The organism is Paraburkholderia sp. RL18-085-BIA-A (assembly GCF_046027075.1).
GTDB lineage: Bacteria > Pseudomonadota > Gammaproteobacteria > Burkholderiales > Burkholderiaceae > Paraburkholderia.
Window position 1 is genome coordinate 173,014 of record NZ_JARESU010000002.1, and the last position, 57,053, is coordinate 230,066.

The 57,053-nt window shown below is 64.3% G+C and carries 52 protein-coding genes and 1 pseudogene (2 of these 53 only partly in view); 27 read left to right on the forward strand and 26 right to left on the reverse strand.

Features of this window, described 5'->3' with window-relative positions; genetic code table 11:
• From gyrB to dnaA, 3 genes are all read right to left on the reverse strand, one after another.
• Nucleotides 1–1,198, reverse strand: the start of a protein-coding gene (gyrB, locus tag P0D89_RS02180) for a DNA topoisomerase (ATP-hydrolyzing) subunit B (protein ID WP_408362216.1). The gene continues 1,274 nt to the left of window position 1, outside the view; 1,198 of the gene's 2,472 nt are visible here — the first part of the coding sequence; the start codon lies at nt 1,196–1,198; its stop codon lies off the left edge, out of view.
• A gap of 113 nt (nt 1,199–1,311) precedes the next feature.
• Entirely contained in the window at nt 1,312–2,415 is a 1,104-nt protein-coding gene (gene dnaN, locus P0D89_RS02185) for a DNA polymerase III subunit beta (protein ID WP_408362215.1), read from the reverse strand.
• A 220-nt stretch (nt 2,416–2,635) separates the two neighbouring features.
• On the reverse strand, nt 2,636–4,213 hold the full coding sequence (gene dnaA / locus P0D89_RS02190; RefSeq protein WP_408362214.1) for a chromosomal replication initiator protein DnaA: 1,578 nt from the start codon (nt 4,211–4,213) through the stop codon (nt 2,636–2,638).
• A 383-nt stretch (nt 4,214–4,596) separates the two neighbouring features.
• Between dnaA and rpmH the strand changes: the two genes are divergently transcribed.
• From rpmH to yidC, 4 genes are all read left to right on the forward strand, one after another.
• Nucleotides 4,597–4,731, forward strand: a complete 135-nt coding sequence (rpmH, locus tag P0D89_RS02195; RefSeq protein ID WP_004198824.1) for a 50S ribosomal protein L34 — start codon at nt 4,597–4,599, stop codon at nt 4,729–4,731.
• 19 nt (nt 4,732–4,750) lie between these two features.
• A complete protein-coding gene (locus tag P0D89_RS02200; protein WP_408362213.1) occupies nt 4,751–5,230 on the forward strand; it encodes a ribonuclease P protein component in 480 nt (159 codons plus the stop codon).
• A gap of 115 nt (nt 5,231–5,345) precedes the next feature.
• Nucleotides 5,346–5,576 carry a membrane protein insertion efficiency factor YidD gene (yidD, locus tag P0D89_RS02205; RefSeq protein ID WP_006050604.1) on the forward strand — a complete coding sequence of 77 codons (231 nt, stop codon included), beginning with the start codon at nt 5,346–5,348 and terminating at the stop codon, nt 5,574–5,576.
• A gap of 30 nt (nt 5,577–5,606) precedes the next feature.
• Complete coding sequence (gene yidC, locus P0D89_RS02210) at nt 5,607–7,265, forward strand: membrane protein insertase YidC (protein WP_408362212.1); 1,659 nt, start codon at nt 5,607–5,609, stop codon at nt 7,263–7,265.
• A gap of 145 nt (nt 7,266–7,410) precedes the next feature.
• On the opposite strand, the gene P0D89_RS02215 is transcribed toward yidC, so the two are convergent.
• Nucleotides 7,411–7,815, reverse strand: a complete 405-nt coding sequence (locus P0D89_RS02215; protein WP_408362211.1) for an XRE family transcriptional regulator — start codon at nt 7,813–7,815, stop codon at nt 7,411–7,413.
• 367 nt (nt 7,816–8,182) lie between these two features.
• On the opposite strand from P0D89_RS02215, the gene mnmE reads away from it, so the two are divergent.
• The 3 genes from mnmE (at nt 8,183) to P0D89_RS02230 (ending at nt 11,366) form a co-directional block, all read left to right on the forward strand.
• Entirely contained in the window at nt 8,183–9,577 is a 1,395-nt protein-coding gene (mnmE, locus tag P0D89_RS02220; RefSeq protein WP_408362210.1) for a tRNA uridine-5-carboxymethylaminomethyl(34) synthesis GTPase MnmE, read from the forward strand.
• Between the two features lie 174 nt (nt 9,578–9,751).
• Nucleotides 9,752–10,957: a tyrosine-type recombinase/integrase gene (locus P0D89_RS02225; RefSeq protein WP_408362209.1), complete on the forward strand. Its 1,206-nt coding sequence runs from the start codon at nt 9,752–9,754 to the stop codon at nt 10,955–10,957.
• 247 nt (nt 10,958–11,204) lie between these two features.
• Nucleotides 11,205–11,366 carry a hypothetical protein gene (locus P0D89_RS02230; protein WP_408362208.1) on the forward strand — a complete coding sequence of 54 codons (162 nt, stop codon included), beginning with the start codon at nt 11,205–11,207 and terminating at the stop codon, nt 11,364–11,366.
• Nucleotides 11,367–11,449: 83 nt separating this feature from the next.
• On the opposite strand, the gene P0D89_RS02235 is transcribed toward P0D89_RS02230, so the two are convergent.
• The gene (locus tag P0D89_RS02235) at nt 11,450–11,779 is read right to left on the reverse strand and encodes an ecotin precursor (RefSeq protein WP_408362207.1); all 330 of its coding nucleotides are present in this window, start codon (nt 11,777–11,779) and stop codon (nt 11,450–11,452) included.
• Between the two features lie 292 nt (nt 11,780–12,071).
• On the opposite strand from P0D89_RS02235, the gene P0D89_RS02240 reads away from it, so the two are divergent.
• From P0D89_RS02240 to P0D89_RS02270, 7 genes are read left to right on the forward strand one after another with little or no spacing between them, the layout of a single operon-like run.
• A complete protein-coding gene (locus P0D89_RS02240) occupies nt 12,072–13,697 on the forward strand; it encodes a methyl-accepting chemotaxis protein (protein ID WP_408362206.1) in 1,626 nt (541 codons plus the stop codon).
• A 57-nt stretch (nt 13,698–13,754) separates the two neighbouring features.
• The gene (locus P0D89_RS02245; protein WP_408362205.1) at nt 13,755–14,219 is read left to right on the forward strand and encodes a chemotaxis protein CheW; all 465 of its coding nucleotides are present in this window, start codon (nt 13,755–13,757) and stop codon (nt 14,217–14,219) included.
• Nucleotides 14,216–15,664 carry a CheR family methyltransferase gene (locus P0D89_RS02250; RefSeq protein ID WP_408362204.1) on the forward strand — a complete coding sequence of 483 codons (1,449 nt, stop codon included), beginning with the start codon at nt 14,216–14,218 and terminating at the stop codon, nt 15,662–15,664. The genes P0D89_RS02245 and P0D89_RS02250 overlap by 4 nt, the downstream gene beginning before the upstream one ends.
• Nucleotides 15,657–16,370 (forward strand): chemotaxis protein CheW, encoded by a 714-nt coding sequence (locus tag P0D89_RS02255; RefSeq protein WP_408362203.1) that lies wholly within the window; start codon nt 15,657–15,659, stop codon nt 16,368–16,370. Before P0D89_RS02250 ends, P0D89_RS02255 begins: the two co-directional genes overlap by 8 nt.
• Entirely contained in the window at nt 16,367–18,757 is a 2,391-nt protein-coding gene (locus P0D89_RS02260; RefSeq protein ID WP_408362202.1) for a hybrid sensor histidine kinase/response regulator, read from the forward strand. The genes P0D89_RS02255 and P0D89_RS02260 overlap by 4 nt, the downstream gene beginning before the upstream one ends.
• A 5-nt stretch (nt 18,758–18,762) precedes the next feature.
• A complete protein-coding gene (locus P0D89_RS02265) occupies nt 18,763–19,779 on the forward strand; it encodes a chemotaxis response regulator protein-glutamate methylesterase (protein WP_408362201.1) in 1,017 nt (338 codons plus the stop codon).
• A gap of 57 nt (nt 19,780–19,836) precedes the next feature.
• Nucleotides 19,837–20,955: a diguanylate cyclase gene (locus P0D89_RS02270; RefSeq protein ID WP_408362200.1), complete on the forward strand. Its 1,119-nt coding sequence runs from the start codon at nt 19,837–19,839 to the stop codon at nt 20,953–20,955.
• 131 nt (nt 20,956–21,086) lie between these two features.
• On the opposite strand, the gene P0D89_RS02275 is transcribed toward P0D89_RS02270, so the two are convergent.
• Nucleotides 21,087–21,896, reverse strand: coding sequence for an SDR family NAD(P)-dependent oxidoreductase (locus P0D89_RS02275; RefSeq protein ID WP_408362199.1), 810 nt, complete (start codon nt 21,894–21,896; stop codon nt 21,087–21,089).
• A gap of 177 nt (nt 21,897–22,073) precedes the next feature.
• On the opposite strand from P0D89_RS02275, the gene P0D89_RS02280 reads away from it, so the two are divergent.
• Together P0D89_RS02280 and P0D89_RS02285 are read left to right on the forward strand one after the other, a co-directional pair.
• Nucleotides 22,074–23,009 carry a GlxA family transcriptional regulator gene (locus P0D89_RS02280; RefSeq protein WP_408362198.1) on the forward strand — a complete coding sequence of 312 codons (936 nt, stop codon included), beginning with the start codon at nt 22,074–22,076 and terminating at the stop codon, nt 23,007–23,009.
• Nucleotides 23,010–23,080: 71 nt separating this feature from the next.
• Nucleotides 23,081–23,506: an HIT family protein gene (locus P0D89_RS02285; protein ID WP_408362197.1), complete on the forward strand. Its 426-nt coding sequence runs from the start codon at nt 23,081–23,083 to the stop codon at nt 23,504–23,506.
• A 205-nt stretch (nt 23,507–23,711) separates the two neighbouring features.
• Here the strand turns inward: P0D89_RS02285 and P0D89_RS02290 are convergent, their stop codons facing one another.
• Nucleotides 23,712–23,891 carry a hypothetical protein gene (locus P0D89_RS02290; protein WP_408362196.1) on the reverse strand — a complete coding sequence of 60 codons (180 nt, stop codon included), beginning with the start codon at nt 23,889–23,891 and terminating at the stop codon, nt 23,712–23,714.
• 295 nt (nt 23,892–24,186) lie between these two features.
• Here P0D89_RS02290 and P0D89_RS02295 point away from each other — a divergent pair.
• A pseudogene (locus tag P0D89_RS02295) lies at nt 24,187–24,627 on the forward strand (GNAT family N-acetyltransferase); the annotation flags it as partial.
• Nucleotides 24,628–25,082: 455 nt separating this feature from the next.
• Nucleotides 25,083–25,421: a surface attachment protein Sap1 gene (gene sap1 / locus P0D89_RS02300; RefSeq protein ID WP_408362195.1), complete on the forward strand. Its 339-nt coding sequence runs from the start codon at nt 25,083–25,085 to the stop codon at nt 25,419–25,421.
• A 289-nt stretch (nt 25,422–25,710) separates the two neighbouring features.
• Here sap1 and P0D89_RS02305 read toward each other — a convergent pair whose 3' ends face one another.
• The 5 genes from P0D89_RS02305 to P0D89_RS02325 form a co-directional block, all read right to left on the reverse strand.
• Nucleotides 25,711–27,444, reverse strand: coding sequence for an IlvD/Edd family dehydratase (locus P0D89_RS02305; protein ID WP_408362194.1), 1,734 nt, complete (start codon nt 27,442–27,444; stop codon nt 25,711–25,713).
• A gap of 40 nt (nt 27,445–27,484) precedes the next feature.
• Nucleotides 27,485–28,489 (reverse strand): L-arabinose ABC transporter permease AraH, encoded by a 1,005-nt coding sequence (gene araH / locus P0D89_RS02310; RefSeq protein WP_408362193.1) that lies wholly within the window; start codon nt 28,487–28,489, stop codon nt 27,485–27,487.
• Nucleotides 28,490–28,588: 99 nt separating this feature from the next.
• Nucleotides 28,589–30,154: an L-arabinose ABC transporter ATP-binding protein AraG gene (gene araG / locus P0D89_RS02315; RefSeq protein WP_408362192.1), complete on the reverse strand. Its 1,566-nt coding sequence runs from the start codon at nt 30,152–30,154 to the stop codon at nt 28,589–28,591.
• Nucleotides 30,155–30,256: 102 nt separating this feature from the next.
• Nucleotides 30,257–31,261 carry an arabinose ABC transporter substrate-binding protein gene (locus P0D89_RS02320; protein ID WP_408362191.1) on the reverse strand — a complete coding sequence of 335 codons (1,005 nt, stop codon included), beginning with the start codon at nt 31,259–31,261 and terminating at the stop codon, nt 30,257–30,259.
• 169 nt (nt 31,262–31,430) lie between these two features.
• Nucleotides 31,431–32,879: an aldehyde dehydrogenase family protein gene (locus P0D89_RS02325; RefSeq protein WP_408362190.1), complete on the reverse strand. Its 1,449-nt coding sequence runs from the start codon at nt 32,877–32,879 to the stop codon at nt 31,431–31,433.
• A 195-nt stretch (nt 32,880–33,074) separates the two neighbouring features.
• Between P0D89_RS02325 and P0D89_RS02330 the strand changes: the two genes are divergently transcribed.
• Nucleotides 33,075–34,052 (forward strand): LysR family transcriptional regulator, encoded by a 978-nt coding sequence (locus tag P0D89_RS02330; protein WP_408362189.1) that lies wholly within the window; start codon nt 33,075–33,077, stop codon nt 34,050–34,052.
• Between the two features lie 140 nt (nt 34,053–34,192).
• Entirely contained in the window at nt 34,193–34,747 is a 555-nt protein-coding gene (locus P0D89_RS02335) for a YaeQ family protein (RefSeq protein WP_408362241.1), read from the forward strand.
• A gap of 12 nt (nt 34,748–34,759) precedes the next feature.
• On the opposite strand, the gene P0D89_RS02340 is transcribed toward P0D89_RS02335, so the two are convergent.
• Nucleotides 34,760–35,185 (reverse strand): VOC family protein, encoded by a 426-nt coding sequence (locus P0D89_RS02340; RefSeq protein WP_408362188.1) that lies wholly within the window; start codon nt 35,183–35,185, stop codon nt 34,760–34,762.
• 434 nt (nt 35,186–35,619) lie between these two features.
• Here P0D89_RS02340 and ada point away from each other — a divergent pair, with 434 nt between their 5' ends.
• The 4 genes from ada (at nt 35,620) to P0D89_RS02360 (ending at nt 40,328) form a co-directional block, all read left to right on the forward strand.
• Nucleotides 35,620–36,807, forward strand: a complete 1,188-nt coding sequence (ada, locus tag P0D89_RS02345) for a bifunctional DNA-binding transcriptional regulator/O6-methylguanine-DNA methyltransferase Ada (protein WP_408362187.1) — start codon at nt 35,620–35,622, stop codon at nt 36,805–36,807.
• The gene (locus tag P0D89_RS02350) at nt 36,804–37,724 is read left to right on the forward strand and encodes a DNA-3-methyladenine glycosylase family protein (protein WP_408362186.1); all 921 of its coding nucleotides are present in this window, start codon (nt 36,804–36,806) and stop codon (nt 37,722–37,724) included. The genes ada and P0D89_RS02350 overlap by 4 nt, the downstream gene beginning before the upstream one ends.
• A gap of 267 nt (nt 37,725–37,991) precedes the next feature.
• Entirely contained in the window at nt 37,992–39,608 is a 1,617-nt protein-coding gene (gene gshA, locus P0D89_RS02355; RefSeq protein ID WP_408362185.1) for a glutamate--cysteine ligase, read from the forward strand.
• Nucleotides 39,609–39,815: 207 nt separating this feature from the next.
• Nucleotides 39,816–40,328, forward strand: coding sequence for a hypothetical protein (locus P0D89_RS02360; RefSeq protein WP_408362184.1), 513 nt, complete (start codon nt 39,816–39,818; stop codon nt 40,326–40,328).
• A gap of 75 nt (nt 40,329–40,403) precedes the next feature.
• On the opposite strand, the gene P0D89_RS02365 is transcribed toward P0D89_RS02360, so the two are convergent.
• Both P0D89_RS02365 and P0D89_RS02370 read right to left on the reverse strand, forming a co-directional pair.
• Nucleotides 40,404–41,966 carry a DHA2 family efflux MFS transporter permease subunit gene (locus tag P0D89_RS02365; protein ID WP_408376068.1) on the reverse strand — a complete coding sequence of 521 codons (1,563 nt, stop codon included), beginning with the start codon at nt 41,964–41,966 and terminating at the stop codon, nt 40,404–40,406.
• Between the two features lie 136 nt (nt 41,967–42,102).
• Nucleotides 42,103–42,645: a MarR family winged helix-turn-helix transcriptional regulator gene (locus P0D89_RS02370; protein WP_408359854.1), complete on the reverse strand. Its 543-nt coding sequence runs from the start codon at nt 42,643–42,645 to the stop codon at nt 42,103–42,105.
• A gap of 244 nt (nt 42,646–42,889) precedes the next feature.
• On the opposite strand from P0D89_RS02370, the gene P0D89_RS02375 reads away from it, so the two are divergent.
• Together P0D89_RS02375 and P0D89_RS02380 are read left to right on the forward strand one after the other, a co-directional pair.
• The gene (locus P0D89_RS02375; protein ID WP_408359852.1) at nt 42,890–43,252 is read left to right on the forward strand and encodes a hypothetical protein; all 363 of its coding nucleotides are present in this window, start codon (nt 42,890–42,892) and stop codon (nt 43,250–43,252) included.
• A 206-nt stretch (nt 43,253–43,458) separates the two neighbouring features.
• Nucleotides 43,459–45,030 (forward strand): efflux transporter outer membrane subunit, encoded by a 1,572-nt coding sequence (locus tag P0D89_RS02380; RefSeq protein WP_408359850.1) that lies wholly within the window; start codon nt 43,459–43,461, stop codon nt 45,028–45,030.
• A gap of 100 nt (nt 45,031–45,130) precedes the next feature.
• Here P0D89_RS02380 and P0D89_RS02385 read toward each other — a convergent pair whose 3' ends face one another.
• From P0D89_RS02385 to gspG, 8 genes are all read right to left on the reverse strand, one after another.
• Nucleotides 45,131–45,910 (reverse strand): type II secretion system protein N, encoded by a 780-nt coding sequence (locus tag P0D89_RS02385; protein WP_408359848.1) that lies wholly within the window; start codon nt 45,908–45,910, stop codon nt 45,131–45,133.
• A 22-nt stretch (nt 45,911–45,932) separates the two neighbouring features.
• Nucleotides 45,933–46,436, reverse strand: a complete 504-nt coding sequence (locus P0D89_RS02390) for a type II secretion system protein M (RefSeq protein ID WP_408359846.1) — start codon at nt 46,434–46,436, stop codon at nt 45,933–45,935.
• Complete coding sequence (gene gspL, locus P0D89_RS02395) at nt 46,433–47,845, reverse strand: type II secretion system protein GspL (protein ID WP_408359844.1); 1,413 nt, start codon at nt 47,843–47,845, stop codon at nt 46,433–46,435. The genes P0D89_RS02390 and gspL overlap by 4 nt, the downstream gene beginning before the upstream one ends.
• Before the next feature lie 28 nt (nt 47,846–47,873).
• The gene (gene gspK / locus P0D89_RS02400; protein ID WP_408359864.1) at nt 47,874–48,983 is read right to left on the reverse strand and encodes a type II secretion system minor pseudopilin GspK; all 1,110 of its coding nucleotides are present in this window, start codon (nt 48,981–48,983) and stop codon (nt 47,874–47,876) included.
• A 112-nt stretch (nt 48,984–49,095) separates the two neighbouring features.
• Complete coding sequence (locus tag P0D89_RS02405; RefSeq protein ID WP_408359842.1) at nt 49,096–49,773, reverse strand: PulJ/GspJ family protein; 678 nt, start codon at nt 49,771–49,773, stop codon at nt 49,096–49,098.
• Nucleotides 49,751–50,179 (reverse strand): type II secretion system minor pseudopilin GspI, encoded by a 429-nt coding sequence (gspI, locus tag P0D89_RS02410; RefSeq protein ID WP_408359840.1) that lies wholly within the window; start codon nt 50,177–50,179, stop codon nt 49,751–49,753. Before gspI ends, P0D89_RS02405 begins: the two co-directional genes overlap by 23 nt.
• Nucleotide 50,180: 1 nt before the next feature.
• A complete protein-coding gene (locus tag P0D89_RS02415; protein WP_408359838.1) occupies nt 50,181–50,738 on the reverse strand; it encodes a GspH/FimT family pseudopilin in 558 nt (185 codons plus the stop codon).
• Between the two features lie 148 nt (nt 50,739–50,886).
• A complete protein-coding gene (gene gspG / locus P0D89_RS02420; protein ID WP_408359836.1) occupies nt 50,887–51,351 on the reverse strand; it encodes a type II secretion system major pseudopilin GspG in 465 nt (154 codons plus the stop codon).
• A gap of 159 nt (nt 51,352–51,510) precedes the next feature.
• Between gspG and P0D89_RS02425 the strand changes: the two genes are divergently transcribed.
• A complete protein-coding gene (locus P0D89_RS02425; protein ID WP_408359834.1) occupies nt 51,511–51,924 on the forward strand; it encodes a type II secretion system protein N in 414 nt (137 codons plus the stop codon).
• A 123-nt stretch (nt 51,925–52,047) separates the two neighbouring features.
• Here the strand turns inward: P0D89_RS02425 and gspF are convergent, their stop codons facing one another.
• The 3 genes in view from gspF to gspD are tightly spaced (at most 4 nt apart) and all read right to left on the reverse strand, a layout consistent with a single transcriptional unit that may run on beyond the window.
• On the reverse strand, nt 52,048–53,265 hold the full coding sequence (gspF, locus tag P0D89_RS02430) for a type II secretion system inner membrane protein GspF (RefSeq protein WP_408359832.1): 1,218 nt from the start codon (nt 53,263–53,265) through the stop codon (nt 52,048–52,050).
• Between the two features lie 4 nt (nt 53,266–53,269).
• Nucleotides 53,270–54,787 (reverse strand): type II secretion system ATPase GspE, encoded by a 1,518-nt coding sequence (gene gspE / locus P0D89_RS02435; RefSeq protein WP_408359829.1) that lies wholly within the window; start codon nt 54,785–54,787, stop codon nt 53,270–53,272.
• On the reverse strand, nt 54,784–57,053 hold the 3' portion of the coding sequence (gene gspD / locus P0D89_RS02440) for a type II secretion system secretin GspD (RefSeq protein ID WP_408359827.1). It continues 82 nt past the right edge of the window; 2,270 of the gene's 2,352 nt are visible here — the last part of the coding sequence; its start codon lies off the right edge, out of view; it ends in the stop codon at nt 54,784–54,786. The genes gspE and gspD overlap by 4 nt, the downstream gene beginning before the upstream one ends.

Sequence of the window (57,053 nt, forward strand, 5' to 3'; positions counted from 1 at the left end):
CGACGATCTTGCCGCAAATGATCTTCGCGTCGTTCGGCGTTTCCAGCAGGAATTCCTCGAGCGCCTTCGCGACCACATCTTCCACCGGCGCGCGCACTTCCGACGACACGAGCTTGTCCTTGGTCTGCGCGCTGAACTTCGGCTCCGGCACCTTCACCGACAACACGCACGACAACCCCTCTCGCATGTCGTCGCCGGAGGTCTCGACCTTCGCTTTCTTCGCGACCTCGTGATCGGCGATGTACTTGTTCAACACGCGCGTCATCGCCGCGCGCAAGCCGGTCAGGTGCGTGCCACCGTCGCGCTGCGGAATGTTGTTCGTGAAGCACAGCACGTTTTCGTTATAGCTGTCGTTCCACTGCATCGCCACTTCCACGCCCACGCCGTCTTTCTCGCCGTTCACGTGGAAAATGGTCGGGTGCAGCACGCTCTTGGTCTTGTTGATGTACTCGACAAAACCCTTCACGCCGCCGACGAACGCGAAATCGTCTTCCTTGCCCGAGCGTTGATCGTTCAGGCGAATCCGCACGCCGTTATTCAGAAACGACAGTTCGCGAATCCGCTTGGCCAGAATGTCGTAGTGATATTCGACGTTGCCGAAGATCGTTTCGTCAGCCATGAAGTGCACTTCGGTGCCGCGGTTCTCGGTGTCGCCGGTCACGGGCATCGGCGATACCGCCACGCCGCCGATCTCTTCGATCACGCGGTTCTGCGGCACGCCACGGTGGAATTCCATGAAGTGCTTCTTGCCGTCGCGGCGCACCGTGAGGCGCAGCCACGCCGACAGCGCGTTCACACATGACACGCCCACGCCGTGCAGACCGCCGGACACCTTGTAGCTGTTCTGGTCGAACTTGCCGCCGGCGTGCAGCTCGGTCATCACGATTTCAGCGGCGCTGCGCTTCGGATCGTGCTTGTCGTCCATCTTCAGACCGGTCGGCACGCCGCGGCCGTTGTCGGTGATGGAAATGGAGTTGTCTGCGTGAATGATCACCTGGATGTCGTTGCAGTGCCCGGCCAGTGCCTCGTCGATCGAGTTGTCGAGCACCTCGAACACGAGGTGGTGCAAACCGGTGCCATCCGATGTATCCCCGATGTACATCCCCGGCCGCTTGCGCACAGCCTCCAGACCTTCGAGGATCTGAATGGACGAGGCGCCGTAGCTGTTGTCGGGTTGCGTATTGTTCGTTTCAGTCATGGATTTTTTCCGGTTCTGCGTTACTGCAAGGTTGCTGCTCTGGACTTTTCAAAACGCCATAAAAACGCCAAAGGGGCGCTGCGCCCCTTGGTGTGTTCTAGGTGTTGGACGCGTCAGATGCGCATCGGCATCACCACGTATTTGAATTCGTCGTTCTCGGGAATCGTGATCAACGCGCTGGAGCTGGCGTCGCCCAGGCTCACTTGCAACATGTCGACCTTCAGGTTCGCGAGCACGTCGAGCAGATACGTGACGTTGAATCCGATGTCGACGCTGTCGCCGTCGTACGCGATTTCCAGTTCTTCCTGCGCCTCTTCCTGATCGGCGTTGGTGGACATGATCTTCAACTGGCCCGGCTCGATGATGCAGCGCACGCCCTTGAATTTGTCCGAAGTCAGGATCGCCGCGCGTTGCAGCGAACGCTGCAGTTCTTCGCGGCCAATCAGGAACTGATTCTTGTGCGACTTCGGAATCACGCGCTGGAAGTCGGGGAATTTGCCTTCCACCAGCTTGGACACCAGCTCGACCTGGCCGAACGTGAACTTCACCTGCGTTTGCGCGATGTCGATCTTCAGCGTGTCGTCGATGTCTTCCAGCAGACGCTGCAATTCCAGAATCGTCTTGCGCGGAATGATCACTTCCTGACGCGCGAACGAGCCTTCAATCTTCATCGACGAAAACGCCAGACGGTGGCCGTCGGTTGCGACCGCCATCAACTGATCGCCGTCCACCACCAGCAGCATGCCGTTCAGGTAGTAGCGGATATCCTGCTGGGCCATCGAAAAATGGACCATGCCGAGCAACTGGCGGAACGTCTTCTGCGGAACCACCAGGCTCGCGCCGTAGTCTTTAGCTTGCGCGACCGTCGGGAATTCGTCAGCGGCGAGCGTTTGCAGCGCAAAGCGGCTCTTGCCGGATTGCACGGTCAAACGCTTGTCGTTCAGCGTGAGCGTGACCTGGCCGTCGGGCATCGCGCGCAGAATGTCGAGGAGCTTGCGTGCTGCCACGGTCGTCGCCACCGAATCGCTGCCCACGCCGAAATCGGCACGCGTGGTGATCTGCAACTCAAGGTCTGTCGACAGGAACGACACGTCCGGGCCGTTCTTGGTAATCAGCAAATTGGCGAGGATCGGCAACGTATGGCGGCGTTCGACGATGCCGCTCACAGTTTGCAGCGGCCTGAGGAGGTTATCGCGTTCGGTCTTGACCAGTTGCATAGAGTTCCTTCGTTGATATAACGGCCTGCACGCCTTGCCAGGCAAGCATTCCAGCGCGCAGCCGTGGCTCCCCGCCGGCGCCACGCAGCGCCCGTCACGGCGTGAAATCCGCCCGCGGCCGCCGGGCGGTTAAACCTGTATTGTGCCTGAAAACGGAACCGCCTCACTAAAATGGGGGCGAGTTTGAAAATAAACAGGTCGATTTTTCCGTCCGGGCCGCTCAGCCCTTCAGCGTCTGCTCCAGCACGTGCAATTCGTGGTTCAGTTGCGCGTCCTTACTGCGCTCGTCGGCAATTTTGCGCACTGCATGTAGCACGGTGGTGTGGTCGCGCCCGCCGAACAGCTCGCCGATTTCCGGCAGGCTCTTCTGCGTCAGCTCCTTCGCTAGGTACATCGCGATCTGCCGCGGCCGCGCAATGTTCGCCGGACGCTTCTTCGAATACATGTCCGCGACCTTGATGCTGTAAAAATCCGCCACGGTCTTCTGGATGTTTTCTACCGAAATCTGCCGATTCTGCACTGTCAGCAGGTCTTTCAGCGCTTCCTTGGTCAGTTCGATCGTGATTTCGCGGCCGTGGAACTTCGAATACGCGAGGATCTTGCGCAGCGCGCCTTCCAGCTCGCGCACGTTCGAGCGCAGATGCTTGGCGACGAAGAACGCGACGTCCTCGTTCAGGCTGACGAATTCCGATTGCGCCTTGCGCATTAGAATCGCGACGCGCATTTCCAGCTCGGGCGGCTCGATCGCGACGGTCAGGCCGGAATCGAAGCGCGAGATCAGGCGGTCGTCGATACCCGAGATTTCCTTCGGATACGTGTCGCTGGTGATGATCACCTGCGCCTTGTTCGCGACCAGCGCTTCGAACGCGTAGAAGAATTCCTCCTGCGTGCGCGACTTGCCCGAAAAGAACTGAATATCGTCGATCAGCAGTAGGTCGAGCGAGTGGTAATAGCGCTTGAAGTCGTCGAACGCCTTGCGCTGGTACGCCTTCACCACATCGGACACATATTGTTCCGCGTGAATGTAGCGAATCCGCGCGCCGGCCTTGTCCATCAGAAGCTGGTTGCCGATTGCGTGGATCAGATGGGTCTTGCCCAGACCCACGCCGCCATACAGGAACAGCGGGTTGTACGAGATGCCCGGGTTGTCCGCGACCTGAATTGCCGCGGCGCGCGCCAGCTGGTTGGCCTTACCGGTCACGAAGTTGTCGAAGGTCAGAACCGGGTTCAGCTTCGAACGCTCGTACATCGAGTCATTTTCGCCGCTGCTGCTCGAGCCCGCGCTCTGGCCCGGGCGCCACGTGCGGCGTGCGGCCGCGGCTTCGTTCGCGTCGAGGCTCGGCAGATCGAGGTCGGCGGCATCTTCGGCCGCCGCGCGGGCGCTCGCGTTTTGCGCGGCCATCGCATGGTTGGCGCGGGCCATCTGCGCCGCTTGCACGGCGCCCACGGCCGAGTCAATCGCGCCGCCGCCGCCGGCATTGCCACCCATTGGCGCGGCCGAAGCCGGACGCGCTGGCGCCGGCGACGTCGCCACCGGGGCGCGCATGCCTGCCTTCGGGTCCAGTACGAATTGCACATCGACCGGCGCGTGCCAGAAATCGCGGGCCATATCCGCGATGCGGCCGGAGAACTGGCTCTTGACCCAGTCGAGCTTGAAGCGGTTCGGCGCAGCGATGCTAAGTGTGTTCGCAGCGGCGTCGAAGGCGACCGGGGCCAACGGTTTGATCCACGTCACGTACTGCTGGGGCGTGAGCTCACGCTCCAGCAAGGCGGAACAGTGTTGCCAGAAATCGTTCATCGAGTTGCTGTCGTTATGGTGTGCACGGCGGTCGCCGCTGCCCCTGTCGCGCGCACGCAACAAGGCCCTGAGCAGCCAGGCGTAACGGCCCCAGACGCTTGTGCCACAAGGGTTTGCGGCAAAAGCGAGCCGGAGCGGCGTGCAGCATTTTTGGGAAGTAAGGCGAGATTCTAACGCCAAAACGGACCGGCAAGGGAGTTATCCACAGGGACGGATCAGCTGGCGAACGAGGCCCGGCTCGCGGCCGAACCAGGCTAAACTATTGACGGCCAACGGAAAAGCGGTTTAAATAGCGGGTTCCGCGAAAACCAATTCAGTAAACCTCCGGCCATTGCGCTTTCAGCGATGATCGCGCGGTTTTTTTTCGATCAAGTGAGAGCAACATGAAACGTACTTACCAACCGTCCGTCACCCGTCGCAAGCGCACCCACGGCTTTCGCGTTCGCATGAAGACCGCAGGTGGCCGCAAGGTCATCAACGCACGCCGCGCGAAGGGCCGCAAGCGCCTCGCCATCTAAGGCGAGCGGATTGCGCGCTGTGACCGAAGCCCGCGGCGAAGCGGGAGCGGCAGGGGCGCAGCAACAGGGCTCGGTTCCGTTGCGAGCGCAAGCCGCCTTCCCCAAAGCCGCGAGGCTGCTGAAAACGGATGAATTTTCATCCGTTTTTCGTTTGCGCCCGTGGCGACGCACCGCGCACTTCGTGGTGTACGGCCGGCCCACCGGCAACGAAGCTCGCTTGGGCCTCGTGATCGGCAAGAAGTATGCGCCGCGCGCGGCCACGCGTAATCTGGTGCGTCGAATCGCGCGTGAAGCTTTCCGGCTGCGTCGCGCGGAATTCGGCGGTTGGGATGTGCTGCTGCGCTTGCACACGCGTTTCGACAAGAAGGTTTTGCCGAGCGCTTCGTCACCGCCGTTGAAAGCGTTGTGCCGCAGCGAAATCGAGGCGCTGCTCGACAAGGCAGCGCGCGAAATTGTCCGTCGCGAGGCGCCGCCCGCGGAAGCGCCCAAGACGGAATGACGCTCAAGTGATCGCCCGTATGCGAGCTTCAGCAGTTCAGGCAGCTTTGGCAGCCGTGCTGCGCGGGCATCACCCGGTACTCCACGTTGCGCGGCGCCGTCCGGCCGCATCTGCCATGCAAACGGTACTCATCGCTTTATTGCGTTTTTACAAGCTTGCCGTGAGCCCAATGCTCGGCAACCGGTGCCGTTTTTACCCTTCCTGTTCTGATTACGCGCGCGAAGCAATCCAGTATCATGGCGCCGCGCGCGGGACTTATCTCGCCGCCAGGCGTATTTGCCGCTGTCACCCGTTTTCCGCGGGCGGCATCGATCTCGTCCCGCCTCCCACTTCTGAAAAGCGCTGACGCGCCGTTCCATCGACACTGAGACAACGCATGGATATCAAACGCACCGTCCTATGGGTCATCTTTTTCATGTCAGCTGTCATGCTGTTCGACAACTGGCAACGCGACCACGGACGCCCGTCGATGTTCTTCCCGAGCGCCACGCCGACCAAGACCGTCGGTAGCGCCGCACCGGGAACCACGACGCCGGGAACCCAGCCGGCCGATCTGCCGGCCACCAACGCAGCCGCGCCCGGCAACGCGCCGGCGGCGACACAATCGCAACTCGTGAAGTTCTCCACCGACGTCTACAGCGGTGAGATCGATACCCGCGGCGGCACGTTGTCGCGGCTGTCGCTCGTCAAGCAGGGCGACGGCAAGACGCCGGATCTGGTGATCACGCTGTTCGACCGCACGAACAATCACACCTATCTGGCCCGCACGGGTCTGCTCGGCGGCGATTTCCCGAACCACAACGACATTTTCACGCTGATGCCGAATCAGCAGACCGAACTGAAGGGCGACGAAAAATCGTTCAGCCTGAGCTTCGAGTCGCCGGAAAAGGGTGGCGTGAAGGTCATCAAGACCTACACGTTCACGCGCGGCAGCTACGTGATCGGCGTCGACACGAAGATCCAGAACGTCGGCACGACGCCGGTGTCGCCGTCGGTCTACATGGAACTGGTGCGTGACGACCAGCCGGTGGAAACGCCGCGCTTCTCGCACACGTTCATCGGACCGGCTGTCTACACCGACCAGCATCACTTCCAGAAGATGACGTTCGGCGACATCGACAAGAACAAGCAGGATTACGCGACCTCGGCCGATAACGGCTGGATCGCGATGGTCCAGCATTACTTCGCGTCGGCCTGGATTCCGCAGCAGGGTGCGAAGCGCGACATCTACGTCGAGAAGATCGATCCGTCGCTGTACCGCGTGGGCGTCAAGCAACCGCTGCCGACCATCGCGCCGGGCCAGACGGTCAGCGTGTCGGCGCGCCTGTTCGCCGGTCCGGAAGAAGAGCGCATGCTCGAAGGCATCGCGCCGGGTCTGGAACTGGTGAAGGACTACGGCTGGGTTACGATCATCGCGAAGCCGCTGTTCTGGCTGCTCGAGAAGATCCATAGCTATGTCGGCAACTGGGGCTGGTCGATCGTGCTGCTCACGCTGCTGATCAAGGCCGTGTTCTTCCCGCTGTCGGCCGCGAGCTACAAGTCGATGGCGCGCATGAAGGCGATCACGCCGCGCATGCAGGCGTTGCGCGAACGCTTCAAGGGCGATCCGCAAAAGATGAACTCGGCGCTGATGGAGCTGTACAAGACCGAGAAGGTCAATCCGTTCGGCGGCTGTCTGCCGGTCGTGATCCAGATTCCGGTGTTCATCTCGTTGTACTGGGTGCTGCTGTCGTCGGTGGAAATGCGCGGTGCGCCGTGGATTCTGTGGATTCAGGATCTGTCGCAACAGGACCCGTACTTCATCCTGCCGGTCCTGATGGCCGTCTCGATGTTCTTGCAGACCAAGCTGAACCCGACACCGCCGGACCCGGTTCAAGCGAAGATGATGATGTTCATGCCGATCGCGTTCTCGGTCATGTTCTTCTTCTTCCCGGCCGGTCTGGTGCTGTACTACGTCGTGAACAACGTGCTGTCGATCGCACAGCAGTACTACATCACGCGAATGATGGGCAAGTCGAAGGTGAAGCCGGCCTGAGACCCTGTTCGAGGCGGCGGGCGGCAGAGCCCGCCTCCCGTTTGATGCAAGCCGACGCTGGCTGACAGCGCAGCGACAAAAAAGCCGCCCGGCGCAAACCGGGCGGCTTTTTCTATGGGCGCTCGAATCTCAGCTAACGCCTCTATTACTCTTCAGCGCCCTCGCCGTAAAAGCGCTCGATCATTTCCTCGACGAGGTTGCGGTCTTTTGGCATCAGCGACGCGATCTTGGAAGCGAGTTCGATCGTCTCCGGCGTGGGCGGATATTTCTCGCCGCGCGCCAGCGGTCTGCTGCTCGAACCCGGCGGCGGTCCGTAATGAAGCCAATGCTCCTTGACGTTCAACCATTCGGCTAACGTGCGCAGCTTGTCCGGCTTCGGGATCGTCGTGCCGGTGAGCCATTTGTGCGCGGTTTGCGGTGTAACGGGACGCTCGCCGTGATAACGCAGATTGAATTGCTCGGCGAGCTTGGTCCCGCCGCGAATCTTGAGCGGCTCCAGCAGATCCTTCAGCCGTTTGGCGAAGGCGGCTTTTTCTTTGTCGGTTGGCATGGGCCAGATTGTGCAATTCAGCGTCCAACCAGTTGACAACCTGGCAAGCTTAGTCTTAGCGTATTTGAGATAGTTTTAGCTTGTTGCGCGCGTCGGGCAAAGCGTTTTCGGGAATTTGATTTTTTTCGCTTCTTCTTTATCTGGCCGGCTTCTTCGCGCGCTGGTTGTCTTATTTTGTCCTATTGATTCTGAGATATCGCGGTAGCAAACCTAGCTTATTTGAGATAAATCCGATTTGCCCGACAAAGCGCAGACAAACTCGAGTTCCGGTGCTCCGAGCGGTCGCGATATGCGCCCGCGTTACAATGCCTCGCGCTGCGACGACCGGCGCTGTCCCGCCCTTCTCTCCGCTTTTTGCGACATTCCCATGCTGACCACCGACTCCGATCCCATCGTCGCCATTGCTACCGCGCCCGGCCGGGGAGGCATCGGTGTCGTGCGGATTTCGTTCGGGCGCGCGGGCGCGGCAGCGGCCCAGCCGCTCATGCGGACGCTCACCGGCCAGACACTCGCGGCGCGCCACGCCAGCTACGTCCCGTTCCTCGACGGCAGCGGCGCTGCGCTCGACCGCGGCATCGCGCTGTACTTTCCGGCGCCGCATTCGTACACCGGCGAACACGTTCTCGAACTGCAAGGCCACGGCGGTCCGGTCGTGCTGCAACTCGTGCTGCAGCGCTGCATCGACGCCGGCCGTGCGTTCGGTCTGCGGCTGGCCGAGCCGGGTGAGTTCACCCGCCGCGCCTTCCTGAACGACAAGCTGGATCTGGCGCAGGCCGAGGCCGTCGCCGATCTGATCGAGGCCAGCACCGAGGCTGCCGCGCGCTCGGCGGGTCGCTCGCTCGACGGCGCGTTCTCACGCGACATCCATGCGCTGGTCGAAGAGGTGATCACGCTGCGGATGCTGGTCGAGGCGACGCTCGACTTCCCGGAGGAAGAGATCGACTTCCTCGAAGCCGCCGATGCGCGCGGCAAACTCGCGCGCATCCGCGAGCGCCTCGCGCACGTGTTGAGCGAAGCGCGACAAGGCGCGTTGCTGCGCGAAGGTTTGTCGGTGGTGCTGGCGGGCCAGCCGAACGTCGGCAAATCGTCGCTGCTGAATGCGCTGGCCGGCGCGGAGCTGGCCATCGTCACGCCGATCGCGGGCACCACGCGTGACAAAGTCGCGCAGACCATCCAGATCGAAGGCATTCCGTTGCACGTGATCGACACCGCAGGCCTGCGCGATACCGAGGACGAGGTCGAGAAAATCGGCATTGAGCGCACGTGGAACGAGATCGAGCGCGCGGACGTGGTGTTGCATCTGCTCGATGCGCGCACCGGCATGACCGCGGAGGACGAGACGATCGCCGGGCGCTTTCCTGCCGGCGTGCCGGTGGTGCGCGTGCTGAACAAGACGGACCTGACAGGCCTCGCGCCCGCGACGCAAGCGTTCGATGTGGACCTCGATCTCAGCGAGGTGCGGTTGTCGGCGAAACAGGGCGACGGCGTGGCGCTGCTGCGCGACGAGTTGCTGCGGATCGCCGGGTGGCAGGCGGGCGCCGAAAGCGTCTACCTCGCGCGCGAGCGGCATCTGATTGCGTTGCGCGCCGCCGAGGAGCATCTGGCGACGGCCGCGGCGCACGCGGACCAGAACTCGCAGGCACTCGATCTGTTCGCCGAGGAACTGCGGCTCGCGCAGGATCAACTGAACTCGATCACTGGCGAATTCAGTTCGGATGATCTGCTCGGGGTGATTTTCAGCAGATTCTGTATCGGCAAGTAGCTGCGAATTCTGAATGCGGTGACGATGATTGCCAGATAAGGCTTTCAGCGCTTCCCATCCTCTGCGTCGCCGTGCCGTTCGTCAGCCACTGTGAACACAAAAAGGCTTAAATCTTTGGTACACAGCACGCGCAAGGTTTAAAATCGCCGCTGTCCGCGCACCAACGATCCGAGCATGCCCCGCTTAGCCGTCCCCCTCACCGAATCCCAAATCCGCGCGCTCGAGCCGCGCGCGACCCGCTATTGCGTCGCCGACGGCCACGGCCTCGTGATCGAAGTCATGACGACCGGCACGAAGGTCTGGCGCTTCCGCTATACGCTGAACGGCAAACGCCAGCCGCTCGCAACCATCGGCGACTACCGGATGATCTCGCTGCGCGTTGCACGGGCCAAGGCGCAGAAGTATGCGGAGATGGTCGCGCAGGGCATCTCACCGGTCGCCACCGCGCGGCGAGATCGTGGCGCCGAAAGCAAAGCGGACGTTCTGCGCGAAGCGGCCGAGCTTTATCTCGCCACGGCCATGGCGGGCAAGTCGGACGAATATCGCCGCACGACCCGCCGCGCGTTCGACAAGGACGTGTTGCCGGCAATCGGCGGCAAACCGATCAACGCCGTGACCCCCGAGGACATCGTCGCGATCTGCGAGCGGATCAAAAGCCGTGGTTCGCCGAAAATGGCGCTGCACACGCGCAACGTGGTCAAACGGCTCTATGTGTATCTGATCGCCCGGCAACTCACCCACCGCAATCCCGCCGAGGTCGTGCCGGCACGCTCCATCGCCACCTTCGACAGCCGCACCCGCGTGCTCTCCGGCGAAGAGATCGGCACCATGCTGCGCGCGATCGACGCGTCGAGTATTCGCCGACCGCTAAAGCTGGCGCTGCATCTGCTGGTGCTGACGATGGTGCGCAAGTCGGACCTGGTCGAATCGGCGTGGGCGGAATTCGATCTGGACCATGCGGTCTGGACGATCCCCGCCGCGCGTCTGAACGCCGATCGGGATCGCGTTGTTTATCTTTCGCATCAGGCGGTATCGATGCTGCGCGAGCTTCACCGCGCCAAGGCGAGCCGGAACTTCGTATTCCCGAGTGTGAGGGGCGACGACCGGCCCATTGCGAAAAGCACGCTGAACCAGGCGGTCATGGCACTCGGGCTCGAGGTCGAGCATTTCGTGCTGCATGACTTTCGGCGCACGGCGTCGACGCATTTGCGCGAGGTCGCGCAGCGAGATGCAGCACTCGATAGCGCATCGGCGCTTGAGACGGAAAGCCCCTGCCAACAGAATGACGTGACGGAGCAGCGTCGAATCGTTCAGCGTTGGGCGGACTTCGTCGACAGGCAGATTGACGCCGGACGGCAAGCAGTGATCAGTTCGATCTGACTGACATTGGCGAGGTTTTGGCCGGCCTCGACAACTGGCCGCAGCGCCCGAAACCGTTGGTACACAAGTCAACCTAGCGCGGCCGCAAACTACGACTCAGAAAAGAAAAGCACATTCCACATCAGGTTTTAAAGGGCAAGGTTTTGCGCCCTACAAGCCTCCTCTTGCGCACACCTCATTCCGTCCTTCTTTCCCCGATTCCATCGCCTAAACTGAAGCAACGATGCATGTCGATAGGGAGGGTCCGATGTCTGAATCGTTGATCGCTTACTTGATGGGGCCTGCCGTAATGCTGGTGGTCGGCCTTGCCATCTGGGCGGCGTCCCATTATCACCATCACACGCAGCCGCCCAAATACGAGCGCTGGCTGGATACGCACTACGCGGAGTGGCTTCATCACAAACACTGAGCGGTGCATCAAATGACAAGGCCGTCGCATCGAGCGACGGCCTTTTTATCGCGGCGCGCTTTCATTGCGCACGCCCCGGGCGATTACCACCCCGGTTGCGGCTGAGGTTGCCCGTACCCATACTGGCCGGGGGGCGGCGCCCCGCACGCGACATACGCGCGCTGGTACTGGTCGTAGCAGTATCCCGGCGGCGGTCCAGCGTAAACCGGCGCGGGCTGATACGCCGGTTGTGCATAAACAGGCTGTTGATAAGCCACCACCGGCGCCGGATTCAACGCGGACGTCACCACCGCGCCCAACACCGCGCCGCCGATCAGCGCACCAACCACGTCGCCGCCATGATCGTGAGCGGACGCTTGCCCCGCCACGCACAGACTTCCCGCCATCACCAACGCCAATGCGATCTTTTTCATGTTTATCTCCCGCCGTTCAGGCATGGCACCGATTGTGAACGGCATGGGCCGAAATAGATGCTGCAAGTGGTAACGGAACATTACGATACAACTGCAAGTAGCGCGATCGCGCCGGCGCCATGAGCAGCCCGGCTCTGCAGGCTCAAACAATCTCCCGATCAATGTAGAATTCGCCGCATTACCGTCAGATAAATCTGGCGATTCGCAAAGCTTTCCTATCCTTCGATCCAGGCGGACCGATGTCGAACAGCCCCGGGGTCGAAACAACGCCAAAAAAGTAAGGGGCGTGTGCGTGAAACAATGGACCATCCGGCAACGGATTCTGTGCAGCTTCGGGATCGTGCTGATCGTGATGCTGGCAATGGCAATCGTCACGTTTGAGCAGCTCGGCGGCATCGACCGCGACGCAAGGAGCCAGCAGCAGGACTCGATGCCCGGCCTCTACTATGCGACCGCGATGCGAGCGGCCTGGTTCGAAAACTATTCGGTGACGCAGCGTCTGATCTACGTCGACGCGGACCCCGACTCTACCAAGCGCGACTCTGCGCGCCTGCAGGAAGTCCAGCAGACGCTGCAGAAGCTCCTCAATGACTACGGCGTGACGATTTTCCGCGACGTAGACCGGCAACTGTTCAACGATTTCCGCCAGCAGCACACGCAGTACCTGCCCGTGCAGGCGGCGCTGCTGAACACCCTGCCGGGTTCGAAGGAAAACGCCGCGCGTATCTTCGCCACGCAGCTCACGCCGATCTGGGAAACGGGCCGCCTCTCGGTGCGCAAGCTGGTCGAGGACAACAAAACCTACGCGGACGAAGCCGCCGAAAGCATCCGCAATTCGGTCGAGACGACCCGCATCGTGCTGCTGGTGATGATGCTGCTCGCCGCGTTTGTCGCCGTGCTGGCCGGCTACTGGCTGCTGCGCGCCGTCACCACGCCGATGGCCAAGGTGCTGCAGGTGGTCGACGTGATGCGCACCGGCGATCTGACGCAACGCCTGCAACTGAACCGCGCGGACGAAATCGGCGCGCTCGAAGCGGGCTTTAACCGCATGACTGACGAACTCACGGCGCTGGTCGGCCAGGCGCAGAAGTCGGCGATGCAGGTGACTACGTCGGTGACGGAAATCGCCGCGACCTCGCGCGAGCAGCAGGCCACCGCGAACGAAACCGCCGCCACCACCACCGAGATCGGCGCCACCTCGCGTGAAATCTTCGCGACCTCGCGCGATCTGCTGCGCACCATGAACGAAGTCTCGGAAGTGGCGGGCCAGTCGGCGGCGCTCGCGGGCACCGGTCACACCGGTCTTGCGCGCATGGAAGAAACGATGCGCCTCGTGATGGAAGCGGCCGGCTCGGTCAATGCAAAGCTGGCGATCCTCAACGAAAAGGCCAGCAACATCAACCAGGTCGTGGCTACCATCACCAAGGTGGCGGACCAGACCAACCTGCTCTCGCTGAACGCGGCGATCGAAGCGGAAAAAGCCGGCGAATACGGCCGGGGCTTCGCGGTCGTGGCGACCGAGATCCGCCGCCTCGCCGATCAGACCGCCGTCGCGACCTACGACATCGAGCAAATGGTCAGGGAGATCCAGTCGGCGGTGGCCGCGGGCGTGATGGGCATGGACAAGTTTTCCGAGGAAGTCCGGCGCGGCATGCTCGACGTGCAGAACGTCGGCGGCCATCTCACGCAGATCATCCAGCAGGTGCAGCAGCTTGCGCCGCGTTTCTCGATGGTCAACGAGGGCATGCAGACCCAGGCGACCGGCGCCGAGCAGATCACCCAGGCGTTGACGCAACTGTCGGAGGCTGCGCAGCAGACGGCGGAATCGCTGCGCCAGTCGACTCAGGCCATCGATGATCTGACACACGTCGCCAACAGCCTGCGCACCGGCGTGTCGCGCTTCAAGGTGGTGGCCTGACGCGCGCCGCAAGGCGAACCGTCAAAGCCCGCCCTCTTTACGCCCGCCCACACGCTGATGCTTTTCATCCTCTTCACGCTCGATAGCGAACGCTACGTGATCGACGCGACGCAGGTGGAGCGTCTGATGCCGCTCACGCCGCAAGCGCCGCCGAAGGCGATCCCCGGCGCGCCGTCCTGGGTGGCCGGCGTGCTCGATCACGAAGGCGCGCCGCTGCCGCTGATCGACCTGCCGGCGCTCGCGCTCGGCCGCCCCGCCGCGCAACTGATGTCGACGCGCGTCGTGCTGGTGCGCTATCCGCACGCGGGCGCCGTGCGGCTGCTCGCGTTGCTGCTCGAAGGCGCGACCCGCACGATTCGTCTGGATGCCGAAGCATTTCACGAGACCGGCATCGACATGCCGCACGCGCGCTATCTCGGCCCGGTCGCGAGCGACGCGGGCGGCCTGGTGCAGTGGGTTCGTGTCGAGCATCTGCTGCCCGACGACGTCAGGGCGCTGCTGTTTCCCGAGGCGCATGCATGAACGCGCATCACGACAACGCGCTGCTTTATCGACGCTTCGCCGAGCTGCTGCATCGAACCATGGGGCTCGACGCGGCGTCGCTCGGCCATAGTGCGATCGAGCGTGCGGTCGATCAGTGCGCCGCCGCCTGGTACGCGGACGGTCACGCGCAGGCCACGTTCGCCGACTACTGGGACGCGACGCAGAGATCACCGGCGATAGTGCAGGCGCTGATTGAAACCGTGGTGGTGCCGGAGACCTGGTTCTATCGCGACGCCGACGCGTTCAAGGCGCTCGCGCGGCTCGCGCATGAGCGCCTCGACGAGCGTGGCGCGGAGCTGCCGCTGCGCATCCTGAGCCTGCCCTGCTCGACCGGCGAAGAGCCGTACACGATTGCGATGACCTTGCTCGACGCGAGCATCGACGCCACGCGTTTTCGCATCGACGCGATGGATATCAGCGAACGCTCGCTGGCGCTAGCGCAGCGCGCGGTCTACGGACGCAATTCGTTCCGCGGCAATGCGTTCGCGTTTCGCGACGCGCACTTCACGCGCACCGAAGACGGCTGGCGTCTCGCGCCGGGCATCGTCGATACTGTGCGCTTCTCGCGCGCCAATCTGATGCAGCTCGACGCGTCGGCGCTCGGCGTGTACGACTTCGTGTTTTGCCGCAACGTGCTGATTTACTTCGACCGCGAAGCGCAGCAAACCGCGCTGCACGCGCTCAACAGCGTGCTGGCCGAGAACGGCACGCTGTTCGTCGGTCCGGCGGAAACTGGATTGCTGATGCGCCACGGCATGCAGTCCGCGAAGATTCCGTTGGCGTTCGCTTTTCATCGCGCGGCGCCCGACGACCCGCTGTCGAACGGCCGGCCCATCGCCGCGCCGCTTGCCACCGCCGCCGCGCTCGCGATGACCCATTCGCCGTTGCCCGCGCTTGCTCCCGCGCAGGCGTTTACAGCCGAGCCGTTCGCGTGGCCCGATCCACTTGCGCGCGCCGCGCTCGACGGCGTGACGCGAATCGCGCCGCTCGACAGCGCGATGCAATCCAATTTTCGCACCGCGTTCGCGCCTCATCCGCGCAAGCCGTCGACGCCCGCATTGCCGTCACACGGCCCGCAACCGCCGCGAATCGACGCACCAAGCAGCGCGGCCCGCGACACGCTGCGAGCCGCGCACGCGTTAGCCGACGCGGGCCGCCTCACCGAAGCCGCCGCCGCGATCAATGCTTATCTGGAACGCCACGCGCCGCACGCCGACGCGTTCTATCTGCTCGGCGTGCTGGCCGACGCCAACGGCGACACCAACCTCGCGCGCAGCCAGTACCGCAAGGCGCTCTATCTCGATCCGCAGCATGCGGAAGCGCTCGCGCATCTGGCGATGCTCCTCGAACTCGAAGGCGATCGCGACGGTGCGCGCCGGTTGATGCAACGCGCGGCGCGCGCGCAGGGAGCGGCAAGTGCCTGAACATCGCATCGCGGGCTTCGACGATTGCTGGAACCGCATCGGCGTGCGCGGCGATTCGTCGTGCGAGCGGCTCGCCGAATACGTGCGCTGCCTGAATTGCCCCGTGTTCGAAACGGCCGCGGCCAGACTGCTCGAACAGCCGATTCCGCTGGTCGATCTCTCGCGCCACGACCTTCGCGCGCCCGCGCATCAGCAGCGCGACGGACAGGCTGCGGGCGAATCGTCGAGCGAATCGTTCCTCGTGTTCCGCATCGGCGCTGAATGGCTCGCGCTGCCCACGCCGATCTTCAAACGCATCGTGCAGACGCGGTCCATTCATACGTTGCCGCATCGACAGCATCGCGCGGTACTGGGCGTCGTCAACGTTCAGGGCGAATTGCTGGTGTGCCTGTCGCTTGCGCATCTGCTCGGCTTCGAGGGCGGCACCAACGCCGGCACCGCCGCACGCGACGAGGGCGACGAGCGCACGCGTCACGACTTGCCGCGCCTGCTGGTGGTGTCGCGCGGCGAGGAGCACGCGGTATTCCCCGTCGATCAGGTCGACGGCGTGCATCGGCTCGCGCCGGCTACCTTCTGCGCGGCGCCCGCGACGCTGTCGCAAGCGGCCGCCGCGCATACGCGCGCGGTCGCGCCGTGGCGCGGTCTGAGCGTCGGCGTGCTCGACGCCGACGCGCTCTTCGACACGCTGAACCGGAGCCTCGGATGACCGACCCGCGCCGCCCGTCGCTGATCGACCTGTTCCGCGAAGAAGCGCGGACTCAGGCGCGCGTGCTCAACGACGGCCTGCTCGTGATCGAGCGCGTCCCCGGCGACGCCGCCGCGCTCGAGGCCTGCATGCGCGCCGCGCATTCGTTGAAGGGTGCGGCGCGCATCGTCGGCGTGCAGGCCGGCGTCGAACTCGCGCATGCGATGGAGGACTGCTTCGTCGCCGCGCAGGAAGGACGCGCGTGGCTCGACGCCGCATGGATCGACGAGCTGCTGCGCGGCGTCGACATCATCGCGCGCATCGGCAACGATGAAAACGAATCGGCGCGCGACGCGGTCGACGCGTGCGTGGCCGCGTTGCAGGCGCGTGTGGCGGCAGTCTTGCCGCATGGCGCGGCGGTGCGGCGCGATGCGGCGGAGCCGACATCCGACGCGGTCGCTGAATCATCAGCGACTGCAAGCAAAGCTGCCGCCGACACCGACACCGACACCGATGCCGCGTTCAACCTGCTGGCGGGCGCGCTGCGCGCCGAAGCCACGACCACGCACGCCGCGTCCGTCACGCCCGCGAGCGCCGTGGCCGACACGCCCCCTGCACCACCCGCAACGGCCAACACCGCCAGCAGCACAACCGCCGAATCCGGCCGCATGCTGCGCGTGCGCGCCGACAACCTCGACCGCCTGCTGTCGCTGTCCGGTGAATCTCTGGTTGAATCGCGCTGGCTGAAGCCGTTCGCGCAATCCATGCTGCGCGTCAAACGCGTGCAGCGCGACAGCACCCACGCGCTCGACCAGTTGCACGAAGCCCTCGCCGACCAGAAGCTCGACCCGCGCGCGCATGCCGCGCTCGAAGAACTGCGGCGCCTTACGACCGAGTCGCAGCATCTGCTCGGCGAACGTCTCGCCGATCTGGAGAGCTTCGATCGCCGTTCGACGCATCTGTCGCAACAGCTTTACGACGCCGCGCTGCAATGCCGGATGCGCCCGTTCGGCGACGGCACCAGCGGACTCGCGCGCATGGTGCGCGACGTGGCGCGTTCGCTCGGCAAGAAAGTGCGCTGGCATCTGGTCGGCGAATCGACCCAGGTGGACCGCGACATCCTCGATCTGCTCGAAGCGCCGCTCGGTCACATGCTGCGCAATGCGCTCGACCACGGCATCGAAGCGCCCGCCGTGCGGCTCGCGCGCGGCAAGCCGGAAGAAGGCACGCTCACGCTCGACGCGCGTCACATGGCCGGCGCGCTGCTGATCACCGTTTCCGACGACGGCGCGGGGATCGATCTCGCCGCGCTGCGGGCGTCGATCGTGCGCAAGAAGCTGGCGAGCGAGGAGACGTCCGCGCGTCTGTCGGAAGCCGAACTGCTCGAATTCCTGTTCCTGCCCGGCTTCTCGCTGCGCGATCAGGTGACCGAGGTGTCGGGCCGCGGCGTCGGGCTCGACGCGGTGCTCGACGTCGTCAAGCGCGTGCGCGGCACGGTGCGGATCACCCACGAGCCGGGGCTCGGAACACGCGTGCAATTGCAGTTGCCGCTCACGTTGTCGGTAATCCGCAGCCTGCTGATAGAAGTCGCGGGCGAGCCCTACGCGGTGCCGCTCGCACACGTGAACCGCACCTTGCAGGTGAGCCGCGCGGACATCGAACTGCTCGAAGGACATCAGCACATCGCGTTCTCGGGCCGGCGCATCGGCGTGGTCACCGCGCACCAGATTCTCGACACCGCCCCGCCCGCCGATGACAGCGGCGCGGTCTGCATGATCGTGATCGGCGACGGCCCGCAGACTTACGGCGTGGTGGTCGACCGTTTTCTCGGCGAGCGGATGCTGGTCGTGCAGCCGCTCGCCCCGCGTCTCGGCAAGATCCGCAACATTACGGCCGGCGCGTTGATGGAGAACGGCGATCCGGTGCTGATCGCCGATGTCGACGACTGGCTGCGTTCGGTCGAACGGCTCGTCGCGGGCGGCGCTCTGAAGCATGCGCAGCCCGGCGGCGCCTTGAACGCGCGGCGCGCCGCGCGCCGCGTGCTGGTGGTCGACGATTCCCTCACCGTGCGCGAACTCGAACGCAAGTTGCTGGCCACGCGCGGTTACGACGTGACGATCGCCGTCGACGGCATGGACGGCTGGAACGCGGTGCGCGGCGAACGCTTCGACCTCGTGATCACCGACATCGACATGCCGCGCATGGACGGCATCGAGCTCGTCACACTGATCAAGCGCGATCCGCAGTTGCACGCGCTGCCGGTGATGATCGTGTCGTACAAGGATCGTGAAGAGGACCGCCGCGCCGGGCTCTACGCGGGCGCCGATTATTATCTGGCGAAAGGCAGTTTCCATGACGAAGCACTGCTCGATGCCGTGCATGATTTGATCGGCGAGGCCTACGGGTAACACTCATGAAGATCGGAATCGTCAACGACATGCCGCTCGCCGTCGAGGCGTTGCGGCGCGCGCTCGCGGCGCGCCACGATTACGACGTGCTGTGGGTCGCGCAGGACGGCCAGCAGGCGGTCGACTTTTGCGCCGCGCAACGGCCCGACATCGTGCTGATGGATCTCGTGATGCCGAATGTCGACGGGATCGAGGCCACGCGCCGCATCATGGCGCGCGCGCCGTGCGCGATCCTGATCGTCACCGTCGACGTGGGCGCGAACGCGTGGCGCGTCTACGAAGCGATGGGCGCGGGCGCGCTCGACGCCGTCGATACCCCGTCGCTGAGCGGCCCCGACGCGCACAGGAGCATCGCCATGCTGATCGCGAAGATCGACCGCATCGGCGCGCTCATCAAGGAACGTCATGCGCCCGGCGCGGCGGCCGCCGCGGGCATCGCGCGCGTGAGCAGTCGCGATGCGCCGTTGGTGGCAATCGGCGCGTCGGCGGGCGGCCCGGCCGCGCTCGCCGTCCTGCTCGCCGCGCTGCCGAAGGATTTCAACGCGGCAACCGTGATCGTGCAGCATGTCGACGCCGCGTTCGCGGCCGGCATGGCGGACTGGCTGAACCAGCAATCGGCGTTGCCGGTGCGCATCGCGCGGGAAGGCGACCGGCCACAAGCGGGCGTCGTGCTGCTCGCCGCCACCGACGATCATCTGCATCTGAAACTGCCCGAGGTGCTCGGCTACACGCGCGTGCCGGAAGAAACGCCGTATCGCCCTTCCGCCGACGTGTTTTTTCACAGCGTGGTAGCACGCTGGCCGGCGCGCGCAATCGGTGTACTGCTGACCGGCATGGGCCGAGACGGCGCGATCGGCCTGAAGGCGATGCGCACCAAGGGCTACCACACGATCGCGCAGGACGAGGCGACCAGCGCGGTGTACGGCATGCCGAAGGCGGCAGCGGCGCTCGACGCCGCCGCCGCGATCCTGCCGTTGCCGCGCATTGCCGCCGCGTTGGCAGCGGCGGTCAGCGCCCGATAGAACACAACCAGGCCACCGACGAGCCCGATTCACTGACATTCATTCTGACTGAACAACATGGACACCCCGAAACCGCATCAGCACGCCGCCGCGCGGAGCCTCGCAGAAGACGACGCGAACCCGCAGACGCTCGCGGAGAACGCGGACGACGCGCCCAATCTCGCCATCGACGACGCGTTGGCGCGCATCCTCGGCACTCCGCCCGCGGCGGAGTGCCCGATCATGGTGTTGCTGGTCGACGACCAGGCGATCATCGCCGAGGCGATCCGCCAGGCGCTGGCCAGCGAAGCGAGCGTCGACTTCCACTATTGCGCGTCGCCCGAAGAAGCGGTGCTGTGCGCCGAGGAAACGCGCGCGACCGTGATCCTTCAGGACTTGGTGATGCCGGGTACGGACGGCCTCACGCTGGTGCGGCAATACCGGCAGAATCCGGCGACGCGCGATATTCCGATCATCGTGCTGTCGACGAAGGAAGAGCCGCTCGTGAAAAGCGCGGCCTTCGCAGCCGGCGCGAACGATTATCTGGTGAAGCTACCGGACCGTATCGAGCTGATCGCGCGTATCCGCTATCACTCGCGCTCCTATCTGAACCTGGTGCAACGCGACGAGGCTTACCGGGCGCTGCGTCAATCACAGCAGCAGTTGCTCGCGACCAACCTCGAATTGCAGCGGCTCACGCATTCGGACGGGCTGACGGGTTTGTCGAACCGGCGCTACCTCGATCAGTATCTGGCCGCCGAATGGCGTCGCGGCATGCGCGACAGAACCGCAATCGGCTTCCTGATGATCGACGTGGATAACTTCAAGGCCTACAACGACACCTACGGGCACGTCGCCGGCGACGAAGTGCTCAAGCGCGTCGCGCAAACCGTCGAATCATGCCTGGGACGCTCGCCGGATCTCGCGGCGCGCTTCGGCGGCGAAGAGTTCGCGGTGGTGGTGCCGGGCACGTCGGCGGGCGGCTTGCGGCTGCTGGCGGAAAAGATGCGCCTCGCGATCGAGGGCTTGGCGATCACGCATTCGGGTTCCGCGACCGGCATCGTGACGATCAGCGTCGGCGCGGCGACGCGCGTGCCGTCGCAGACCGAGCCGGTGACGACGCTGATCGAAGCCGCCGATGTGGGCCTCTATCGGGCCAAGCGGGATGGGAAGAATCAGGTGGCCGTGAGCGACTGAGTGGTTTGAGCGGCGCTTGAGGTTGCGGCGCTGCGGGATAAAAAACGCGCGCGGCGAGAATTGCCGGGCGCGTTTTTTATTGACCGCGCGGTGGGTGTTTCGCGCTGTCCGCGCCGCGCGTTCGCTCGCCTTCAGGCGGCCTTGGCGCGTGCATAACGCGCAGCCGGCAGCTTGTGCGACAGATTCGGCTGCAGATGCTGGCGAGCGCTGTTCAGCCGCTCCCAGTCGGCCGCATCCGGCAACGAAGGGATCGTCACCAGTTCGCCCTGGTCGAAACCGACGAGCGCCGCATCCACCATGTCTTCGGCGGTCATCACGATCTGCGCGGGCAGATGCTCGACCGCCAGCCCCGCGCGATCCCAGAATGCCGTGCTGGTGGCGCCCGGCAGCACGGCCTGCAAGCGTACGCCCTTGCCGCCCACTTCGTGATGCAGCGACTGCGTCAAGTTCAGCACATACGCCTTGGTGCCGCTGTACGTGCCGTTCAGCAGTTCGGGCGACAGCGCCACGATCGACGAAATATTGATCACGGCGCCCTGCCCCCGTTCGACAAATCCGGGGACGGCCGCCGCCGTCAGGCGCGTGAGCGCGGTCACGTTCAGGTCGATCATCTTCTCCAGCTCGTCGACGTCCGAATCGATCAGCGGGGCCGTTGCGCCGACGCCCGCGTTGTTGACCAGCATCGTGATCGCGCGATCCGCGCGCAGCCGCTCTTCGATCCGGCGCACGTCGCCCTTGACGGTCAGGTCGGCTGCCACGGATTCGACATGGCGCCCGGTTTCCCGCGTCAGCCGCTCGGCCAGGCCATTCAGACGCTGCACGTCGCGCGCGACCAGAATCAGGTCATAGCCGCGCCGCGCGAGGCGGTCCGCGTAAACCGCGCCGATACCCGACGACGCGCCCGTCACCAATGCTGTCCCTTTGCTTGCTTGCGTTGCCATTTGAAGCTCTCCTTGCGGGTTCGGCGCATCGTGCCGATGCCCTGTCCGATGAATGGAAAAACTATGAGCCACCACTGCCGCCTCTTTTCCGTTCGGCATCGCGGTGTTGACGAAGCAAGTCTAGGCGCGTAGTCTTTTGTCTCAAATGTCGTATTTACCTCGTTTTAGGACATCATCATGAGGCATGTCGGCGTGGTGGTTTTTCCCGGCTTCCAGATCCTCGATATGGTCGCGGTCTCCATATTCGAACTGGCGAATCTGGAGGCCGATCAGCCCGAGTACGAGGTTGAGGTGATCTCCGAGCATGGCGGGATGGTGCGCAGTTCGGCCGGTGTCGAGATCGCCACGCGACCGTTCGGCGAACCGGCGTATGACACGGTGATCGTCACGGGCGCGATGCAGATCGCGCCGTCATCGCCGGGCCTGCTGGCGTTTCTGAACGATGCGCTCACCGCCTCGCGCCGCACCGCGAGCATCTGCACCGGCGCCTTCGTGCTGGCTGAGGCCGGGATTCTCGACGGCCGTCACGCGACCACCCACTGGGCGCATGCGCGTGACCTGCAACGACGTTTCCCCGGCGCGCGGATCGACGACGACCGCATCTTCATCGTCGACGGCGCGGTCTGGACGTCGGCCGGCATGACGGCGTGCATCGACCTGTGTCTGGCGCTCGTCGAGAGCGATCTCGGCGTGGACGTCTCGCGCGCGATCGCGAAGAAACTCGTGGTGTATCACCGGCGCGCCGGCGGGCAGTCGCAATTTTCAGCCATGCTGGACCTCGAACCGAAATCCGACCGCATCCAGAACGCGCTGTCGTATGCGAAAAGCCATCTGCGTGAGCCGTTGACAGTCGAACAACTGGCCGACATCGCGCATCTGAGTCCGCGCCAGTTCAGCCGCGCGTTTCGCGACGAGACCCGTCAATCGCCGGCCAAGGCGATCGAGGCGTTGCGCGTCGAAGCCGCACGTTCCATGCTGGAAGCGGGCCGCCATTCGATGGAAGCGGTTGCGGCCGAGACCGGCTTCATCGACACCGAGCGGATGCGGCGCGCTTTTCTGCGCGCCTACGGACAGCCACCGCAAACAATCAAGCGCGCGGCACGCGCGCTGTAACAGATGTCGTGGACAATACCGGCGAAAGCGCCCCACCCAACATGAACCCTGCAACCAGCAAAGGAAACGCGATGACCTACGACGCCAACAATCCCTTCGCACGGATCCTGCGCGGCGAATTGCCCTGCATCAAAGTGGCCGAAAGCGATGCGGCACTCGCCTTCATGGACCTGATGCCGCAAGCCGACGGTCATCTGCTGGTCGTGCCGAAAGAGGCGGTGGCCGAGATATTCGAGTTGTCGGAAGCGTCGCTGGTGGCGAGCATGCGCATGACCCAGAAGCTCGCGATCGCTGTGCGCGCCGCGTTGCGCCCCGACGGCGTTTTCATCGGACAATTCAACGGCGCGGCGGCCGGACAGACCGTGCCGCACGTCCATTTTCACGTGATCCCGCGCTGGGAAGGCCAGGCGCTGAAGATGCATGCGCGCGACGTCGCCGACGCGGACACGCTCGAAGCAGTTGCCAAGCGCATTCGCGCGCACTGGCGCGCCGACTGACGGCGGAAGCCGGTCTTGGTCATACGCCGTAACATGTGTAAAAGGCTTTGAAACCAGCGGCGTTTGCGGCGCGGCTAGACTGTGATTGCCTTGTAGCCTTCAAGGCATTGAGTGTGGATCTCTTTTTTAGCCTGCCGAAACGGCAGGCTTTTTTCTTGGCGGTTCACGCGGGAACCGCGCAAGTATTCAGCGAACCCCGCGCGCGTCAAAGACGGTGCCGCTCGCGACGCAGCGGATGCCGCCAGTCAATACGTCGATGTCTCGAAGGCACGGGGCGCATGTCGTGCAAATGGCGGTGTTCCTGCCACAATTCGTCCGAAAAAAGAAACGCGACGATGAGCAGCGGAATGACTAGAAAAGCGCCCAATATCAAGTGCTCGATCACAGTGGCCTCCGATCGCGGGAGCATGAATTCATTGTAGAGCACCGCACGTGCCCATTCAGCGCCGCGGCGTTTTTAAAATCACTCGCACCGCGCGACGCCCTGCCCGCGCCGCTCTCCGCTCTGCTTGTGTTTCGAACGCTGTTTGCAATAACGCGCGCTGAAACCGCGCGACGTTGCAAGAACTCCACTCACCGCGCCCTGACTAACAGAAGCACGCCTGCGCACCTGCCGCAGACCCGCGCACTCAAACCATCGGCTTTCGAGGGGATTCCAATGACGATCGAACGCAGCAGACTGGTTCGAAGAGCCATACGAAACCTTCTCCGAACTGACCCAGCTCTACGATCAGCACGTGCACGATCTCCGCGAACGGCGCTTCGTCGCGATCGACAACACCGGCCAAACCGTCGGTGTCGTCGAACTGATCGAGTTGGACTACATCCACCGGCGCGGCGAGTTCCAGATCATCATCGCGCCGCAAGCACAGGGGCGCGGCTATGCCACCGTCGCGACATGGCTCGCTATCGACTACGCGTTCTCGGTGCTGAACATGCGCAAGATCTATCTGATCGTCGACAAATCGAATACCGCAGCCATCCACATCTACGAGAAATGCGGCTTCAGGCACGAAGCCGAGCTGATCGAGGAATTTTTCGGCAACGGCCAGTATCACAATGCGTTGCGCATGTGCGTGTTCCAGTCGGAGTTTTTCGGGTCCGATAAGCGGTTCGATTGAGCTCGCGATCCCGTGCGAGGGCGCCTGCACGGGACGCGCCGCTGGGTTGCCTCGCTCACCTGGCACTATTTAAGTCCTGCATCTGCCCCGTTACTTCGTATTTCTGATCAACCAGCTTGAATGACTTTGTGTGCAATGCACAAAGTGTCTATTTTATTTGTATTAACTCGCTTAATTGATCCTGCGCGTTTACGCCAATATGTACCGCAAAGCTTTACTGGTTAAAGCGCCGCGCGATACGTAGCTTTTATTTATTCGCTTCAATGCCGTTCGTTTCAGACGCTGCCTAAGGTTTAAGCACCGCTCGTCGCCGGTGCGACAATTCGCCGCTGTTGCGACTGCACACAAGATGTGCTTGTCGTTCTTTCGCGTTCTCCTAAAGTGTTAGTTGCGGGTTCAACGTTAAAGTTAAATACATAGCTAACCTGAGTATCCGCCCCGCACCGGAGGTCAATATGAAAGCACGTTTCGCCCTTGTTTTCGCCATTGCGAGTTTGGCTGCCGCGACTGTTCAGGCGCAAGACGTCGTGATCAAGCCGCAGCAAACCATCCAGTTCAAGGCCAATGCGTATGGCTGTCTGTCGAAAGACAAACTCGACGCCGCCGACCACCATGCGCAAGCCGGTGAACAGCAAAAAATGCAGGAATTCTTCTCAGGATATCAATGCGTTTCGACACCGCAGAACTCGGATTTCCGGGTCGTGCGCGTGGTCGGCCACGATGTCGAATTCGTGAATTCCGGCAATAGCGATACGCAAGGCCTCTGGGCGAACGACCGGTTTATCAAGCAATAAACTGAACGCTTGCATTCCGGCAAAGCGCCGGAATGCGATTTCGTACATATGCATCCTCTGGCGATTAAAAGCCGGCGGTGTTGAACTTGCGAGTTAAATAAAGCGGCTTGGGCATTGAATGCCCGAGCCGCTTTATTTTGTCCGCAGCTGGCGGCATTCCCCATAGGGGCAAAAGAAAAAAGCCGATGCGGATTATCAGTCCGCATCGGCAGTACGCCTTCTCGCAAAGCGCAGGAACAACCAACAAAAACAATCAACAGGAACCAGCACTACCACGATCACGTGTCGCTCAATGCGAATCGCGCGGCACCGGCGCGCCGCTCGATCCGACCAGAAAGTCGAGATCCGCACCCTGATCCGCTTGCAGCACGTGTTCGACGTAAAGCCTGTAATAGCCGCGTTCAGGCAGATCGGGCGCCTGCCATGCGGCACGCCGGCGCGCGAGTTCGTCGTCGCTCACGTCCAGATGCAGGCGGCGTGCCGCAACGTCCAGTTCGATCATGTCGCCGGTCTGCACGAACGCGAGCGGACCGCCCGCCGCCGCTTCGGGCGACACGTGCAGCACCACCGCGCCGTAGGCCGTGCCGCTCATGCGGCCGTCGGAAATCCGCACCATGTCCGTTATGCCCTTTTGCAGCACCTTTTTCGGCAGCGGCATGTTGCCGACCTCCGCAAAGCCCGGATACCCCTTCGGCCCCGCGCCCTTGAGCACCATCACGCAGTGCTCGTCGATATCGAGCGACTCGTCGTCGATCTTCGCGTGCAGTTCCTCGATATTCTCGAACACCACCGCCCGACCGCGATGCCTGAGCAGCGCCGCCGTGGCCGCGGACGGCTTGATCACCGCGCCGTTCGGCGCAAGGTTGCCCTTGAGCACCGCAATGCCCGCCTCCGGCTTGAACGGCTCGGCGAACGTCGTGATGACCTTCTCGTCGTGATTCGGCGCGTTGCGCACGTTGTCCCAGATCGTCTTGCCGTTCACGGTCAGTGCATCGCGATGCAGCAACCCCTGCTCGCCGAGCTGCTTCAACACCGCCGGCACACCACCCGCGTAGTAAAAGTCTTCCATCAGATATTCACCCGACGGTTGCAAATTCACGAGACACGGCACGTTCGACCCTAGCTCCCAGTCCTCCAGCGACAACGGCACGCCGATGCGTTTGGCCAGCGCGATCAGATGCACGACCGCATTGGTCGAGCCGCCGATTGCCGCATTCGTGCGGATCGCGTTTTCAAACGCTTGCCGCGTGAGGATCTTGTCCATCGTCAGATCCTCGCGGACCATTTCCACGATACGCCGGCCCGCGAGATGCGCGAGCACCTGGCGACGCGCATCGACCGCGGGAATCGCCGCGTTGTGCGGCAGACCCACGCCGAGCGATTCGACCATCGACGCCATCGTCGACGCGGTGCCCATCGTCATGCAGTGGCCGCGCGAGCGGTTCATGCATGACTCGGCTTCGGTGAATTCCTCCTGCGTCATCGAACCGGCGCGCACTTCCTCCGACATCTGCCACACGCCCGTGCCCGAGCCGATCTGCTTGCCGCGAAACCGGCCGTTGAGCATCGGCCCGCCCGACACCGCCAGCGACGGCAGATTGCACGACGCCGCCCCCATCAATAGCGCCGGCGTGGTCTTGTCGCAGCCGACCAGCAGGATCACGCCGTCCATCGGATTGCCGCGAATCGACTCCTCGACATCCATCGACGCGAGGTTGCGAAACAGCATCGCGGTAGGCCGCAAGTTGGTCTCGCCAAGCGACATCACCGGAAACTCGAGCGGCAAGCCACCCGCCTCATGCACGCCTTTCTTCACGTATTCCGCCAGCTCGCGGAAATGCGCATTGCACGGCGTCAGTTCGGACCACGTATTGCAGATGCCGATCACCGGGCGTCCGTCGAATTCATCGTGGGGGATGCCCTGGTTTTTCATCCACGACCGATGGATGAAGCCGTCGCGGTCCTTCAGGCCGAACCACGCCTGACTGCGCAACGGCTTTCTGGTCTGGTTCGAATCGGCCATGACATCTCCCTATGGACACGCCCTGCAAGCCGGACTCGCGTCAGTGCACGCGCTTGCTGCGGCGGAACTGGTCGAACAGCACCGCCAGCAGCAGAATGCCGCCGCGAATCAGGTACTGGTAGAACGTCGGCACGTTAAGCAGGCTCATCGCGTCCTGCACCGAGCCCATGATCAGCACGCCGACCAGCACACCCGAAATCGTCGCGACACCGCCCGTCAGCGAAACGCCGCCGAGCACGCACGCCGAGATCACGCCGAGTTCCAGCCCGACCGACGTCTTCGGGTCGCCGAGACTCATACGCGAGGCCAGCATCACGCCCGCGAAGCCGGTCACGAGTCCTTGCAACACGAACACTGTGATCTTGATCCGCGTGACAGGCAAGCCTGCCAGCAAGGCCGCCTCGCCATTGCCGCCGACGGCCAGCACGTTCTTGCCGAACACAGTTTTCTTCAGCAGGAAGCCGAACAGCAGGAAGCCGACGATGTTGCTCCAGATCGGAAACGAAATGCCGAGGAACGAGCCGCCACCGAGGTCGAAGAAACGCTCTTCGGAGATCATCACCGCGTCGCCGTTCGACGTGATGTACGCGAGGCCGCGTACGACTTCCATCATCGCGAGCGTCACGATCAGCGAGTTGATCTTGTAGCGCGCGACCAGCACGCCGTTCACGAGACCGACCGCGCCACCCGCGAGCACGCCGGCCGCGACGCCGAACAGCACGCTATGCGTCGCGGTGATCAAGGTGGACGCCACCACGCCGGCGAACGCGACGATCGACGCCACCGACAGATCCACTTCACCGAGCGCGAGGACGAACATCATCGTCACTGAGATCGAGCCGATCAGCGTGACGGAAAGCAGCAAGCCCTGGATATTGCGCGAGCTGAGAAAGTCAGGGACGGTGAACGACAGGACCGCGAACAGGATGACGAACACCATCACGATGCCGGACTTGTTGATCAAATCCCAGGTGCGCGCGACGCGCGCGCTCAGGCCGGCTGAGGCGACGGCTGGGGCCGTGGAGTCGGTTGAAGGTGTGTTCATGATGTGTGTTTCCGTTTCAATGGCGCGATTCAGTTGCGTGCTTTCGTTGTCGTGCTTTCGTTTTGCTTGCTTGGATCGAGTCGGGCGAGCGGGGCGGCGTCAGCGCGGCAGCGCGAGCTTGATCAACGCATCTGGGGTGGCCTGCGTCTTGGGCAGATCGCCGACGATGCGGCCTTCCTTCATCACGATCACGCGATCCGTGACGCCGATCACTTCGGCCAGATCGCTGGACACGACGATCACCGTGCGGCCCGCATCGGCGAGCCCGTACAGCAGCCCGTAAATCTCGCTGCGCGCGCCGACATCGATGCCGCGCGTGGGCTCGTCCATCAGGAACACGTCGATGTCTTCCGCGAGCCAGCGCGACAGGATCACCTTTTGCTGATTTCCGCCGGACAGCGTGCCGATCGGCGTGTCACCGTTGCGCGTCTTGATCGCGAGCTTGCCGATGAACTCCCTGGCGGTCTGCGCTTCCTTGCGGCCGTTGAGTACGTGGAAGCGGCTGAAATGGCGGCGGCAACTGATGTTGAGGTTGTCCGATACCGAGGCGATCGACACGATGCCTTCCTGCTTGCGATCCTCCGGACATAGCGCGACACCTGCGCGCACGGCATCGCGCGGCGTGGCGAAGCGCACCCGCTTGCCTTTGAGCGTGATCTCGCCGGCGGCCGGTTTGACCGCGCCGTAGATCAGCTTCATCAGTTCGGAACGGCCCGCGCCGACCAGTCCGAAGAAGCCGACGATCTCGCCTTTGCGCGCCGCGAACGAAGCCGGCTCGCGCAAGCCCGGTCCCATCAGACCATTGACGTCGAGTTGCACGTCGCCGAGTTCGCGCGAGCGGTAGCCGTACACGTCCGCGATCGATCGGCCCACCATGCAGCTGATCAGCCGGTCGCGATCGAGTCCGTCGCCCGCTTCGAACGTGTCGATGCGGCGGCCGTCGCGAAACACCGTGACGCGATCGCACAGCTCATACACTTCGTCCATCCGGTGCGTGACGTAGATGATCGCGCGGCCTTCGGCTTTCAACGCGCGGATGATCCGAAACAGTTGCGTGGTCTCGCGCGACGACAGCGAACTGGTGGGTTCGTCGAACGCGATCACGCGCGCGTCGCGCATCAGCGCCTTGCCGATCTCGATCATCTGCCGCTGGCCGATCGACAGATTCTTCACCTGCTGCGACGGATCGATCTTCTCGCCGAGCCGTTCCAGCTCACGCACCGCACGCGCGACCAGCGCCTTTTCGTCCAGTACACCGAAACGATTAGGTAGCGCACCGAGCATCAGGTTTTCCGCAACGGTCAGTTCCGGCACCAGATGCAGTTCCTGATAGATGATTGCGACGCCCGCCGCGATGGCCGCTTTGGTCGTGGCGAACTGCTGCACGACCCCATCGAGCGAAAGAGTGCCCGCCGCCGGCTGATTCACGCCGGACAGCACCTTCAGCAGCGTCGATTTGCCGGCGCCGTTTTCGCCCATCAGGCCATGCACTTCGCCGCGCCGCACCTCAAGCGACACCTGGTCGAGCGCGAGCACGCCGGGAAAACGCACGGTGATGCCGTCGAGTTGCAGATACGACGTGGCGTCAGAAGCGGGCAAGGGCGAGGGCGCCTGCGCCGACAGCGCCGCTGCGTCGCTGTGGGACTCGGTGGGTAAGGACGTCATCGAAAAAACCTCGAACGGGTGGACAACTGTGCTCACAACAGCGCGGGCCGGTCTCGCGTGAGCGCGAGGCGGCCCGCCAGAACCGGCGGACTCGAACCCGGCTTAAATGCCGAGTTCTTTTCGCACGTCCTGCCAGTTGCTGCGCACCATCAGCTTGCCGGTGGTCTGCGTATCGGCGGGCGGCTGCTTGCCGTCCTTGATCCACTCGATGAGGTTCTCCGTGCTTTCCTTGCCGTGGTTGGTCGAGCTCACGGCGATCGTGCCGAAGAAGCCGGTCGGTTCCTTCTTCTGGAATTCGGCGAAGGCTTCGCCGGCATCGTTGATGCCGACGCCGATCACGTCCGCCGCCGGAATATGCAGCTGTTCGGTCGCGCGCACGCCGCCCAGCACGCTTTCCTCGTTGAGCGCGAAGATCACCCACTTCTTGATGTTCGGATGCTGCGCGAGCACCGGCGATGATGCGTTGAAGCCGCCTTCGTCATCGGTTGTCTTTTGCGGGGCGTCGAAGATGTTTTCCTTCTTGAAGCCGCCCGCCAGCAGCGATTGCGTCGCGCCGTCGGTGCGTAGTTTCGCGGTCGGCAGTTCGTAGTTCGTGATGCGCAGCGCGCCGACTTCTTCAGGTTTCCAGCCGCGCCGCTTCATTTCGTCGGTGATCGCCTGGCCGACCTGGTTGCCGATCTTGACCGCGGACATGCCCAGATGCGGCACGTTCGGCAGCGGCTTGCCGGTGGAATCCACCAGTTGATCGTCGACGGTGACGAACTTCATGTTGTAGCGCTTCGCGCGCGCCTGAATCGCCGGTCCGAGACGCACGTCGGGCGCGCAGATCACGAAGCCCTTGGCGCCTTGCGCGCCGAGGTTATCGATTGCGGCCAGCACTTTTTCACCGTCCGGCGTGCCGATGTTCACGACCGAAAAGCCGTCCTTCTGACCGAGCGCGGTAGCGGCTTTCTGTTCATTGATGAACCACGCCTGTTCCGGCATCTTCACGAGGAAGCCGACTTTGAGCTGCTGATCCGCGTGCGCGGAAAGCTGCACGGCGAACGGCGCAGCGAGGGCGGCGGCGGCCATCGCGGTGAGGGTCAAACGGCGAAGCTTGCTGGTCATGCCTGTCTCCTGAGGTTGAAAAGCTGCATTGATTTCGTTGGTTTGCAGCAGGGCTATGCGCGGCGGGGTCAGCCGGGGCGCGAATGAGGCGTGGGATGCGAGGTGCATCGAACTGCTGCTGCGCGATATGCGGCGCGGAGTGCGGAGTAATGCGTGACGGTCATCGCGATCAGCCCGCCACGTAGGCCGTTTTCACGGCCGTCCAGAAGGCTGCGTCGGTCGCGCCATAGGCGGACGCCTTGCGGCCGCCGCCGGGCGCGTGGTGCTCGACGGCGGTGGTGGGCAAATTGATCGTGACGAGCCCGCTCTGAATGTGGCGGCGGAAATGCCGCGCCCGTTCGAGCGAGCGCGTGCAGATGCCGGCGCACAGGCCATAGGTCGTGTCGTTCGCGAGATGCAGCGCGTGGTCGTAGTCGTCGGCGCGCAGCACGACGGCGAGCGGGCCGAAGATTTCCTCGCGCGCAATGCGGTGCTCGGGTTCGCCGATGAACAGCGCCGGTTCGAAAAAGTAGCCCCGCGTTGCACGCTCCAGCGGCTGGCCGCCGCGCAGCAGGTGCGCGCCTTCCTGTTGTCCGATGCGCACGTAGTCGAGGTTGCGCTCCAGTTGCGCGGCGTTCGCCACCGGCCCGATATCCGTGCCGCGCTTCAACGCGTGATCGACCGAGAGCTTGGCGAGCTTCGCGCGCAACGTGTCCACGAACGGCTCGAACACCGCGCGCTCGACGATCAGACGGGCCGCCGCCGTACAGCGTTGCCCGGCCGAGCCATACGCGCCGTTCAACGCCGCGTCGACCGCGTTGTCGAGATCGGCGTCGGCCAGCACCACGAGCGGATTCTTGCCGCCCATCTCCAGTTGCACGCGCGCCTGGCGGGCGGCGGCGGCCTGCAATACGCGCGTGCCGGTTTCCGTCGCGCCAGTGAAGCTGATCGCCGCCACCAGCGGATGCGCGACGATCCGCGCGCCGACCTGCCGGCCGCTGCCCATCACGAGATTGAACACGCCCGCGGGCAGGCCGGCGCGGCTGATGATCGAAGCCAGCGCCGCCGCGCAAGCCGGCGTCGATTCGGCCGGCTTGAAGACGACGCAATTGCCGTGGGCGAGCGCGGCGCCGATCTTCGCGGCGGCGATCGCCAGCGGTGCGCTCCACGGCGCGATGATGCCGATCACGCCGAGCGGCTCGCGCGTCACGTCGATTTCGACGCCGGCGCGCGCCGACGCCAGCGGCTCGACAAACGCGCGCAACGCCTCGGCGGCGCACAGCTTGAAAATCTGGCCGGCGCGCGTCGCTTCGGCTAGCGCTTCGGGCAAGGTCTTGCCGACTTCGCGCGCAAGCAGCCGACCGAGTTCGTCGCGGCGCGCGAGCATCTCGGTGCCGATCGCATCGAGTGCATCCGCGCGGCGCTGCGCCGACGCCAGCGACCAGTCGCGAAACGCCGCATGCGCCGCTTCGATCGCCGTATCGGTCTGCCGCACGTCCGCCCGCACATATTCGCCGACCGGTTCGTCCAGGTCCGACGGGTTGAACGACACGCCTGCGGTCGCGCCCGTCTCCCATCCGCCATTGATGTAATGGCGAAACGGGCTGGCAACGAGCGGAACGAGCGGATCGCGGTTCATCGACGGATGGGCGTCACGTGGGAGTCCTGGAAAGTCCACGAATGGTATGAGCGGCCCCAATAACTTTCCAATCCCTTTTTAAGCCATCCCGATATCAGTTTCGGTATGGCATCATGGAGACCCTGACCCGGCCAAACCGCCGGGCAAAGGCGGCCCGAGGCCGTTCACCGAAAAAATAAAGCTGGGAGACAACCGATGACGCGTAGCTACTCGAACTGGTTCGTCCGCGCGCGGCTCAAGACGCGCCAGTTGCTGCTGCTTGCGGCGATGGAGGAGGAGGGCAACGTGCGCCGGGCCGCCGACGTGCTCGGCATGACCCAGCCCGCCGCCTCGCGTCTGCTCAAGGAATTGGAGGACATGCTGGAAGTCAGCCTGTTCGACCGCACGCCGCATGGCATGCATGCCACGCTGTACGGAGAGGTGATGATCCGGCACGCGCGCATGGTGTTGTCGAATCTGAGCCACGCGCACGACGAAATCTCGGCGTTGCGCTCTGGCCTCGCGGGTCAGGTGCGCATCGGCGTGATCGCCGCGGCCGCCGCGACGATGGTGCCGCGCGCGATCGCCAGCGTGAAGGAGCGCTATCCGCAGTTGCAGATCTGGGCGGAGGTGGAAACCTCGGACGTGATGCTGCCACGGCTTGCCGAAGGCGAACTCGACATCATGATCGGGCGGGTGCTGGAACGGCAGAACCAGTTCAAGACCGAAATCCGCTACGAACCGCTCGCCGACGAGCCGCTTTGCGTGGTGGCTCGCCCCGGTCATCCGCTTGAAAATGAGACAGGTTTGACACTGCGCGGAATCGTCAACGCGAGCTGGGTTTTGCATCCGCCCGGCAGCGTGCTGCGCCATCGCTTCGATTTGATGTTCTCGCAAATCGGGCTGAATCCGCCGCAAAACGTGGTCAATACGAACAATTTTCTGGCAATTTCGAGCCTGCTGCTCCAAAGCGACATGTTGGCCGTTTTGCCCGACGAAGTGGCGCGTCAGTACCAACAGTACGGTGTATTGAAGCGCGTGCCGATAGATTTGCCGTGCAGGATGGATACATTCGGTATCATCACGCGCCAGTCGCATCTGCTTTCGCCGGGGGCCGCCGTGGTGCTGGATGCCTTGAGGGAAGCCGCCGCAGAGGTGTACGGCACGGCGTTCGAGCCGGCCGTGGCGCGATAAATGCTTCTCCCGCTGGCATGGCCGCCGGCTGACGGCGCGGGAGAAACGCGATGTACAACAAACACGGAAGACGGCAACGCGCCGTCGACGATACTTTTTCTGTTCGCTCCGGTGGAGCGAGCGCCTGGTTTAGTAACGGCATGGCTCTGAAATCGACGATTTACAAGGCGGAACTGCAGATCGCCAACATGGACCGGCACTATTACGCCGACCACTCGCTGACGATCGCCCGCCATCCCTCGGAAACCGACGAACGGATGATGGTTCGCGTCGCGGCCTTCGCGCTGTTCGCGCAGGAACGCCTCGAGTTCTGCAAAGGTTTGTCGGACGTGGACGAACCGGATTTGTGGCAGAAGGATCTCACCGGCGCGATCGAAACCTGGATCGAGGTCGGCCAGCCGGACGAACGGCGCATCGCCAAGGCGAGCGGCCGCTCCAACGAGGTGATCGTGATTGCCTATGGCGGCCGCACGTCGGATATCTGGTGGCAAGGCGTGCGCAACAAGGTGGAACGCATGCGCAACGTGACGGTGTGGACGCTGGGTGAAGACGTCGCGGCGGCGCTCGGCTCGCTTGCCGAACGCACGATGCGTCTGCAATGCACGGTGCAGGATGGTGAAGCCTGGCTCGGCAGCGCCGAGGCCGATGCGGTGAAGATCGAGTGGACGGTGCTGAAAGCGCCTGCTAACGCCTGAGGGGTCTTTCGCCTACAGCGACGTGACCCGCGCCGCCTCCGGCGGCCCCTTGAGTTCGACCATATTCCCTTCCGGGTCGAACAGATACAGCGACGGCCCAAAGCCGTCCGCACCGTAGCGCAATGCCTGTTCGCCCAGCCGCGCGCCGTGTCCGGCGAGGTGTGCCTTGAGCGCCTCGGCGTCGAACGGTTCGACGCGCAAACACACGTGATCCATATTCCGGCCCGCGCCCGGCATGCCGTTTTCGGCGTGGTCGAGTTTCGCGCCGACCTGCAGCAGGTCGATCAACGAGCGCCCCGCGCGTAGTTGCGTCAGGCCCAGATCGCGCTGCTCCTTTTCGAGGCTGCATCCAAGCACGTCGCAATAAAAACGCGCCATGGCCTCGACGTTCATTGCCCGGATAACGACGTGATCGATCTCGCGAATGTGAATTTTCATGTCGAACGTTCCTTGGCCGCCTCGCAGCACGGATGATTAGCCAGTGTAGGAGAAAGGGCGGCGCCGCGAGTGCGGGCGTGAATGCGATCGCGAAAGCAGCCGTGAGGGCCGGATCAGGCAGGCTAGCCCAGCAGGGAGTGAGAAATGTACAGGCGAAAAAAAGCCCGCTCTATGTGGAGCGGGCTGAATCCATATCAGGAGGAGACATGGAGGAGACAGGTACTAATATACACATCGGGTTGATGCGACGCAATAACTTTTTAAGGGAAAACCCGATATCGGGCCAAAATGTCGCAATTTGAGGCAAAACGACCGCCTGGCGGCCGTTTCAACCTACGAATAAGCGCAATGACAGAGCAAGAACCGGGGCGTAGGGTATGGGCATACGGCCTACATTGGTGAGCATCGACACTGCCTGCCTATCCGGGACCATCATGAAACCCACTACCGGTAATACCGACATCGGCACCATCCCCGACACCGCCGGCTGGACTTCCGACGACGAACGCTGGGCCGCCGTCACGCGCCGCGAGCAGCGCGCCGACGGCGCATTCTTCTACGCGGTCAAGACGACCGGCGTGTTCTGCCGCCCGTCATGCGCGTCGCGCCAGCCACGTCGCGAGAACGTCGCGTTCTTTACCGACGCCGACGCCGCGCGCGCCGCGGGCTTTCGCGATTGCAAGCGATGCCAGCCGGGCGGCCTGCCGCGCGAACTGGAGATCGTCAGGCGCGCGTGCGCCGCGCTGGACGCCGATCCGCAGCAGCGTCTCACGCTCGCGCAATTGAGCGACGCTGTGCACGTCAGCCCGTTTCACCTTCAGCGCCTGTTCAAGCGCGTGGTGGGCGTGTCGCCGCGCCAGTATCAGGCTGCGCAGCGGGGTGCCGCCTTGCGCGACGCGCTGCAGAACGGCGTGGACGTCACGCGCGCCACGCTCGATGCGGGCTTCGGCTCGCCGTCGCGCATGTACGACAGCGCACCGGCCGAGTTGGGCATGGCGCCGTCCGCGTATCGCCGCAAGGGCGCCGGCCTGACGGTGCGCTATGCGAGCGCGCCGACTTCGCTGGGGTTCGTGCTGGTCGCGGCCACGGACAAAGGCATCTGCAAGATCGGTTTCGGCGACGACGACGCCTTGCTGATCGACGAACTGCGTGGCGAGTTTGCCAATGCCGAACTGTTGGAAGATGCCCAACAGCTTGCTCCGTTCGTCGCGCAGATCGACGCCTATCTGCGCGGCACCCGTCAGGACTTCGATCTGCCTCTGGACATCGCCGCGACGGCGTTCCGGCAGCGCGTGTGGGACGCGTTGCGGCGCATTCCCTACGGCGAAACGCGCAGCTATTCGCAGATCGCCGAAGCGGTGGGCTCGCCCCGCGCGGTGCGCGCGGTCGCGACCGCATGTGCGACGAATCCGGTGGCGCTGGCGATTCCTTGCCATCGCGTGGTGCAGAAGGGCGGGGCGCTGGCGGGCTATCGCTGGGGTTTGCCGCGCAAGGCCGCGCTGCTCGATAACGAAGCGCAGCATGCCGGCCGTAAGCTCGACCAACCCAACCGCAAAACGCCGGCCTTCGCGGACAATGACCGAGCCGATACCGCCGCCACCAAACTGGACCACGCCGCGTGAGCACGCTTGAAGACGACGTCGCAACCCTCGAACTGCCGTTCAAACCCCCTTTCGACTGGCCGCGCCTCTTGCGATTTTTCGGTGGGCGCGCGACCCCCGGCGTCGAAGCGGTGGAAGACGGCGCTTATCGCCGCGCGATCGACTGGGCCGGCGACAGCGGCACGCTGAGCGTGCGCCTGCACCCGCGCAAACGCTGCATTGTCGCGAGCATCGAGGGGCCGGTGAGCCGTCACGCGGACGCGCTTGCCGTGCCGATCGCGAAAATGTTCGACCTGCATGCCGATCCGAAGAAGATCGGCGCCGAGCTCGCCGCAGACCCGTGGCTCGCGCCGCTCGTCGAAACCGTCCCCGGTCTGCGTGTGCCGGGCGCGTGGTCGGGCTTCGAGCTGGTGGTGCGCGCGATCGTCGGCCAGCAAGTCAGCGTGAAGGCGGCGACTACCATCATCGGACGGCTGGTGCAGCGCGCCGGCGAGCGCATCGACGGGCATCCGCATGAGAACACCGCGTGGCGCTTTCCGACCCCCGCCGCGTTGGCGGCGGTCGATCTCGCGCAGATCGGCATGCCGGGGAAACGCGTAGCGGCGCTGCAAGGGTTCGCGCATGCGGTGGCCTGCGGCGACGTGCCGCTCGACAGTAATGTCGTGGACGCAACCAGCCTGCGCGCCGCGTTGCTCGCGCTGCCCGGCATCGGTCCGTGGACCGTCGAGTATGTCGCAATGCGCGCGTGGCGCGACGCCGATGCGTGGCCCGCCTGGGATCTCGTGCTGATGCAGTCGATCTGCTCGCGCGACCCGTCGCTCACACGGCCCACGCAGCAACGCGCGCGCACCGACACATGGCGGCCGTGGCGCGCCTATGCGGCCATGCATCTGTGGAACGAGGTGGCGGACCGCGCGGGTGCCGCGCGCGGCGGCTGAAGTCGAGCGTAGCGCGGCAACCGCCATCGCAAAGCGCGCGAACCGCGTACGGGACCAGCGACGATGATCCGCGCGGCCCGCGGATTCATCCTCAAAACGGGCGGGATCGCCGGCTCGCATAGCCCGCCGAAGCGGCCTCAAGCAGCCGTTGTGGCGAGATGTTAAAGTGCCCGCTACTGAAAATTCCGCCGAACGTCGTCCACCGCGCAGTGCTGCCCTCGAGCAGTGAAGCGGCACATGGCGGCCGACAACGCCCGACTCGCATCAATGCCAAACACGACACCCCTGCGCACGACCGACGCGTTCCTGCACCGCCTGTCCGTGCTGACCTCAGGCCCGCAGCGCGACGCGCTGACACGCGGTCTGCGCGGCATCGAAAGGGAAAGCCTGCGCGTCACGCACGACGGCAAGCTCGCCTTGACGCCCCATCCGCGCGCGCTCGGTTCGGCGCTCACGCATTCGTCGCTGACCACCGACTATTCCGAAGCGCTGCTCGAACTGATCACCCCGGCCGAGCATGATGTCGCGAACACGCTCGAGAAACTCGACACGCTGCATCGTTTTGTCTACGCGGAACTCGGCGACGAGATCCTGTGGAACAACTCCATGCCCGGCCTGCTGCCCGACACCGACGACGGCATTCCGATCGCGCATTACGGCACATCGAACATCGGCAAGCTGAAGTACGTGTACCGCATCGGCCTCGCGCTGCGCTACGGCCGCACGATGCAGTGCATCGCGGGCATCCACTACAACTATTCGCTGAACGAAGAAGTGTGGCGGCTTTTGCATGCCGATGAGCAATCCACCGCAAATGCCGTCGACTTCCAGTCCGACCGCTACCTTGCGCTGATCCGCAATTTTCGCCGCACCAACTGGTTGCTGATGTATCTGTTCGGCGCGTCGCCGGCGCTGGATCGCCGTTTTCTCCGCGATCGCAAACACAAGCTCGAAACATTCGACGCCGACACGCTGTACCGTCCGTATGCGACCAGCCTGCGCATGAGCGACCTCGGCTATTCGAACACCACCGCGCAAGCCGCGCTGCATGCCGACTACGACACGTTGCCAGGCTATCTCGACGCCCTCGCGAAGGCGGTGAGCCAGCCGTATCCGGCCTACGAGCAGATCGGCACGCAACGCGACGGCGAGTGGGTGCAGATCAACACCAACGTGCTGCAGATCGAAAACGAGTTTTACTCGACGATTCGTCCGAAACGCGTCACGCATCCGGGCGAGCGTCCGCTGCACGCGCTCGCCGCGCGCGGCGTGCAATACGTCGAAGTGCGCTGCATGGATATCGACCCGTTCGAGCCGAGTGGCATTTCGCTGGAAACGTCGCGTTTTCTCGATGCGTACCTGCTGGTCTGCGCACTCGACGACAGCGCGCCGTTACCGCCTGACGCGTATGCCGAGGCCAATCGGAACTTCGGTCGCGTGACGATGGAAGGCCGCAAGCCCGGCCTCGAACTGTCGCGCGAAGGCAGCCCGGTTGCGATGATGGATTGGGCCGGCGAACTGATGAGCAAGATCGACGCGGCGGCGGCCGCCCTCGACGCGTTGCGGGGCGGCGATGAACACGCGCGCGCCGTTGCAGTCCAACGCGCGAAGCTCGCGGACGTGTCGCTGACGCCGTCGGCGCGTGTGCTGCGGACCATGCGCGACAAGCAGCAGAGCTTCCTCGCGTTTGGTCTCGAGCAAAGCGAAGCGCACGCCGCGTATTTCCGTTCGCGTCCGCTCGACGCAGCGCAAGCTCAAGCGTTCACCGAACTCGCCACACAGTCGCTGGCCGAGCAGGCCAAACTCGAACGCGAAGAAGTCGGTTCGTTCGACGCGTTCGTCGCCGCTTATCGCGCGTACACATTGAATCGCTTTAGCGTCTGAACGGCGAGCGCGCCGATGTGACGAAAGAGCGGCCTTCATGGCCGCTTTTTTCTTATCTGCAGGTAACGTCTACGTCGCGCGCTGTGCAACTGCGAACAGGATCGGCAAATTCTCCGCCCGTTCCGACGATTCTTTGATGCAGATGAAACACCACATCAGCGCAGCGGTCCAACTGATATGACACGCTCCAGGCAAGGAGGTATCAACGTGACAAACAAAGGTCTGTTGGCCGCGCTGTGTTTGGGTTTCGTAGCGGCGGCGGGATGTTCGACGCAAGGGCAGGTCGATCCGGACGTCATGCAGATCGCGACAAAGCCGTTGACGTGTTCGAACAAAGCGGAATGCGATGTCTGGTGGCAACGCGCGCAAACGTGGGTGGCAAGCCACTCCACCTACAAGATCGAATCCGCGACCGACTCGCTGATTCAGACCGCCGGCCCGGATGGCGGCAAGCGCGCGTTGGCGTACCAGATCACGCGCACCGCGAACCCGGACGGCACTGCAACCATCGGCTTTGCCGCGCATTGCGACGGATCGATGGGCTGCAAACCGAATCCCTGGGAGGCGGGCGCTGACTTCAAGCAATACGTGCGAGGTAATGCGGCGAGCGCGCCGCAAAGTGGTGTGAATTCCTCGCAGCCCGCGCCCACCGCAATGCATCCCGATGCTACACAAGGACAATCCATCCCGGCCACGAATGGCGAAGCAATGACGCAGTAGTGCAAAGCTCAGACGCGTGCGGCAATGCAAACGAAGCACGCCGGCGCGTCTCTTTTCGAAGCATCGAGATAAAACTCAATGGCCTAACGAAGGCCCGGCGCCCTTGCGCGGCTTGGTGATCCAGACCAGGACGGCGAGCACGAGAAACGCCGCGCAGGAAATGCGGAAGAAGTCGTTGGTAGCCATCATATAAGCCTGAGCGGTCACCACCTGGTTCAACTGCGCGGTAACGCCGTCGCCGGAAAGCCCAACGCCCGCCAGCGCATTGGTATAGGCATTTGTATCCGCCGAATATACATTCACCGAATCGGCGAGCATCGCGTGATGGTAGATCGTGTCGTTCTCCCAGAAGGTCGTGCTGATCGCCGTGCCGATTGCCCCCGACAAGGTGCGGAAGAAGTTGGACAAACCGGATGCGCTGGCGAGCCGTTCGTCCGGCACGCTGGACAGCGTGATGGTCGTCATCGGCACGAAGAAGCAGGCCACGCCGATCCCTTGCACGAGGCGTGGCCAGATCACGTGATTGAACGGCACGTCGAGCGTAAACGTCGAGTTCCAGAACGACACGAACGCGAACACGATGAACGCGAAGCTCGCCACTATGCGCAGGTTCAGCCGGTGCATGTTCTTGCCGATCATCGGCGACAAAAACAGCGCGAGCAGCCCGACCGGCGCGGTTGCCAGACCGGCCAGTCCGGCGGTGTAGCCCATCACGGTTTCCAGCCACAACGGGAAGATCACCACCGACCCGAAGAAGGCCATGAAGCCGAACGAAATGATCAGCACGCCGAGCGCGAAGTTGCGGTCCTTGAACAGCGAAAGATCGACGACCGGCTCCTTCTCCATCATCTCCCAAACCAGCAGGAACGCGATCGACACCACCGCGATCACCGCCAGCGACACGATGAAGGTCGAGTTGAACCAGTCGCGATCCTTGCCGAGGTCGAGCATCATCTGCAGACACGACACGCCGATCACGAGCAACGCGAGGCCGACGGCATCGATGCGTTGCTGAGTGGTTTTGGTCTCGCGGCCGCGCAGCAGCAGATACGCGCACACCGCCGAGAACAGCCCGATCGGCACGTTGATGTAGAAGATCCACGGCCACGTGAAGTTATCGGTGATATAGCCGCCCATCACGGGTCCGAAAATCGGCGCGCAAATCACGGTCATCGCCCAGAGGCCCAGCGCGAGCCCGCGCTTCTCCATTGGATACGAGCGCATCAGGATGGTCTGCGAGAGCGGCACCATCGGTCCGGACACGAGCCCCTGCACGAGCCGGAAAGCGATCAGCGACTCGAAGTTGTGCGCGAAGCCGCACAGCGCCGACGCAAGCGTGAAGAGCAGCACGGACAGCGTGAAAAGTCGCACTTCGCCGACGCGTCGCGCGAGCCAGCCCGTCAGCGGCACGGCGATCGCCGAAGCCACCGAATACGACGAGATGACCCAGGTGCCCTGGCTAGTTGCGACGCCAAGGCTGCCGGAAATGGTCGGCACCGCGACGTTCGCAATCGAGGTGTCGAGCACTTCCATGAAAGTGCCGAGCGCGAGGCCGACGGTGAGCAATGCCAGCGCACCGCCTTTGAGCGGAGCGGGTTCGGCGGCGGGCAGGGCAGCGGCGGAAGCCGTGGCGTCCATATATTCTTCTCCTCAGCCGGGAAAGCTTGTCACGGCAGCTTTATCGCGCCCTTCGTGGCGCGCGCTTATATGCCCGATCACCCTCTGCCCAGACAGATATTCTTACGCGATGGCGCTTTTGAATAGCGCCTCTGGATTACTCGTCGTCCCGTTTGGGCGACAACTTTTCTGAAAAGTGTTGCGCGGATTCAGCTTGCGGCACGCCTCCGCAAGTGGCACCGGCTCCGTCGCCCAAACCGTTCGCAATGAACCGGCCAAGCAGCTCGATCAGCGTTGCATGCTCTTCGGTGGAGAAACCGCGCAGTTGCTCGTTCAGCACCGCTGCGCCCAAAGCGGGCAATTGCCGCGCGGCTTCGTGGCCTTGCGCCGTCAACTCAAGTTTCACCATCCGGCGGTCGGCGTCGCTGCGCGTGCGCACCACAAAGCCTTTCTTTTCAAGGCGGTCGAGCAGACGCGTCATCGATCCGCTGTCGTACGACATCGCGCGCGACAGCTCGAACGGCGTGCTCGCGCGCCGCGACGACAGCATCAGAATCACGCCGATCTGTTGCGCGGTCAGCCCCAGCGGTTTGACCGCGCGATCCGTCCGCTCCACGAGCACGTTCCGCGCTTTCGTCAGGTAATAGCCGAGACTCGACATGAGTTGAGCCTCGTCCGCCCGGTAGGGACCATCAGTCATTGTGTTTCCAGAACATCGGCAGGCAGACCGCAGTTTAGCTGCCTAAGCAGTGAAGTCAAATCGCGTGATGTGAAGGGTGGAAAAACAACACCGCCGTTGCTAGCACGGCGAAGTATCTTGAAATTTAATTGCATAGTCAATATTATTTCAGGCAACGAGTTACGCGCTACCCGCGCTACCCGAGACCATGTTCTGACCGCTTGCCCGCACGTCGCGACCGCGCCGTGGAACCAAGGATTCCCCGATGCTGTACCTCAAAAACACGCTTGGCGGCCTGGGCCGCTCCTTGACCGATTCCGCGTTGAATCGCTTTCAGGGCCGGCACCGCTGGTGGAAGCTGGCATTGTTCGCCGGGTTGTTCGTGTTGCCCGGGGGATCGGTGGGCGTCGCGATTCTGGCGTGGGTTGAGCATCGGCGGAGCGGCAAAGGCGGTAAGGCGGTGGCCGTGGAACGGGTTGCCGCGCCTATGTCGGCGGACAGTGCCGCGGCGGGAGCCGCCAATCCTGCGGCTCCCGCAGGCGCATGCCAGGCGCGCCGCGGCGCAGCGTGCCGTGCGGCGGCCGGAAAAACCGCCCGCAAAACCACCTCGACGGAATCGCGGGTTTAACGGATTCGCGCCTCGGCGCACCGGCCGGTAACAGCACGTAACCATCGCGACACCCTAAGTAACACACCTGCGCCCATCCCCGCATTACCCTTTCAGTTTCCCGCGCTCAAGCGGGCTCATACGCTAACATTCCGGCAGACCAAGATCTCGCCCGGCCGACGCTGACGCCATCGGCCGCGCCGCGGCGCCCAGAAGGAATTCATTGCATGCAGTCTGATCGAATCTCGCGCGCGCGGCCGCTTGCGCCGCGCGCCCTGACCATTGCGGTAACGGCGGCCCTCGCCGTGCTGCTGGCCGGTTGCGCCGTCGGCCCTGACTACAAGCGGCCCGCCACCGAGATCCCCGCGTCATTCAAGGAAGCCGCCCCCGGCTGGAAAGTCGCCGAACCGGCCGATCAGCACGATCGCGGCGACTGGTGGACCATTTACGAAGACCCGCAGCTCAACGCGCTCGAAGACAAGCTGAACGCCGCGAATCAGACCATCGCCCAGTTCGCCGCCACTTACCGGCAGGCGCGCGCGCTGGTCGGCGAGGCGCGTGCGGCGTATTTCCCGACCATCGGCGCAGCGGCGGGCGCGACGCGCTTCGGCAACGGCACGTCCTCGAGCGGCAACACTACCGCCACCAGCCGCTCTGGCGTCGGCAACAGCTATAACGTCCAGCTCGACGCAAGCTGGGAACCCGACCTGTGGGGTTCGGTCACCCGCACGGTCAACGCACAGAAAGCAGGCCAGCAGGGCGCGGCCGCCGATCTCGCGAACGCGCGGCTGTCCGCCCAGGCCACGCTGGCGCAAACCTACTTCACGCTACGCGCGCTCGACTCCATCCAGAACCTGCTTGACGACACCGTGGAGGCGTATCAGCGCTCGCTGCAACTCACGCAAAACCAGTACGCGGCGGGTGTCGCGGCGCGCTCGGATGTGATTCAGGCGCAAACGCAATTGCAATCGGCGCAGGCGGCCGCGATCGACAACGGCATTCAGCGCGCCCAGGACGAGCACGCGATCGCGGTGCTGATCGGCGTGCCGGCCTCGGTCTTTTCGCTTCCGCCGATTCCGCTCACCGCCACGCCGCCTGCCGTGCCCGCGCAGATGCCGTCCGCGCTGCTCGAACGGCGTCCGGACATCGCGTCGGCGGAACGCAAGGCCGCTGCGGCGAACGAGCAGATCGGCGTGGCGATCGCCGCGTTCTTCCCGACGCTGACGCTGTCGGCCACCGGCGGCTTCCAAAATTCGGTGTTCTCGCAATTGCTGACCGCGCCGTCGCGCTTCTGGACGCTCGGCCCGCAACTCACGGCCACGCTGTTCGACGCCGGACTGCGCAAGGCGCAGACTGACGCGGCCCGCGCCACCTACGACGCGGATGTCGCCACCTATCGTCAGACGGTGCTGGCCGCATTCCAGGACGTCGAGGACAACCTCGCGTCGCTGCGCATTCTCGAACAGGAAATCGTCGTACAACGGCAAGCGGTTGATTCGGCTCGTCAGGCGCTCGCCATCGTCACGAACGAGTACAAGGCGGGGACGGTCGGCTTCGTCAACGTTCTGACCGCACAGACCACGGCGTTCATCGCTGAACAGAAGCTCGAGACCATCGCGGGACAGAGGATGGTGTCGTCGGTGGGACTCGTGAAGGCGCTGGGTGGCGGCTGGGACGCGTCGCAGATGAATCGCGAAACAGGCGATGTCGCCGCGCCCGCGCCGTTGCCGGCCGCGTCCGCGGTGCCGCCGGTCGCGCAAAGCGGGGCCGCGCCGCACCAGCAGGTTCAGACCAAGTAAGCAGCGCGCCGCTGTTCGTTGGCATCAAGCCAATTCCGCATGGCGGCTAAATGCGGCCATGCCTCTTTTTTATCGTGTCAACGAATCCGGAACTGCGTTGTCAATGCACGAAGCTCAGCGTCACCGTGCCTGGACCGCTCGGGCGGCCCAACAGATTCAGCAATCCCGCCAGGTTGTCACGTGCCTCGGGCGTGGCACTCGCGGTGCCGTGAAACGACGTCGAACCACCCGACATCGCGCCGCTGCCGTTCAGCATCAGCGGACCCTTGAGCGTCGTCAGATCGAGCGTGGACGACGCGCCCTGCGCCTGAAACGTCACCCGATACGAGCCAAGCGGCTTAACCAGCGAGATCCGCGAACTGACATCGTTCAGCGTCACGGTCAGTTGCCCGAACGCCTCCCTGTTGAAACTGCGCCAGTCCGACCAGGACAGTTGCACATTGCCCTGCAGATCGAGCGTATTGAACGGCGCGCCCAGGCCACTCAGTAGTGAAGCCGGCACCGCGAGCGTGCCCGGCGTGACGGTCGCGCTGCGCGGCGCGGCGTCGACCGTGATCGGATCGGGCATCGCCTCGCTGTGCCGCATAACCATGCGCACGCGGCCGGTGAAGAGCGGCCAGAACCCGGTACGCCATTCGATCCGCCCAGGCAGCAGCGTCGCCGCGCTCATGTCGGAGCCGGCGGCCAGCATCAACGTGGCCGAGCCGTGCCAGAGCGAGCCGGCCGGATCAACGAGATTCACGTGGCCGCCCGTTTGCCGCGCGAACTGCGGCGTGATCCACGCAGCCGGCGCCATCGCGAGCATCACCACCGAGGAGGACAACGCCCCGACCACCAGCCAGGGCAGCGCGAGGCGCACGCGCCGCATCCAGTAACTCATGCGAAACCCCGTGACGACGCGCTCATTTCGTGGTCGACGGCTGCAGCGACGCCGTCAGATCCACCTGGCCGTCGTCCTTGAGCGCGGTGACATGCGCCTCGGCAATCTGCACCTTGAACTGCTTGCGCGCATCGTCGACCCAGGCCGTCCACGCCGGGAACGATGCGTTCTTCATCTGGATCTGCACCGCATTGCCCATCACCTGCACTTGCGTCGCGGTGAGGCCATGCTCGTTGAGCGACGCGGTGAGGGCATCCTTCAGTGCGCCGCCGGTCGGCGCGACGCCTTGCGCGGCCGCCGACAGCGCTGGCACCTCTTTCGCCTGCGCGGTCATCTGCGCGAGCTGCCGTTGCAGGCTCGGCAGCGATTCACGCAGATGCGAGCGGCCCTCCTGCGCCGGCGCCCACAGCACCGACCACGCGACCACCACGGCGAGCACGCCGCCGCCCCACGTCAGCAGGTTTTTTTCGCGCTCGGTGCGCTGGTCCCAGAAGCCGGCCCATGTTTGAGCGAGTTCAGCTTTCATTGTCCGTTCCTGATGGTCCACTTGCCGGTGTTGCTGTCGATCGCGCCGTTCAGTCCGTTGCGGGCGAGGCGCTTCGCGAAGTCGGGGTCGACCTTGATCTCGGGTTTGAAGGTCACGTCGAGCCGCCGGTCGTGATAGTCGAGGCCGGCGATGCCGTTGACCGGCACCGGCGCTAGCGAGCGTGCGAGGCCGTCGGCGAGCGACAGGAAATCATCCGGCGACAGCTCGCCCGCCGCCACCCGCAATTGCTGCAGCTGGCGCGACATCTGATCGGGCGCATCGAGCACGACCGTCGTTTTGGGGAAGGTTTCGATGAGCAGGTGGGTCATGTCCGCGTTGATCGCGTCGCGTTGGCGCGCGAGCATCAGCCACTGCACGTTCGCGCCGACAATCGCGATCACCAGCGCGGCGACCGCCAGCAGCACCGGCAGACGCAGACGCCGCATCGTCGCGCGATCGAGCCGCCACGGCTGCGATGCGAACTCGAACTGACACAGGTCGAAGCGGCATTCCAGCGCGCGCCGCGCGAGCTGCTCGAACGGCAACGGACTCGCGCCGTGAACATGCGCCGCCAACCGCGCCGGACTCGTCGCGGCGAGGCTCGGCTCGTTGCCCGTCACTTCGGTGAGCATGTACAGCGAGACCGGCGCCGCGCCGGCGAGAGCGCCGAGCGTGCCGTTCACCGCATTGGCCGGCACCGCCAGCCCTTCGCCTTGCACGCCGCGCGCAATCGCCAGTTCGACGCGCGGCACGCCGCTCTCGACCGCGCCTTCCAGCAGCATCGCGGGCGCGGTTTGGACCACCGTGCCCAGCACGGCGGCCACCATCGGCACCACGGCGGCGATGTCCGGCGCCACCACGGGCGCTACGCCCGGCAGCGCCGTCGCGACGCTGGCCAAGGCCGCCGTGACCGGCTCGCCAGCGTTGACCAGTTCCGCGACTTCGGCGGGCGTATCGCGCGCGGCGGCGGCCTGCGGCAGGCAGCGCGTGACCGGCACCGCGCGCAGGCTGCGATGGCCCGCCGTCGTGAACGCTTCGCAGACGAAGCGGAACCAGCCACGGTCGATGATCGCCAGCAATTGCCGCCCGCCCGCGAGCGGTTGCGGATCGACCGCGATGTGGCAGGTTTGCGGGTCCTGGATCAGCTGATCCTCGACGATATTGGGCAGCGCCTGACGCAGCTTCGGTCCGCGCAGCGGCGGCAGCGTGGTCGGCATCATCAGCAGGTCGCGCGCGGCGACCATCAGCACCGTCGACGACGCGCGCGGCAGTAGCGCGAGCGCCGAGCGGCCGGCGCGCTGGGTGCGGCCCGACTTGTCGAGCAGGACGAACGGCAGCTCCGGCAGTTGCCATTCCTGCGATGGCACCGCCGGATCACGCGGCGGCAGTAGGACGATCAGCGTGCTCAAAGGCCACTCTCTCTGGGAATTGCGTTGTTCATAGTTGGTCTTGTACCCGCACGATACGTGTAGTGTGAGTCATCGCGTCGCGATACACGAGGGTCGTGCGGTCCACTTCGGCGCGTTCGTGCTGCACGCGGCCGTGGATCAAAAAGTAGCTCGAGTTGACGTCCAGTTCGCTCGGATCGATCGAGACCGACTGCACGCCCGCGCCGCGCAACGCGAGCTGCACGTCGCCGACATTGCGGAAAAACACCGTCTGCCGGCTCGCGACGAAACCCTGCGCGGCCGACTGGCTCATGCCCGGCACGACCGCCGCGATCACTTCGGCCGACGCCGTGTTCATGTTGACCGCCGTGGCGGTCGGCAACACGGTGACGAAGGGGCGCAAGCGCGCGACCATCTCCGGCGTGTAGCCGGGAATGTCGAGCAGCGACTCGACGCTCGTCATTTGCAGTGGTGCGCCGGCTGCGTTGTCATCGTCGTCGTCCAGGCCGGGCTTGTCGGTGAAGCTGCCGCCGGTGGCGCCACCCCCGACGGTCGGCGTGGACGTGGTGCTGCTGGTGGTGCCGCTGGTGGACGTGACGGTCTGGAAGCGGGTCGCCGATTGCGAGAGGCTGTTGCGCACCTGCACGGCGGTGGTTTTCGCAAGTTGGCTGTTCACGCCGAGCGACACGAGCAGACGTTGATACGCGCCAATCTGTTCGAGGTTCAATTGCATCACGCCGGGCGCGGGGCTCGACACCAGATTGCGCAGATTGAATTTCGCCTGCGCGTCTTCGATCGAACCGGACAGGTAGGTTGCCGCGCCCTGTTCGGCTCTGACCTCGCCGATCTGGCCAAGGAAATCGGACAGGCGAGTCTTCGCGATCGGCACGCCCCACAGTCCGCCCAGGTACGTGATACCGGCCGACGTATCGCCTTCCGAGCGCAGGATCAGACGCGTCCAGTCCAGCGCGCCGCGTGCGACCCATTGCGCCTGCGAGAGCAGCCGCTGGTTTTCGATCCGGCGAATCTGGACCTGCTGGCGCCACAACATGCCCGACACCAGGATCGCCGAGAGCGCGACGACGAGCAGCGCGCTGATGATGGCCGCACCTCGCTGTTGCGCGTGAGACGTCCGGCGTTGCGCCGGTTTGCCGCGCATGCCGAAGCCAGCAGCACACGCGGCAGGCGTGTTCGCATGGGCATGTGCGCGCGCCTCGCCAGCCAGCGAAGAAGATGAAGCCCGTCGCACAGACAACCAGGAGAATTTCATTTCATTCTCCGATCAGAAAAACGCGCGTGACGGGCCGCGCCAGCGAGCGCGCTCCGACGCTCACTTCCAGCCCCGTCACCGAGCGCGGCAGCGGCGCATTGCCGAGCTGCGGCACCTTCAGGTTATTGTCGGCTTCGGTAATCGCGCTCTGCACGTCTTTCATCTGCGTGGTCCAGCCGACTTTCGGCACGTAAAGCCGCGCGGAGATCGAACCGACACCGCCCATCAACGGCACAGCGGACCATCCTTCGCCTTCGCTGCCGCGCAGCGCGCGCCGCAGATCGCCGGCGTTGCCGAGCGGCGGCGAGGCGTAGCGGATCACGCGTCCATCGGACACCTGGTAACGCACCACCTGCAGACGCGGCGCGGTGCCCGGCAAGGTCATCTCGCGCACGATCTGCAACGTGCTGCCCGACACCGAAATCGCCGCCTGCCCCGACTCGTCGTCAGACGCGGCCTGGCGCGCATCGATTCGCATCTGGTCGAACAATTGCGCAAAGACGCGTTCGTCTTCCATCGCGTTCGTGATGGTCGTGCGGCCGCGAATGATCTGGTCGAGTCCGCGCCACGACAGCACCGCGATCACCGCCATGATTGCGATCGCGACCAGCAGTTCGATCAGCGTGAAGCCACGCGCGCCCGATCGGCGGCGGCGCTCAGAGCGAGCGGTTGTTTTCATTCGCCACCACCGTGACCATCTGGGCGAGATTGCCGGAACGCCCAGGCATCGTCACCATCACTTCCACACGACGGAACACCGGATTCGGCGTGCCCGTCACATGCTCGGTGCAGATCAACTGCAAATTGCCCTGCGAGCAATCAAAACTCGTGTCGCCGACGTTCGGCCACGCATGCGTCAGACGCAATTGCGCGAGCGCGTTGTCGGCGCTCCAGCCCGCCAGCAGACGCCGGTGCAAATCGGCTTCGCCGCTCGCGAGACTGCCGACCGCGCGCAACGAGGCCGCCAGCGCCACCGCGATGATCGCCAGCGCCACCAGCACTTCGATCATCGTAAAGCCGCGCTGCGCACGCCCGACGCTGCCGCGCGCCGTCCTGCTCAAGCTATTGCTACTGCAACGACGCATCTCAGTGCACCTCGTAGCGGCCATTGCCGGTGCCGACGATCGTCGCGCGCCCGGCCGCCGAAAACAGCGTGACCTGCACCGGCACGTCGATCGCTTCGGTGCCGAACACGACGCGGCTGGGTTGCGAATCCGAGCCAGGATAGCTGATCGTCACGCCGGTCACGCCGCCTTCCCACTGACGCGGCCCGAGCAGGTCGTCGCGCAGCGGACGCCAGCCGTCTTCGGTACGCTGGTCGAAACGAAAGCCGCCTTCGACCGGTTGCCATGCGATGGGCCGCGCGCGCACCTGCGCTTCGTCGCCCGCCGATTCGAACAGCAGCGCGAGACGCTGCGCTTCCTCGTTCAGATCGGTGCGTGGATTGCGCGTCATCGTAAGCGCGGTCAAGGACACCAGCAGGCCCGCGATGACGAGCACCACCATCATTTCGAGCAGCGTGAAGCCGGCGGCGCGAAGCGGGCCACGTGATCCACGCGAGCGACGCGCGCCGGCGCACCCCGCGCGCGACGGCGAAGCCGTACACGGAGTGTCCACACGGGACTTGCAAGCGGACATACGCATAGTGCCGGCCACCAACGATCAACTAAAAATCAAACGACGATGCATCGTTAAAACATGCGGGCTTCGCCAGACAGCAGGGCGGACAGCGAAGCGCTCACGCGCATGATGATGAGGTTGCTGAAGTTGCCTAAGTTGCGCCCAGCAGCGTCTATTGCCACGAGCCGACATCGGAATCATTGCCTTCGCCGCCCGCCTTGCCGTCCGCGCCGTAGCTGAACACGTCGATCTCGCCGTGCACGCCGGGATTCAGAAACTGGTACGCATTGCCCCACGGATCATTGGGCAGACGCTCGAGGTAGCCGCCGTCCTTCCAGTTGCTCGGCACCGGATCGGTCGCCGGCTTTTCGACCAGCGCGCGCAGGCCTTGCTCCTGAGTCGGATAGCGGCCGTTGTCGAGACGGTAGAGCTTGAGCGCCTGCATCACCGTGCCGATGTCCTGCTTGGCGGCGACACGGCGCGCTTCGTCCGGACGGCTCATGATTTTCGGCACGATCAACGCCGCCAGAATGCCCAGAATCGCAATCACGACCATGATTTCGATCAGCGTGAAACCGCGCTGACGACGGCTGCGCGAACCCGCGATGTCAGTACGGCGAGTGGTCGACAGTTGCATAAGTTGCTACCTCTTTTCAGATGAATTTTCGACTGGGCGGGGTTCGCTGGTCAGCTATCAGGCCGCTATTGAACACGCCCGGCCGGTCATTTTAATGTCATGGTGTTGAAGGGCTTCCAACACAACGCAATTTTCACAATAGTCCGTACAATGATGCGCATGAACGCCATCCAAATCCGCCTTCTGTCGCTCGCACTGTTCGCCGTGTTCTGCGCGACGCTGACCTATTGGGTCATCACGCTCACCGCCATGTCCGGGGCGCCATCGCCCGCCGCCGCCGCGCACGCGCAGGTCTCGACCGACCAGGCCGCGACGCTGTTCGGCGGCCAGCTCACGCGCAATGTCAACCAGGACGTGCATCTGTTCGGCATCCTCGCGCTGCGTGAAGGCGCCGCGGCGATCGTCAGCGTGGGCGGCGAACCGCCACATGCGGTGTCGCTCGGCAGCACGCTGATGCAAGGCACCAAACTCTCCGAAGTCCGCGCCCGCTCGATCATCATCGATCGCAACGGCACCCACTCCGAAGTCTTCCTGCCCGCTAACGCGAGCGGTCCCACCATCTACGTGCGCTAAAGCCGACGCGCGCGGCGCGCGCGTTGCTGCTTTAACCGCTTCAAACGCCTTAACCGCCTTAGCCGATTGCGCGGCCATCACAGCCGTCACGCACACACCGCGCAATCCGCTTTCTCCTCCGCGTTACTGCACGAGGTTGTTCAACTCGATGATCGGCAGCATCACCGCCAGCACGATCACCAGCACCACGCCGCCCATCGCCAGAATCAGCAGCGGCTCCAGCAGGCTCGTCAGGAACATCGTGCGACGCTCCAGCTCGCGCGCTTCGCCGTCGGCCGCGCGATCGAGCATGGTCGTCACGTCGCCGGTCGCTTCGCCCGAGCGGATCAGGTGCACCAGTACCGGCGGAAACGTCTTCGTATTGCCGAGCGCGCGCGACAGCGACGTGCCTTCGCGCACCCGCACGATCGCGTCGTCGATGTTCTCGCGCATCGCGTTGTTGCTGAGCGTTTCGGCGGCGGCTTGCAGCGCGCGCAGAATCGGCACGCCCGCCGCGGTCAGAATGCCAAGCGTGCTGGCAAAGCGCACGGTGTTGTAGCCGCGCACGAGTTTGCCGAGCAGCGGCGCGGTCAACAGCCAGCGGTCGAACGCGAGGCGTGGACCGGGTTGCTTGAGAATCGAGCGCACCAGATACATCAGTACGAACACGCCGATCAGCATCGCCCACCACCAGTTCCGCACGAAGCCGGACAGCGCCATCATCATCACGGTCAGGATGGGCAGTTGCTGCTTGGTGCTGGCGAACACGTTCACCACTTGCGGCACCACGTAGCTCAACAGAAACGTGACGATGCCGAACGCGATGAGCGTCACGATGGCCGGATACGTGAACGCGAGCACGATCTTCTGCTTCAGCGCGTTGCGTTGCTCGATGTAGTCGGCGAGCCGCGACAGCACCAGACCGAGCTTGCCGGTGTGTTCGCCAGCGGCCACCAGCGCACGGTAGATTTCAGGGAAGTCTTTCGGATGCTGCGTCAGCGCATTGGCGAGCGAGTGGCCGCCGAGCACTTCCGCGCGAATCGACGCCATCAGTTCGCGGATGTAGTCGCGCTCCGACTGTTCGGTGAGCACCGCGAGCGCTTCGTCGAGCGGCAAGCCCGCAATCAGCAAACTGGCCAGTTGACGCGTCAGGATCGCCTGTTCGCGCTGCGACAAACGCCGCCCCAACGACAACCGCTGATTGCGCTCGCCGCGCGTGCGCGACGCGGCCGGTTCCACGACGAGTGGCGTGAGTCCTTGCGAGCGCAGGTTGGTGCGCGCGCCGCGCGCGCTATCCGCATCGAGCACACCCTTTTGGGCCTTGCCCGCCGCGTCGATCGCTTCGAAACGAAATGCCGGCATGCGCTTATGCTCCGCCCGTCACGCGAATCACTTCTTCAAGGGACGTCAGCCCGGACGCGAGCCAGCGGTCCGCATCCTCGCGCAACGTGCGCATGCCTTGCTGGCGGCCGGCCGCGAGAATTTCCGCATCGGCCGCATTGCGGTGGACCAGCGCGCGGATCGTGTCGTCGATCAGCAGCAGTTCGTACACGCCACGCCGTCCCGCATAACCGGACTGCCCGCAGCGCTCGCAGCCGACCGGATGCCAGCGCACGCTGCCGTCTGCTTCGGTGCGCTCTTCGCGGCACACCGGGCAAAGCCGCCGCACGAGCCGCTGCGCCAGCACGCCGAGCAACGACGACGCCAGCAGATACGGCTCGACGCCCATGTCGGTCAAACGCGTGACCGCCGAAGCCGCGTCGTTCGTGTGCAGCGTCGCCAATACCAAGTGGCCGGTCAGCGACGCCTGCACCGCGATCTGCGCGGTTTCGAGGTCGCGGATTTCACCGATCATGATGACGTCCGGGTCCTGCCGCAGAATCGAGCGCAAAGCGCGCGCGAAGGTCATGCCGATCCGCTCGTTGACCTGCGTCTGGCCGATGCCCGAGAGGTCATATTCGATCGGGTCTTCGACCGTCATGATGTTGGTGGTCGCCGTTTCGAGCCGCGACATCGCGGCATACAGCGTCGTCGTCTTACCGGAACCGGTCGGGCCGGTCACCAGCACGATGCCGTGCGGCTTGCCGATCAGCGTATCGAATTTGCCGAGCGTGTCCGGCCCCATGCCGAGCGCTTCGAGGTTCAGGCGCGACGCGTCTTTTTCCAGCAGACGCAGCACCGCGCGTTCGCCGTGACCGGTCGGCAAAGTCGACACCCGCACGTCGACCGGACGGCCGCCGACGCGCAACGTGATGCGGCCGTCCTGCGGCAGACGCTTTTCGGCGATGTCCAGCTGCGCCATGATCTTGATCCGCGAGATCAGCGCGCCGTGCAGCGCCTTCTTCGGCCGCACCACGTCGCGCAGCGTACCGTCGACGCGGAAGCGTACCACCGACGCATTCTCGAACGGCTCGATATGAATATCCGATGCCTGTTCGCGCGCCGCTTGCGTGAGCAGCGCGTTGATCATGCGGATGATCGGCGCGTCGTCTTCGGATTCGAGCAGATCCTCGACCTCGGGGATGTCCTGCATCAAACGCGACAGGTCGACTTCGCCTTCCACTTCGCCGACAACTTGGGCGGCGCTGCCGTCGTGGCGCGCATACGCCTGGTTGATCGCCTGCGCGAGTTCGTCGGCGGCCAGACGCACGACCGACACCGCGCCGAAGTTGCGCGCGACTTCGGCGAGCGCGGCTTCGCTGGTGCGCTCGCTGATCCACACTTCGAGGCTGTCCGGGTGCTGATGCGCGACCAGAATCTGGCCGCTGCGGGCAAAGCCGTACGGCACGAGCCGTGCGGCGAGCGGCGAGGGCGCGGCGCGCTCAGAGTTGGCGGCGTCGCCTCCCTGAGCGCGATGCGCTGTTTGCGCGGGCGCCTGCGTCACGGACGCGCTCCCGGCGACATCGTGGTCGGCTGCGCGCCGCTCGCCGGATACGGAGCGACGGTGGCCGGTTGAGGCGCCATCTGCGGCACGGGCTGCTGGGCCGGTTGAGGCACCGGTTGCGGCACGGCCTGCGGCACCTGTTGCGGCGCCATCTGCTGACGGCGCATCTGGTTCAGATCGAACAGGTTCATCGCGGGCGAACCACCCTGGCTCGGGCCAAGCGGCATCGGCGGCACCACCGGATCGTCCTTGTCCCTCATCACATTGTTGTCCGAGCGATACGCGCCCTGCACGCCCTGGATATAGTCGTAGCGGTTCGCCGTGACGGCCTGCGCGGTATCGCGGTCGTTGATGATCACCGGGCGCAGGAACACCATCAGGTTGGTCTTGTCGCGCGTCTTCTGTTCGGAGCGGAACAACTGGCCGAGCCACGGGATATCGCCCAGCAGCGGCACCTTGCTGTTGCTGACCTGGTAGTTGTCCTGCATCAGGCCGCCCAGCACGATGATCTCGCCGTTATCGGCGAGCACCGTCGACTGGATCGAGCGCTTGGTGAACTCCGGGCCCGCCGGGTTGGTCGTCGCGTTGGTGGTGCCGTTCACGATCGCCGAGTCTTCCGTGTAGAGCTGCAGCTTGAGGATACCGCCGTCAGTGATTTGCGGCTTCACGTGCAGCGTCAGACCCACGTCGACACGGTCGAACGTATTGAACGCCGCGTTCGTGGCGCCGCTCGTGAGATTCGAAAAGGAACCCGTCTGGATCGGCACGTTCGTACCGACGACGATCTTCGCTTCCTCGTTGTCGAGCGTAATCAGGTTAGGCGTGGACAGCACGTTCGCGTCGGCGGTCTGCGACAGCGCCTGCAGCAACGCACCGAGTCCCTGGACGCCGAAAATGTTGTGAATCCAGCCGACGTTCAAGCCTTGCTGGAGGCCCGAAGCACCGAGCGCCGTGGCGAGTCCGCCCGTGCTGCCCGCAGCGGCAGCGGCCGCGGTCAGATTGATAATGCTGTTGCTTGAACCGGTCGACAGGTTAGTGCCGGCAAACAGCGAATTGTTCGCGATCTGCCACTGGATGCCGAGATTGCCGCTCGTGTTCGAGTTCAACTCGACGATTAGCGCCTCGATATACACCTGCGGGCGCCGCGCGTCGAGCTGGTCGATCACCGCGCGCAGATTGCGGTACACCGGCTCGGCCGCGGTGATGATCAGCGAGTTGGTGGCGGCGTCCGCCTGGATCATGCCGCCGGCCTGGTTGCTGTCGCCCTTGTCCTTGTCGCTGCCGAGCAGGTCGCTGGAACCGGCGGCGCCGCTGTTCGAACCATAGCCGCCGCTGCCGCCCATCGGCGACGACATCGAGCTGCTGTTCAGTCCACCCGACGGCAGCGGCGGCGTGCCGGACGCACCCGTCGAGCTGCCGCCCGACGAACCACCGCCGCTCTGGTTGAACGAATTCGCCTCGTTCGAGCCCGACGAGCCGCCGTCGCCGCCTTTGCCCATCATCCCGCGCAAGGTCTTCGCGAGCTTCGTCGCGTCCGCGTTGCGCAGCGCGACGACGTGCATGTTGCCGGGCATCGTGGTCGGCATGTCGAGCTGCTTCGCGAGTTCCTTCGCCGCGGCGAGACGGGCGGCGTTGGACGCGCGGATCATCAGCGAGTTGGTGCGCGGGTCGGCGGTGATGGACACCTTCAGCGTCGCGTCGGTGCTGCCGATCGCGCCGGGGTCGAGCATCTTGGTCAGCTGCGTGGCGATGTCGATCGCGTTCGCGTTCTTCAGCGGCACGACGGAGACCGACTGGCCCGCCGCCGTATCCACGCCCGCGATGATCTGCGCGATGCGCCGCACGTTGTCGGCGTAGTCGGTGACCACGATCGTATTGTTGGCCGGGTAGGCCGCCACGGTATTGTTCGGCGAGATCAGCGGACGCAGCACCGGCAGCAGGTTATTCGCCGATTCGTTCTTCAGCACGAATACTTGCGTCACCACCTGATCGCCGCGCGCGACCGGCGCATTGCCGACGTAAGTCGGCACGCCTTGCAGCTTGGCGTCGGCTTCCGGCACGACCTTCAGCACTCCGTGATCCTGCACCAGCGCAAAACCCTGCATGCGCAAAGCCGATTGCAAGGTCTTCAGCGCCTGGTCCTCAGGCACTGCATTTTCGGAGACGAGGTTCAACTGTCCCTTCACACGCGGGTCGACGATGATCGTTTTGCCGGTTGCCGCGCCGATCGCCTTGGCAACCTGGTCGATATCGGCGTTGACGAAGT

Excerpts from the sequence above, each read along its gene's own strand:
- dnaA (WP_408362214.1), bottom strand. The coding sequence starts at position 4,213 with ATGAACGATTTCTGGCAACACTGTTCCGCCTTGCTGGAGCGTGAGCTC.
- P0D89_RS02320 (WP_408362191.1), bottom strand. The coding sequence starts at position 31,261 with ATGACCAGCAAGCTTCGCCGTTTGACCCTCACCGCGATGGCCGCCGCC.
- P0D89_RS02275 (WP_408362199.1), bottom strand. The coding sequence starts at position 21,896 with ATGGCAACGCAAGCAAGCAAAGGGACAGCATTGGTGACGGGCGCGTCG.
- gshA (WP_408362185.1), top strand. The coding sequence starts at position 37,992 with ATGCCAAACACGACACCCCTGCGCACGACCGACGCGTTCCTGCACCGC.
- araH (WP_408362193.1), bottom strand. The coding sequence starts at position 28,489 with ATGAACACACCTTCAACCGACTCCACGGCCCCAGCCGTCGCCTCAGCC.
- dnaN (WP_408362215.1), bottom strand. The coding sequence starts at position 2,415 with ATGCAACTGGTCAAGACCGAACGCGATAACCTCCTCAGGCCGCTGCAA.
- P0D89_RS02230 (WP_408362208.1), top strand. The coding sequence starts at position 11,205 with ATGTCTGAATCGTTGATCGCTTACTTGATGGGGCCTGCCGTAATGCTG.
- rpmH (WP_004198824.1), top strand. The coding sequence starts at position 4,597 with ATGAAACGTACTTACCAACCGTCCGTCACCCGTCGCAAGCGCACCCAC.
- gspF (WP_408359832.1), bottom strand. The coding sequence starts at position 53,265 with ATGCCGGCATTTCGTTTCGAAGCGATCGACGCGGCGGGCAAGGCCCAA.
- yidD (WP_006050604.1), top strand. The coding sequence starts at position 5,346 with ATGCAAACGGTACTCATCGCTTTATTGCGTTTTTACAAGCTTGCCGTG.
- P0D89_RS02235 (WP_408362207.1), bottom strand. The coding sequence starts at position 11,779 with ATGAAAAAGATCGCATTGGCGTTGGTGATGGCGGGAAGTCTGTGCGTG.
- ada (WP_408362187.1), top strand. The coding sequence starts at position 35,620 with ATGAAACCCACTACCGGTAATACCGACATCGGCACCATCCCCGACACC.
- P0D89_RS02370 (WP_408359854.1), bottom strand. The coding sequence starts at position 42,645 with ATGACTGATGGTCCCTACCGGGCGGACGAGGCTCAACTCATGTCGAGT.
- P0D89_RS02375 (WP_408359852.1), top strand. The coding sequence starts at position 42,890 with ATGCTGTACCTCAAAAACACGCTTGGCGGCCTGGGCCGCTCCTTGACC.
- sap1 (WP_408362195.1), top strand. The coding sequence starts at position 25,083 with ATGAAAGCACGTTTCGCCCTTGTTTTCGCCATTGCGAGTTTGGCTGCC.
- P0D89_RS02280 (WP_408362198.1), top strand. The coding sequence starts at position 22,074 with ATGAGGCATGTCGGCGTGGTGGTTTTTCCCGGCTTCCAGATCCTCGAT.
- P0D89_RS02250 (WP_408362204.1), top strand. The coding sequence starts at position 14,216 with ATGAACGCGCATCACGACAACGCGCTGCTTTATCGACGCTTCGCCGAG.
- gspI (WP_408359840.1), bottom strand. The coding sequence starts at position 50,179 with ATGCGTCGTTGCAGTAGCAATAGCTTGAGCAGGACGGCGCGCGGCAGC.
- gspK (WP_408359864.1), bottom strand. The coding sequence starts at position 48,983 with ATGCGCGGCAAACCGGCGCAACGCCGGACGTCTCACGCGCAACAGCGA.
- P0D89_RS02270 (WP_408362200.1), top strand. The coding sequence starts at position 19,837 with ATGGACACCCCGAAACCGCATCAGCACGCCGCCGCGCGGAGCCTCGCA.
- yidC (WP_408362212.1), top strand. The coding sequence starts at position 5,607 with ATGGATATCAAACGCACCGTCCTATGGGTCATCTTTTTCATGTCAGCT.
- P0D89_RS02285 (WP_408362197.1), top strand. The coding sequence starts at position 23,081 with ATGACCTACGACGCCAACAATCCCTTCGCACGGATCCTGCGCGGCGAA.
- P0D89_RS02265 (WP_408362201.1), top strand. The coding sequence starts at position 18,763 with ATGAAGATCGGAATCGTCAACGACATGCCGCTCGCCGTCGAGGCGTTG.
- P0D89_RS02330 (WP_408362189.1), top strand. The coding sequence starts at position 33,075 with ATGACGCGTAGCTACTCGAACTGGTTCGTCCGCGCGCGGCTCAAGACG.
- P0D89_RS02260 (WP_408362202.1), top strand. The coding sequence starts at position 16,367 with ATGACCGACCCGCGCCGCCCGTCGCTGATCGACCTGTTCCGCGAAGAA.
- P0D89_RS02325 (WP_408362190.1), bottom strand. The coding sequence starts at position 32,879 with ATGAACCGCGATCCGCTCGTTCCGCTCGTTGCCAGCCCGTTTCGCCAT.
- P0D89_RS02215 (WP_408362211.1), bottom strand. The coding sequence starts at position 7,815 with ATGCCAACCGACAAAGAAAAAGCCGCCTTCGCCAAACGGCTGAAGGAT.
- P0D89_RS02225 (WP_408362209.1), top strand. The coding sequence starts at position 9,752 with ATGCCCCGCTTAGCCGTCCCCCTCACCGAATCCCAAATCCGCGCGCTC.
- P0D89_RS02415 (WP_408359838.1), bottom strand. The coding sequence starts at position 50,738 with ATGCGTATGTCCGCTTGCAAGTCCCGTGTGGACACTCCGTGTACGGCT.
- P0D89_RS02405 (WP_408359842.1), bottom strand. The coding sequence starts at position 49,773 with ATGAAAACAACCGCTCGCTCTGAGCGCCGCCGCCGATCGGGCGCGCGT.
- gspG (WP_408359836.1), bottom strand. The coding sequence starts at position 51,351 with ATGCAACTGTCGACCACTCGCCGTACTGACATCGCGGGTTCGCGCAGC.
- P0D89_RS02380 (WP_408359850.1), top strand. The coding sequence starts at position 43,459 with ATGCAGTCTGATCGAATCTCGCGCGCGCGGCCGCTTGCGCCGCGCGCC.
- P0D89_RS02245 (WP_408362205.1), top strand. The coding sequence starts at position 13,755 with ATGCTTTTCATCCTCTTCACGCTCGATAGCGAACGCTACGTGATCGAC.
- P0D89_RS02365 (WP_408376068.1), bottom strand. The coding sequence starts at position 41,966 with ATGGACGCCACGGCTTCCGCCGCTGCCCTGCCCGCCGCCGAACCCGCT.
- P0D89_RS02425 (WP_408359834.1), top strand. The coding sequence starts at position 51,511 with ATGAACGCCATCCAAATCCGCCTTCTGTCGCTCGCACTGTTCGCCGTG.
- P0D89_RS02305 (WP_408362194.1), bottom strand. The coding sequence starts at position 27,444 with ATGGCCGATTCGAACCAGACCAGAAAGCCGTTGCGCAGTCAGGCGTGG.
- P0D89_RS02340 (WP_408362188.1), bottom strand. The coding sequence starts at position 35,185 with ATGAAAATTCACATTCGCGAGATCGATCACGTCGTTATCCGGGCAATG.
- P0D89_RS02335 (WP_408362241.1), top strand. The coding sequence starts at position 34,193 with ATGGCTCTGAAATCGACGATTTACAAGGCGGAACTGCAGATCGCCAAC.
- mnmE (WP_408362210.1), top strand. The coding sequence starts at position 8,183 with ATGCTGACCACCGACTCCGATCCCATCGTCGCCATTGCTACCGCGCCC.
- P0D89_RS02385 (WP_408359848.1), bottom strand. The coding sequence starts at position 45,910 with ATGAGTTACTGGATGCGGCGCGTGCGCCTCGCGCTGCCCTGGCTGGTG.
- P0D89_RS02390 (WP_408359846.1), bottom strand. The coding sequence starts at position 46,436 with ATGAAAGCTGAACTCGCTCAAACATGGGCCGGCTTCTGGGACCAGCGC.
- araG (WP_408362192.1), bottom strand. The coding sequence starts at position 30,154 with ATGACGTCCTTACCCACCGAGTCCCACAGCGACGCAGCGGCGCTGTCG.